The following is a 55,348-nucleotide window of genomic DNA, read 5'->3' as shown; positions in this document are numbered from 1 at the left end:
TCGACGTCGACGAGGTGACCGGTGACGGCGAGATCCACGACGTGCTCGCCGAGTCCGCGAACGTCCGCCGGCTCGACTACGACGTCACCGAGACCGAGGACGGCGGCGAGATCGGCGTCGGCTTCAAGGGCATCGACCTGTTCAAGACGACGTGGACGACGGTCGAGAACGAGCGGGCGCTGTCCGGCTCCTCCTTCGAGATCACCGACGTCGAGGGCGACCGGCGGACGGTGTCCCCGACCCCGCGGTGCAAGGACGAGCCCTTCGAGACCCCGAAGGGCTACTACACGACCGACTTCTCCGACCCCCCGGCCGTGCCCGCCCGCGAGGTCTGAGCGGCCGGTCCCGCTCAGCCCACCCGCCGCAGCGCGAGACAGCGGCAGCCCGGGCGCGCGGACCAGACCCGGTGGGTGACGCTCGTCCCGCCGCGGCCGATCTCGGTGCTGATGCCGGCCACCTCGACGTCACCGCGCAGCACCGCGAGCACCGTCACCGTGGCCACCGCCGCGGCCAGGGTGAGCGCCCCCGCCCGCAGCAGCGGTCCCGGGGACGACGAGGCGGGGTCCGCGGCCGCGGCGTCACCCACACACGCGAGGCACGCCGACCGTCCGGGGACGACGAGCGGCCCGACGACCACACGCCCGTCGACGGCGACGAGGGGCAGGTGGGGGACGCCCGCCGCGTGCCAGGGCGCGAGCATCGAGGGGGTGGCGCCCCACGGGGCCGGCGGGACCTCGGCGACGAGGACGACGGCGGCCGGGGCGGCGGCACCCCCGGCGACCTCGAGCTCGGCGGCGTCGGCGGCGTGTGCCCCGGTCCGCACGGACACCCCGACCCCCCGCAGCTGGCTCGCGCACCGGGCGGCGAGCGGTCCCCAGCCGTCGACGACGACGCTCCCCACCCGGTCCATGGCACCCCCTGCGCGTCCGGTGCCATCCTGCCCGTCGCCCCGCGGCGGGGACGGGCGTCGTCCACAGGCCGCGGAGCGGTGGGGGCGGGCTCAGGCGGCGCCGAGGATGCGGCTCGTGCGCCGCCCGCAGGCCGGGCAGTCGGCCTTGACCATGCGCCGCCCGTTGGCGGTGACCTCGACCCGTCCCTCGGCCTCGTGCCGCGTCTTGCACCCCACGCAGTAGATCGGGCCCCTCCAGGTGTCGGCGGGCATCGGCGTCCTCCTCGTCCCTCCGCGCGGGCGACACACCGCCCGCGGGCCCGCCACCCGGCCGGCGGACCGCCCCACAGTAGCCCCGGCACCGGGCCCCGACGGGCCGCCGGCGACGACGTCCGCGAGGGCACCGTCCCGGGGGTCCCGCGGGTCACTCCGGCCCCACCGCACCCATCCCGGCCCGTAGAGTCGGCGCGTGGCCGCACCGGAGGTGGAGGTCCGCCGCAGTCGGCGCCGCCGCCGCACGGTCAGCGCCTACCGGGACGGCGGCCGCACCATCGTGCTCATCCCCGCCTCGTTCAGCGCCGCCGAGGAGGCGCGCTGGGTGGACCGGATGCTCGGCCGGCTGGCCCGCAGCGAGGCCCGGCAGCCGATGGACGACGACGAGCTCGCCGCCCGGGCCGCGCGCCTGTCCGAGCGCTACCTCGGCGGCCACCCCCGGCCCGAGAGCGTGCGCTGGGTGACGACGATGGAGAAGCGCTGGGCCTCGTGCACCCCCTCGACCGGTGCCATCCGGGTGTCCGAGCGCCTGCGCGAGGTGCCCGACCACGTCCTGGACTACGTCCTCCTCCACGAGCTCGCGCACCTCCTCGTCGGCGGTCACGGCCCGGCCTTCTGGCGGCTGCTCGCGTCCTACCCGCGGCTCGAGCGCGCCCGTGGCTTCCTCGACGGGCTCGCCCACGCCGCGGGGCTACCCCCGTCCGAGGAGCCCGAGGGCGACCCGGGACGCCTCGACCAGGCCTGACAGCTCGCCGGCCGTGCCGGGCGGCAGGTCCGCCACCGGCCACCAGCGCACGTCGAGGGACTCGGCGCTGACCCGCGGCTCGGCCCCGTCCGGCGCGAGCGCGGCGTAGCGGACGTCGAGGTGCTCGCGGCAGCGGGCGAAGTCGCCGTCCAGCACGTGCCGGTCCAGCTGCACCGGGTCCGGCAGCGGCTCGAGCCCGGCGATGCCGGACTCCTCACGGGCCTCCCGGGCGGCGGCGGCCCGGAGCGTGGCGTCACCCGCCTCCAGGTGCCCGCCGAACTGGAACCAGCGCCGGGCCCGCCGGTGGAGGGTGAGCAGCACCCGCGTCCCGGAGCGGTCGAGGACGAGGCAGGAGGCCGTGAGGTGCTCGGGGGGCCCGGCCTTGGCCACGCCGTCCGGGTGGGAGGCGAGGAAGGTGAGGTAGGCCCGGCGCAGCTCCTCCTGGGCGGGCTCAGCGGGGGCGTAGGCGTCCAGGACGCGGGTGGCGTCGGCGTACAGGTGGGCGTGGGCTCGGGCGACGTCGGCCGCCGCCGTCACCGCTCGCCCTCGCCGCGCAGCAGCGCGTCGAGCTCGGCGTCCAGGTCGTCGGTGCCGGCGGACCCCGAGCGCTCGACGTAGCCCAGGGGGTCATCGAGGTCGGCGGTGGACGGCGCGAGGTCGGGGTGGCGCCAGGCGGCGTCCCGGGCGTCCGCGCCGCCGGAGTCCTCCAGGGCCCGGAACAGGTTGGCGGCGTCGCGCAGCCGGCGGGGCCGCAGCTCGAGCCCGACGAGCGCGCCGAACGCCTTCTCGGCCGGCCCGCCCGACGCGCGGCGCCGGCGGACGGCCTCCCCGAGCGCGTCGGCGCTCGGCAGGTGCCCGGCGGTGGCGCGCTCGGTGACGACGTCGACCCAGCCCTCGACGAGCGCGAGCAGGGTCTCGAGCCGCGCGAGCGCCGCCTGCTGTGCGGGGGAGTGCTGCGGCGCGAACATCCGCCCCTGCACGGCCTCCTGCACGGCCTGCGGGTCCGAGGGGTCGATGGTGCGCACGGCCTCCTCGATGGCGTCGGTGTCGATGGTGATGTCGGAGGCGTAGTCGCGCACGGCCGCGAGCAGCCCCGGCGCGAGCCAGGGGACGGCGGCGAACAGGCGGACCCGGGCCACCTCGCGGACGGCGAGGTAGAGACGGGTCTGGGCCTCGTCGACCTCCAGTCCCTCGGCGAGCGCGCGCACCGCGGCGGGCATGAGGACGACGTCGGGTGCGGCGACGAGCGGCAGCGACACCTCGCAGCCGGTCAGCACCTCGCCGGCGAGCGTCCCGACGCCCTGGCCGAGCTGGAGGGAGAACATCGACCCGTGGATCCGGCGCAGCATCGGCCCGGCCTGGTCGAGCATGCCGGCCATCCCGGCGGGCAGCGCGTCCTCGGGCAGGTCCTCGAGCTGGCCCTGCATGATCGACCCGACGGCCTCGGTGACCCCCTCGGCGACGGGCTCGACGAGGTCGGCCCACACGGGCATCGTCGCCTCGACCCACTCGGCGCGGCTCCAGGCCAGGCCGCGCAGGGCGGCCCCGGTGAGGTCGGTGGCGCTGTCGAGCCACAGGCCGGCGACGTGGACGGCCTCCGCGGCGGCGCGGCCGTCGGCGTCCGTGGCCAGCGCGTCCCCGGACGCGGAGACCGTCTTGCGGGCGATGTCGGTGGCCATCGTGGCGTCGACCGCGGTGTCCGAGGCCGGGCCGGTGAACATGGCCTGCACCTGGCCCATGACCATCTGCAGCATCTGCGGGTCGACCCGGTCCAGCCCCATGCCCTGCATCATCTGCGCGAGCTGCGGGTCGAGCTCCCCGCCCCCGGTGAGGCCGCGCAGGACCTGCTCGATCTCGGGCGGCAGGTCCGGGGTCTCGTCGTCGTCGCCGTGGTCGGGCATGGCCGGCCTCCTGCACGTCGGGTGAGAGGATGTCGTGTCGTACGTACCCAACCACGGGCGCGCGTGAATCGTTCCGCCGCCCCGGTGCCCGAGGAGCCCCATGGCCACCGATGACGCCGCGGTCGCGCTCGTCGCGATCCGTGACGAGCCGCTGTCCGTCGACGAGGCGCTCGGCGCCGTCCGCCACCCCCGCTGCGGCGGGGTGGCCCTCTTCGTCGGCGTCGTGCGGGACCACGACCACGGGGAGTCCGTGTCCGGCCTGGACTACTCCGCGCACCCCAGCGCCGAGGCGACGATGCGCGAGGTGTGCGAGCAGGTGCTCGCCTCCTCCGAGGCGGTCCGGGTCGCCGCGGTGCACCGCACCGGGACCCTGGAGGTCGGCGACCTCGCCGTCGTCGTCGCCGCGGCGGCCCCGCACCGCGGCCAGGCCTTCGACGCCTGCCGGGCGGTCATCGACACCCTGAAGTCCCGCACGCCCATCTGGAAGCACCAGACGCTGGGCGACGGGTCGGCCGAGTGGGTCGGCCTCCCGTGAGCGGACGCGGCTCCCGGGCCGCGGCGGCGGCCCTCACGACGACCTTCGTCCTCGTCATCGTCGCCGCGGGGCTGACCTTCGTCGGGCTGCCCTACGTCGTCCTCTCGCCCGGCCCGGCGACGAACGTCCTCGGCGACGTGGGCGGCAAGCCGGTGCTGTCGGTGTCCGGCGCGAAGACCTACCCGACCGGCGGCGCCCTCGACTTCACGACGGTGGCCTTCGACGGCGGTCCGGGGCGCACGGTGACCGTCTACGACCTCGCCCGCGCCTGGCTGCGGGACGACACCGACACCGCCCCGGAACGGCTGTACTTCCCCCCGGACGCCACGGCCGACCAGGTCCAGGCCGAGAACGCCGAGATGATGAACGAGTCCCAGGTCACGGCGGCCGCGACGGCGCTGCGGGCGCTGGGCCGGACGGTGACGACCCGGGTGGCCGTGGCCAGCGTCCCGGCCTCCTCGCCGTCGGCGGGCAAGCTCGAGCCGGGCGACGTCGTCCTCGACGTCGACGGCGCGAAGGCCACCGACGTGCAGGCGGTGCAGCAGGCCGTCACGAGCCGCAGCCCCGGCGAGGACGTCGCGGTCCGGGTCCGGCGCGACGGCACCGCCCGGACGGTGACGGTGCGGACGGCGGACGTCCAGGGCCGCACCGTCGTCGGGGTCGTCCTGCGGACCGACTACGACCTGCCGGTCCAGGTGACCCTCAACACCGGCCAGGTCGGGGGACCGTCGGCGGGGCTGATGTTCTCCCTCGCGATCTACGACGTCCTCACCCCGGGCGAGCTCACCGGGGGCCAGCGCATCGCCGGCACGGGGACCATCGAGGACGGCGGCGCGGTCGGGCCGATCAGCGGCGTCCGGCAGAAGATGGTCGGGGCCCGCGAGGCCGGGGCCCGCTGGTTCCTCTCGCCCGCCGGCGACTGCGACGACGCCGTCGGCCACGTCCCCGACGGGATGACGCTGGTCAAGGTCACGACCTTTGAGGACGCCCGCACCTCGGTGCAGGCCATCGCCGACGGCGACACCTCCGGCCTGCCCCGCTGCGGCTGAGCCGCCCCGGGGGTCAGTCCTCGAAGGTGGCCCGCAGCGCGTGGACCAGGCCCGGGGCGATGTCGTCGCCGAGGGCCACCCGGTCGTCGCTGTCGTGCTCGCGCTGGCGCAGCAGGCACCGCGACTCCCCGGCGCGGGTCACGGCGACGACGAGCCGCACGTCGGCCCGGCCCGGGTGCTCGGCGACGGCCCGCAGCGCGGCGTCGTCGTCGTCGGGCAGGTCCCGCTCGGCCTCCGGCGGCACGACGATCCGCTCGACGGCCAGCGCGCAGCCGGTGACCTGCTCGGGCCAGGCGATCCGGGCCAGGAGGTCCTCGAGGCCGTCGGCCTCCGGCAGCTCGTCCTGTTCGACCGCCGAGAGCGCCCCGGCGGCGGCGTCGTGGGTCGCGAGGCCGTCCGCGAGGCCGGGCTCGTGCTCGAGCAGCTCCGCGGTCGGGACGAGGGCGAACAGGCGCACGCCCTGGTCCCAGCCGCCCCGGGCCACGTGCCGCTCGGTGTCGAGGGCGGCGAGGGTCAGCGGATCGGTCACGGGGCGGGTCTCGTTCGTCACGCGGACCATCGTGCCCGACCGCCGTTTCCGCGAACTCCGGGCGCCCGATGTGCGTTCAGGTCTGCGAGGTAGGTTGACCGTCCTGCCGTGACGCCGACCCCCCGGCACGAGGGGACGAGGAGAGCTGTGAGTCGCTCGGAGTGGTTCGACGGGCCCGGCGGCCCCCAGGGTCCCGGAGGGGACGACCCGCGCCCCGAGGGGGGCGGCGGCGGCGCCCCGCGGCGTCCGGGCGGTCTGCCGCGCCGGCGCCGGGGACCGCTCGTCCCGACGCTGCTGGTCCTCGCCGGCCTGGCCATCGTCGCGGGCATCGCGGCGAACCTCGTCACCGACGTGTGGTGGTACCAGTCGGTCGGCTTCACGAACGTCTTCGTCACCCAGCTCGTCGTCAAGACGGTCATCTTCGTCCTCGCCGGGCTCGTCTCGGCCGGCGCCGTCGCCGCGAGCCTCGTCGTCGCCTACCGCACCCGGCCGATCTACGTCCCGGTCACCCCGGCCCAGCAGGTCCTGGAGCAGTACCGGCAGGCCATCGAGCCGCTGCGCAAGATCGCGGTCGTCCTCGTCCCGGTCGTCCTCGGCCTCCTCGCGGGCTCCGGCTCGATGGGGGCGTGGGAGACCTACCTCCTGTGGGCCAACGGCCAGTCCTTCGGCGTCGAGGACCCGCAGTTCGGGCTCGACGTCGGGTTCTTCGTGTTCACCCTGCCGTGGCTGCGCTTCCTCGTCAGCTTCGTCACCGTCGTGCTCGTCCTGTCCTTCCTCGCCGCCGCGTTCACGCACTACATCTACGGCGGGCTGCAGCTGCCCGGGCGGGGTCCCTCGACCCGCGCCGCGTACGTCCACCTCGGCATCCTCGGCGCCCTCATCGCGCTGACCCGGGCGGGGTCGTACTGGCTCGACCGCTACTCGCTGTCGACGCAGAAGGGCAACCTGCTCACCGGCATCACCTACACCGACGCCAACGCCGTCCTCCCGACCAAGGCGATCCTCGCCGTCGCCGCCGTCATGTGCGCCGGCTTCTTCCTCGCCGCGATCTGGAGCCGCAGCTGGCGGCTGCCCATCACCGGCGTCGCGCTCCTCGTCGTCACCGCGGTGCTCGTCGGCACGGCCTACCCGGCGCTCATCCAGACCTTCAAGGTCAACCCGTCCGAGCGGGTGCTGGAGAAGCCCTACATCCAGCGCAACATCACCGCCACCGGCGCCGCGTTCGGCCTGGACCGGGTCGAGCGCATCCAGAACACCGTCCCCGAGCAGGCGCCGAGCCAGACGGTGCTGCGCGACGACGCCGAGTCCATCCCCGGCGTGCGCATCATCGACCCCAACGTCGTCGCGCCGACCTTCCGCCAGCTCGAGGGCGAGCGCGACTTCTACGCCTTCCCCGACACCCTCGACGTCGACCGCTACACGATCGACAACCGGGTGAGCGACGCCGTCGTCGCCGTGCGCGAGATGAACCTCGGCGGCCTCCCGGACAGCCAGCGCAACTGGATCAACGACCACACCGTCTTCACCCACGGCTACGGGTTCTACGCCGCGTACGGCAACCAGCGCACCGCCCAGGGCGACCCGGTGTTCTTCGAGGACTCCGACCGCAACAACCTCGGTGAGTACGAGCCGCGGATCTACTTCGGCGAGCTCTCCCCGAACTACTCGATCGTCGGGGCCCCGGAGGGTGCCGAGGCCCGCGAGTACGACCGGCCCGGCAGCACCGAGGGCTCCTCGGTCAACAACACCTACTCCGACGGCGGCGGTGTCTCCATCGGCTCGACGCTGCGCCGGGTGGCCTACGCCCTCAAGTACCGCGAGGCGAACTTCCTCCTCTCCAACGCGGTCAACGGCGACTCCCGGATCCTGGACCACCGCACCCCGCAGGAGCGGGTGGAGCGGGTGGCGCCGTGGCTCGAGCTCGACGGCAACGTCTACCCGGCGGTCGTCGACGGGCGCATCCAGTGGATCGTCGACGGGTTCACGACCTCGGCCGACTACCCCAACAGCCGCCTGCTCGACCTCGCCGAGGCGACCTCGGACGCCGTCGCGGCCCGCTCGAACGTCGTCCAGGTCCGCAGCGGCGAGCTCAACTACATCCGCAACGCGGTCAAGGCGACCGTGGACGCGTCCAACGGTGAGGTCCGCCTGTACGGCTGGGACATGAACGACCCCATCCTCAAGGCGTGGAACAACGCCTTCCCCGACTCGGTGCGCCCCCTGTCGGAGATCGACGGGGCGCTGATGTCGCACCTGCGCTACCCCCAGGACCTCATCAAGGTCCAGCGCGACCTGCTCAACGAGTACCACGTGACCAACCCGGACGACTTCTACACCGGCAACGACCAGTGGCGCGTGCCGGCGGACCCGTCCTCGGCGAACGTCGACATCCCCGTGGTCTTCCAGTCGATCGCGCTGCCGGGGGAGGACCGGGCCTCGTTCTCGATCACCTCGCCCTTCGTCCCGCAGAGCAACAACGAGGGCGGGCGCGAGATCCTGCGCGGTCTGCTCGCCGTGGACGCCGACGCGGGCTCGACCGCCGGGAAGCCCGCGGAGAACTTCGGCAAGCTCCGCCTCGTCGAGTACGCCTCCAACGCGGCCCCGTCCGGTCCCGGACAGGTGCGCAACCAGATCCAGAACTCGACGACGCGCTCGCAGAACCCCGCCGAGCCGCTCAACCTCGCGCAGTACATCACGAGCAACTCGGGGCAGGGCAAACGGTTGACCTTCGGCAACCTCCTGACCTTCCCGCTCGCCGGCCAGACCTTCTACGTACAGCCCATCTACGTCCAGGCGTCCGGCGGCTCGGGCTCGTTCCCGCAGAACAAGGTGACGGTGACGGTGTACGGCTCCGACGTCGCGTGGGGCGACACGGTGGACCAGGCCGTCGCCGGGCTCTTCCCGGACGCCCAGGACAACGGCGGCAACGGCGGCAACGGCAACGGCGGCGACGGCGGTGGCAACGGCGGCGGTGACGGCGGCGGCCAGACGAACCCGAACGCCTCGGTCGAGCAGCAGCTGGCCGCGACCATCGCCGACATCCAGGCGGCCTACGCCGAGGGTCAGGACGCGCTGAGCCAGAACGACTTTGCGGCCTACGGCGAGGCGCAGAAGAAGCTCGCCGACGCCATCGCCGAGGCGAACCGGCTGGCCGCGCAGCTGGGCACCCCGCCGCCGGCCGCGCCGTCCCCGAGCGCGTCGCCGTCGCCGAGCGCCTCCCCGGCGCCGTCGGCCTCGACGACCGCGAGCGCCGGCTGACGCCCGTCCCGCACCCCGCCGGCCGGCGGGGTGCGGGACCCGGCGCCTGCCCCACGGGGCCGATTTGAGTCCGGGCGAGGTCCTCGCGTACGCTTCAGGACATACCGAGCGCGGTCCTCAGGCCGTGACTCAACTCGACGCGGGGTGGAGCAGCTCGGTAGCTCGCCGGGCTCATAACCCGGAGGTCGCAGGTTCAAATCCTGCCCCCGCTACTGGACGTGGAGGGCCCGACCGGCTGCAGCCGGTCGGGCCTTCCCGTGTCTGCAGGACCCGCTCCAGGACGGGACGCCTACGCTCGGTCCGTGACGAGCACGGCGCAGGACCGGGTGCGGCGGCTGGAGCGGCTGCGCGCGGTGAGGGACCGGATCGACCGCGAGCACGCCCGGCCCCTCGACGTCGAGGCCCTCGCCCGCGGCGCGTCGATGTCGGCCGGCCACCTGAGCCGCGAGTTCCGCCGGGCCTACGGGGAGTCGCCGTACAGCTACCTCATGACCCGCCGCGTCGAGCGCGCGATGATGCTGCTGCGGCTCGGGGGGATGAGCGTCACCGACGTCTGCTTCGCCGTCGGCTTCTCCTCGCTCGGGACGTTCAGCACCCGGTTCACCGAGCTCGTGGGCTGCTCCCCGAGCGTCTACCGGGCCACGGCCGCGCGCGCGACCGAGGGGCTGCCCGCGTGCGTCGCGCAGCGGGTGAGCAGACCGGTCAGGAATCGAGAAGCGCCGGCGGCCGGGACGTCCTAGCGTCCCTCGCATGGACCTGAGCATCCACACCGTCGTCCTCCCGCACACCGACCCCGAGGCGTCCCTGGCCTTCTACCGCGACGCCCTCGGCCTCGAGGTCCGCTCCGACGTGGGGAGGGGGGAGATGCGATGGGTCACCCTGGGGCCGCCCGGGCGCCCGGACACCTCGATCCTCCTCGCCCCGCCGTTCGCGGACCCCGGCGTCACCGACGAGGAGCGCCGGGTCGTCACCGAGATGATGGTCAAGGGCACCTACGGCTGGATCATGCTCGCCGCCGACGACCTGGACGCCGCCTTCGAGACGATCCGGGCCGCCGACGGGGTCGAGGTCGTCCAGGAGCCGACCGACCAGCCGTACGGCGTGCGCGACTGCGCCTTCCGGGACCCCGCGGGCTCGATGGTGCGCCTGCAGCAGCGGTAGGCCGTTCCCGTGTGCCTCACCGGGTGGCACGATGCCCGCATGGCCGAGCACGTCGCCGACACCCACGAGGTCATCCGCGTCGTCGGGGCGCGCCAGAACACCCTGCGCGACGTCACCCTCGACCTGCCCAAGCGGCGGCTCACCGTCTTCACCGGCGTGTCCGGCTCGGGCAAGAGCTCGCTGGTCTTCGGCACCATCGCCGCCGAGTCGCGCCGGCTCATCGACGAGACGTACCCGACCTTCGTCCAGGGGTTCATGCCGAGCCCGCCGCGCCCCGACGTCGACGCCCTCGAGGGCCTCACGACCGCGATCGTCGTCGACCAGGAGCGGCTGGGGGCGAACCCGCGCTCCACCCTCGGCACGGTCACCGATGCCAACGCGATGCTGCGCTCGCTGTTCGCCCGGCTCGGGGAGCCGTCCATCGGCTCCGCGAACGCCTTCTCCTTCAACATCCCGACCTCCCGGACCAGCGGCACCCGCACGACGGCGACCGGGGCGACGACGCAGGTCGAGGACGAGGTCTACCTCGGCGGCATGTGCCCGACCTGCGAGGGCCGCGGCACCGTGTCCGACCTCGACCTCTCGGTGATCCTCGACGAGTCCCGGTCGCTGCGCGAGGGCGCGATCCTCGTCCCGGGCTACACCGCCGACGGCTGGCTGGTCGCGACGTACATCGAGTCCGGCTTCCTCGACCCCGACAAGCCCGTCCGCGACTACACCGAGCGTGAGCGGCACGACCTCCTGGAGCGCGAGACGACGAAGGTGCGGGCCAAGGGCATCAACGTCACCTACGACGGCCTGCTGCCCAAGCTGCGCCGGTCGATGTTCTCCAAGGACGTCGACTCCCTCCAGCCGCACGTGCGGGCCTTCGTCGAGCGCGCGGCCGTCTTCCGCCCCTGCCCGGCCTGCGACGGCACCCGCCTCAACGACGCGGCCCGCTCCTCGCTCGTCCACGGCCGGAGCATCGCGGACGTCTCGGCCATGCAGGTCACCGACGCCGCCGACTGGCTGGCCGGTGTCGACGACCCGCGGGTGGCCCCGCTCGTGGGGTCCCTGCGACGCCTGTTCGCCTCGTTCGTCGAGATCGGCCTGGGCTACCTCTCCCTGGACCGGCCGTCCGGGACGCTCTCCGGGGGCGAGGCGCAGCGCACGAAGATGGTCCGCCACCTCGGCTCGGCCCTCACCGACGTCACCTACGTCTTCGACGAGCCCACGGTCGGGCTGCACCCGCACGACATCGCCCGGATGAACGCGCTGCTGCTCGAGCTGCGCGACAAGGGCAACACCGTCCTCGTCGTCGAGCACAAGCCCGAGACCATCGCCATCGCCGACCACGTCGTCGACCTCGGCCCGGGCGCCGGGAGCGCGGGCGGCACGGTGTGCTTCGAGGGCAGCGTCCAGGAGCTCGCCGCCTCCGCCACCCTCACCGGGCGCCACCTCGGGCACCGGGCCCGCCTCAAGGAGTCGGTGCGGACCCCGAGCGGCGTGCTGGAGATCCGCGGCGCGAGCACCCACAACCTGCGCGACGTCGACGTCGACCTGCCGCTCGGCGTCCTCACCGTCGTCACCGGGGTGGCGGGGTCGGGCAAGTCCTCGCTCGTCCACGGCTCGGTCGCGGGGCAGCCGGGGGTCGTCGTCGTCGACCAGTCGCCGGTGCGCGGCTCCCGGCGCTCCAACCCCGCGACCTACACCGGCCTGCTCGAGCCGCTGCGCAAGGCGTTCGCCAAGGCCAACGGGGTGAAGCCGGCGCTGTTCTCGGCCAACTCGGAGGGCGCGTGCCCCACGTGCAAGGGCAACGGGACGGTGTTCACCGACCTGGGCTTCATGGAGACGGTGGCGACGCCGTGCGAGGACTGCGGGGGCCGGCGGTTCCGGCCGGCCGTCCTCGAGATGCGCCTCGGCGGGCTCGACATCGCCGAGGTGCTGGACCTGTCCGTGCTGGAGGCCCGGGACTACGTCTCCTCGGGCGAGGCCCGCACCCCGGCCGCCGAGGCCGTCCTGGCCCGGCTCGAGGACGTCGGCCTCGGGTACCTGCGACTGGGGCAGGCGCTCACGACCCTGTCCGGTGGGGAGCGGCAGCGGCTGAAGCTCGCCGTGCGGATGGGGGAGGAGGGCGGGGTCTACGTCCTCGACGAGCCGACGAGCGGGCTGCACCTCGCCGACGTCGACCACCTCCTCGCGCTGCTGGACCGGCTCGTGGACTCCGGCACCTCGGTGCTCGTCATCGAGCACCACCAGGCGGTCATGGCGCACGCCGACTGGGTCGTCGACCTCGGACCCGGGGCCGGGCACGACGGCGGCCGGGTCGTCTTCGAGGGCACGCCGGCCGACCTCGTCGCCGCGAGCCCGCGCACCCTCACCGGCGAGCACCTCGCCGCGTACGTCGCGTCGTGAGACGGCCCGTCCGCCCCCGGCGTGTCGCGGAATCACCGGCGCCCGCCCGCCCGTTGCACCGCACGTGAGCACCGACACCCGCCGCAAGCACCGCATCGTCGTCATCGGCTCCGGGTTCGGGGGGCTGTTCGGCACCCAGGCCCTGCGGCGCCGCGACGACGTCGAGATCACCCTCGTCGCCCGGACCGCCCACCACCTCTTCCAGCCGCTGCTCTACCAGGTGGCCACCGGCATCCTCTCCGAGGGCGAGATCGCGCCGAGCACCCGGGAGATCCTCGCGAAGCAGAAGAACGCCCGCGTCATCCTCGGCGAGGTCACCGAGGTGGACCTCGAGGCGCGCACCGTCACCTCGCAGCTGCTCGGCACCGACACCGTCACCGAGTACGACTCCCTCCTCGTCGCCGCCGGGTCCGGGCAGTCCTACTTCGGCAACGACGACTTCGCCACCTACGCCCCGGGCATGAAGTCCATCGACGACGCCCTGGAGCTGCGTGGCCGGATCTTCGGCGCCTTCGAGCTCGCGGAGCTCGCGCGGACCGAGGCCGAGGCCCGCCGTGCGCTGACCTTCGTCGTCGTCGGTGCCGGCCCCACGGGGGTCGAGATGGCCGGGCAGATCGCCGAGCTCGCGAGGCGCACCCTCAAGCACGACTTCCGCCGCATCGACCCCACCCAGGCCCACGTCATCCTCGTCGACGGCGCCGACACCGTCCTGCCCGCCTTCGGCGAGCGGCTCGGCGGCGCGGCGCGGGAGCGCCTCCAGGAGCTCGGGGTCGACGTGCGGACCTCGACGATGACCGTCGGCGTCGACGAGACCGGCGTCGAGCTGCGCGGCCCCGACGGGCACACGACCCGGGTCGAGGCGCTGACGAAGATGTGGGCCGCGGGGGTGCAGGCCAGCCCGCTCGGGGCGCAGCTGGCCGAGCAGTCCGGCGCCGGGACCGACCGGGCCGGCCGGGTGAAGGTCCGGCCCGACCTCACCCTGCCGGGGCACCCCGAGGTCTTCGTCGTCGGCGACATGATCAGCCTCGACGACCTCCCCGGCGTGGCCCAGGTCGCGATCCAGGGGGCCCGGTACGCCGCGAAGGAGATCGGCAGGCGCCTCGACGGCGAGGAGCCGCAGGGCCCCTTCGAGTACTTCGACAAGGGCTCGATGGCCACCGTGTCCCGCTTCAGCGCCGTCGCGTCGGTGGGGAGGCTGCGCTTCCACGGCTTCGTCGCCTGGCTGCTGTGGCTCGGGGTGCACCTGGTCTACATCATCGGGTTCAAGAACCGCATCACGACGCTGCTGCACTGGGCGGTGAGCTTCCTCGGTCGCGGCCGCGCCGAGCGGGCCGCCACCCAGCAGCAGGTGTTCGCCCGCCGGGCCCTGGACGAGGTCGGCCGGCGGATCACCGACGAGGCCGGCGAGAAGGTCCGCGACGCGTCCTGACCCCGGGCTTAGGGTGACGCCATGCCGCTGGACTACCCCCTGCACCGACGCACCCTGCCCAACGGGCTGCGGGTCGTCGTCTCGCCCGACCACACCGTCCCCACCGTCACGGTGAACATCTGGGTGGGGGTCGGGTCCCGGCACGAGCAGCCGGGACGCACCGGGTTCGCCCACCTCTTCGAGCACCTGATGTTCCAGGGCTCGCGCGAGGTCCGCAGCGGTGAGCACTTCGAGGCCCTCATGGCCGAGGGTGGCCGCCTCAACGCGACGACGTGGTTCGACCGCACGAACTACTTCGAGACCGTGCCCAAGGGGGCGCTCGAGCTCGCGCTGTGGCTCGAGGCGGACCGGCACGGGCACCTCCTCGACGCCCTGACCCAGGAGAACCTCGACAACCAGCGGGACGTCGTCAAGGAGGAGAAGCGGCAGCGCTACGACAACCAGCCGTACGGGTTCGCGCTCGTCGACATGTACGCCGCGCTCTTCCCCCAGGACCACCCCTACCACCACCCGACGATCGGGTCGATGGCCGACCTCGACGCCGCGACGGTCGAGGACGTGCGCACCTTCTTCACCCGCCACTACGCACCGGACAACACCGTCCTCACCCTGTGCGGCGACGTCGACCCCGACGAGGGGTTCGCCCTCGTCGAGCGGTACTTCGGCGACCTCGACGCACGGGCCGAGGCCCGGCGCCCCCCGCACGAGCCGCTGGAGCCGCTCGCGGCCCCGGTGCGGGTCGAGCGCCGCGACCGGGTGCCGAACGACCGCCTCCACGTCGCCTTCCGGCTGCCCGCCGACGAGACCGACGACCTCGTGGCCGCGAGCGTGGCCCTGGACTGCCTCGGCGGGCTCTCGACCTCGCGCCTGGTCCGCCGGCTCGTCCGGCGCGAGCAGACCGCCGTCGGGGTGCACGCCAGCGCCTGGGGCCTGGTCGACGGCGCCTCGATCGGCTTCGTCGTCCTCGACGTCGCGCCGGGGGCCGACCCGCAGGGCCTGGAGTCCGCGCTCGTCGAGGAGCTGGAGCGCCTGGCGCAGGAGGGCCCGACCCCCGCCGAGCTCGAGGCGTCGCTGGCGCAGACCGAGCGCGGCTGGCTCAGCGCGCTCGCGGGTCAGGAGGAGCGGGCCGACCTCATCAGCCGGTACACCCTGCTCCACGACGACCCCGGCATCGTCAACACCTATCTGGACCGGGTCCGCACGGTCACCGCGCAGGATGTCATCGACGTCACCCGCCGCTGGCTGCGGCCCGAGAGCCGGGCGGTCGTCGCCTACCTCGTCGACGCGCCCGCCGAGACCGAGGAGGTCGCGTGACCGCGCGTCCCGTCGTCGCCCCGCCCGAGCCCTGGGCGTTCCCCGCGCCGCAGGAGCACCTGCTGCCCAACGGCGTGCGCCTGCTGCTGCACGACCTCCCCGGGCAGTACGTCCTCTCCCTGCGGGTCGTCGTGCCCTCCCCGGTGGCCGCCGAGCCGGCGGGCCAGGAGGGCATCGGGTCGATGACCGCCCGGCTGCTCGACGAGGGCACCTCCGAGGCCGGCTCCGAGGAGTTCGCCGAGCGCATGGAGCGGATCGGGATGGTCCTCGGCGCCGGGGTGTCCGACGGCGGGCTCGTCGTCGACGTCGACGTGCCGCAGGCCCACCTCGCCGCGGCCGCCGACCTCGTGCGGGCCGCCCTCGCCGACCCGGTCTTCCCCGAGGCCGAGGTGCGCCGCATCCTGCGCACCCGGCTCGCCGAGATCGAGCAGGAGCGCGCCTCCTCCGCGCACCGCGCCTCGCGCGAGTTCTCCCGGACCCTGTGGGAGGCCGCCGACCGGGCCGCGCTGCCGGTCGCCGGCACCGCCGCCACGGTCGGCGCCCTCACCCGCGAGGACGTCGTCGCCCACCACGCCCGCGTCGTCGGCCCCCGGGGCGCGACCGTCGTCCTCGCCGGCGACCTCGCGGGCGTGCCCGCCCTCGAGGTGCTCACCGGCAGCCTCGGGTCGTGGACCTCGGGGACGCAGGACGCCCCGGCGCCGTCGCTCGCGCCGGTGCCGGCGGCCGACCGGGTGCGCCTCGTCGTCGTCGACCGGCCGGGCTCGGTGCAGTCCGAGATCGTCGTGGGCTGCCCGGGGCCGGACCGCTCCCTCGCCTCCGGCTGGGCACCCCACCCCGTGCTGTCCTTCCTCGTCGGCGGCTCGCCCGGTGCCCGCCTGGACGCGGTCCTGCGCGAGGAGAAGGGCTACACCTACGGCATGCGCTCGGTGTTCCGGCCGCGGGTGGCCGGCGGGATGTTCCTCGCCTCGGGGTCGGTGCGCACCGAGGTCACCGCCGAGGCCACCGGGCTCGTCGTCGACATCCTCGACCGGGCCCGCGACGGCTTCACCCCGGCCGAGCTGCGCTCCGGTGTCGACTTCATCGCCAAGACCGCCCCGGGCCGCTACGCCACGGCCGACGCCGTCGCCGACGAGTCCGGGTCGCTGGCCCTCGAAGGGCTGGCGCCGGACTTCACGACCCGCAACCTCGAGGCGGTGCGGGCGCTGACCCTCGAGGACCTCGACGCCGCGTACCGGCGGACGGTGACGGGGGAGTGGACGGCCGTCGTCGTCGGCGACGCCGCCGCGGTGGTGCCCGGCCTCAGCGAGCGCCTCGGGGTCCCGGTGACCACCGTCGACCTCTGAGGGGTCCTGCGCCGTGCTCGTCGTCGACTCGCCGGTGGGGCCGCTCGGCCTCGTCGCGCGGGACGGTGCGCTGAGCGAGGTCCGGTTCGACGCCGGCCCCGCCGTCCCCGGACCCGGGGAGGAGCCGCCGGACCCGGTCCTGGAGCGGGCGCGGGACCAGCTGGCCGAGTACTTCGCCGGCGAGCGCCGGGTCTTCGACCTGCCCCTGGCACCGCACGGCACGCCGTTCCGCCGGCAGGTGTGGCAGGCCCTCGCGCGGGTGCCGTGGGGCACGACGACGACCTACGGGGCGCTCGCCGCCGGGCTGGGGCTGCCGCCGGGCGCCTCCCGCGCGGTGGGGGCGGCCAACGGCGCCAACCCCCTGCCCGTCGTCCTGCCCTGCCACCGGGTCGTGGGCGCCGACGGCACCCTCACCGGCTACGCGGGCGGCCTCGCCCGCAAGGCCACGCTGCTGCGCCTGGAGGGCGTCCCCACCGAGCGCAACCAGCAGGTGCTGTTCTAGGGGGCGGAGCGTCCCGGCACCGCCAGGCGGGCCAGCACCTCGTCGTGCAGCAGGCCGTTGGTCGCCACGGCGTTGCCGCCGAAGGGGCCGTCGACCCCGTCCAGCGAGGTGAACCGCCCGCCGGCCTCGGTGACGACGGGCACGAGCGCGGCCATGTCGTACAGGGCGAGCTCGGGCTCGGCCGCGATGTCGACCGCGCCCTCGGCGAGCAGCATGTAGGACCAGAAGTCTCCGTAGGCCCGCTCGCGCCAGCAGGACCGGGCCAGGTCGAGCACGGGCTCGAGGCGGCCGGCCGCCTCCCACGAGGTCGTGCTCGACAGGGACAGCGACGCGTCCTCGAGGCGTGAGACCCCGGACACCCGGAGCTGGTGGGCGCTGGTGAGGCTGCGCCCCGCCCAGGCTCCGGCACCGACGGAGGCCCACCAGCGCCGGCCGAGGGCGGGCGCGGCGACGAGGCCGACGACCGGCACGCCGTCGTCGACGAGGGCGATGAGCGTGGCCCAGACCGGCACGCCGCGCACGAAGTTGTGGGTGCCGTCGATGGGGTCCACGACCCACTGGCGGGCGCTGGAGCCGGTGCGCGGCAGCTCCTCGCCGACGACCGAGTCCCGCGGCCGGGTGCGCTTCAGCTGCGCGCGCACGAGCTCCTCGGCGTCCCGGTCGGCGTCGCTGACGAGGGTGGCGTCCGGCTTGGTCTCGACGTGCAGGTCGGCGGCCCGGAACCGGCCGGTGGTCACGCGCTCGACGGCGTCGGCGAGGACGTGGGCCAGGCGGAGGTCGTCGTCGTAGCCGGGCACCCGCACACCGTAGCCGCTCGCGCCGGAGATCTTCCGGCGACGGCGGGGGCCGCGTCGCGGTTCGGTCACAATCTCGTCTCGGCACGTCACGGAACTTCCATCGGTGGGGGTCGGTGGTCTTTAGTGGAGCCGCACGCCGGAGGGCGTCGCACCCAGGTGCACCCGATCGGGAGTACCCCTGGGGATGACCACCCGGACATCGGGTGGCTTGACCACATTCACGTAGGAGGACATCCATGCGAGGAACCACTCGCACGGTCGCCGTCGCGGCCATGTCTGCCGTGGCGCTGCTGGCCGCAGGCTGTGGCGGCGGTAGCAGCGACGACAGCTCGTCGACCGATGCCGCTGGCGGCTCGTCCGGGGGCGAGATCACCGTCTTCGGCTGCAACCCGCAGAACCCGCTCGTCCCGCAGAACACCGGTGAGACCTGTGGCGGCGACGTGCTCGACCCGGTCTTCTCGAAGCTCGTCCACTACGACAGCGACACCGCGGCCCCCGAGAACGACCAGGCCGAGTCGATCGAGACCGACGACAACCAGAACTTCACCATCAAGATCAAGCCGGACCTGAAGTTCCACGACGGCACGCCCATCACGGCCGAGAGCTTTGTCAAGGCCTGGAACTACGCCGCGTACGCCCCCAACGGCATGTACAACGGCTACTTCTTCGAGCCGGTCGAGGGCTTCGGTGACCTGCAGTGCACCGGCACCGACGAGGAGGACCCCTGCAAGGGGGCCGGCAAGGCCAAGAAGGAGGAGATGTCGGGCCTCAAGGTCGTCGACGACACCACCTTCACGATCAAGACCTCGCAGAAGGTCTCGAACCTGCCGGTGCGCCTCGGCTACCAGGCCTTCGCCGCTCTCCCGGACGCCTTCTACGACGACCCGGACGCCTTCGGTGACAAGCCGATCGGCTCGGGCCCGTACAAGCTGGAGGCCTGGAACAAGGAGCAGTCGATGGTCCTCGTGAAGAACGAGGACTACACCGGCGACTGGCCGGGCAAGGTCGACAAGATCACCTTCAAGATCTACCAGGAGGTCGACCCGGCGTACAACGACGTCCTCGCCGACAACCTGGACATCGTCACCTCGATCCCGGCGTCCGCGCTCATCGACGACAAGTACAAGTCGGACCTTCCGGACCGCAACGCCCAGAAGGAGACGGGTGTCATCCAGACGATGACCTTCGCTCCCGAGAAGGTCAGCCCGGACTACGCCGACCCGAAGATCCGCCAGGCGATCTCGATGGCCGTCGACCGCGACACCATCATCACGCAGATCTTCAACAACACGAAGGTCGCCGCCACCGGCTGGGTCTCCCCGGTCGTCGACGGCTACAAGGCCGACCAGTGCGGTGAGTACTGCACCTACGACCCGGCCAAGGCGAAGGCCCTGCTCGACGAGGCCGGCGGCTTCAAGGGCAAGCAGATCACCCTCTCCTACAACGCCGACGGCGGTCACAAGGAGTGGACCGAGGCCACCTGCAACAGCATCAAGCAGGCGCTCGGCGTCGACTGCGTCGCCAAGGGCGTCGTCGACTTCGCCACCTTCCGCGCCCAGATCGGCGAGGGCAAGATGCAGGGCATCTTCCGCACCGGCTGGCAGATGGACTACCCCTCGATCGAGAACTTCCTCGCCCCGCTCTACACGACCGGCGCGTCCTCGAACGACGGCAAGTACTCCAACCCGGAGTTCGACAAGCTCATCAAGGACGCCGCTGCGGCGACCGACGAGGCCGAGGCCAACAGCCTGTACCAGCAGGCCGAGGCGCTCCTCGCCAACGACATGCCCGCCGTGCCGCTCTGGTACAACAAGACGGTCATGGGCTGGTCGAACAAGGTCGACAACGTGAAGATCACCGCCTTCGGGACGGTCGACTACACCGCCGTCACCACCAAGTGAGGTAAGGGGACCGACAGGTTCCCCACCCCCACGCACGAGCCGTCGGCCTGTCAGCCACCCGCTGGCAGGCCGACGGCCGTGTCCGGGCCCGAAGGGCGGTGCGACACCGGGACGCCCCCGCCGATCCCGGCCCCCGCATGGTCTAGGTTCGTCCCCGGTACACCGTCACGCCGCCACCACCCCGAGGCGGCCCGAGATCCCCAGGAGGTGACATGGGCACCTACATCGTCAGGCGGATCCTCCAGATGATCCCGGTCCTCATCGGCTCGACGTTCCTGATCTTCATCATGGTGTTCGCGCTGCCGGGCGACCCGCTCGCCGGCAAGTGCGGAGAGCGCCCGTGCCCCCCGGCCTACGCGGCCGCGTTCAAGGAGAAGTACAACCTCAACGACCCGTGGTACGTCCAGTACGTCAAGTACGGCGCCAACCTCGCCCAGGGCGACTTCGGCGAGACGTACAACGGGATCAGCGTCGCCGAGCAGCTCAAGGACCGCTACCCGGTCACCGTGAAGCTCGGCGTCATGGCGCTGATCTTCGAGGGGGTCATCGGCGTCGTCGCGGGCGTGCTCACCGGCATCCGCAAGGGCGGGTTCCTCGACAACGTCGTGCTCATCTCGACCCTCGTCGTCATCTCCATCCCCATCTTCGTCATCGGCGGTGTGGCCCAGTACTTCCTCGGGGTCAAGTGGGGGATCTTCCCCGTGACGGTCACCTCCGGCGAGGCCACGGTGTACCAGCTGCTGCTGCCGGCGATCGTCCTGGGGTCGCTCTCCATCGCGTACGTCGCGCGGCTCACCCGGACCAACCTCGCCGAGAACCTGCGCTCGGACTACGTGCGCACCGCGATCTCCAAGGGGCTCACCAAGCGCCGCGCCTACGGGCTGCACGCGCTGCGCAACTCGCTGATCCCCGTCGTCACCTTCATGGGCTACGACTTCGGCGCCCTGCTCGGCGGTGCCATCGTCACCGAGAGCATCTTCAACATCCCCGGCATCGGCAACTACATCTTCCGCTCGATCCGGGCGCGCGACGGCGCGTCGGTCGTCGGCGCGGTGACGATCCTCGTGCTCGTCTACCTCGTCGTGAACCTCGTCGTCGACCTCTTGTACGGCCTGCTCGACCCGAGGATCAGCCATGACTGAACAGTCCGTCGTCGAAGAGACGCACGTCCAGGACCCGCACGACGCCGGCGAGGAGCGCTCGCTCGCCTCCGACGCCTGGCGGGCGATGCGCAAGAACCCGCTCTTCTGGATCTCCGCGGTGATGATCACCGTCTTCGTGCTCATGGCCGCCTTCCCGAGCCTGTTCACGAGCACGAGCCCCAACCAGCCGGTCCTCGCCGAGGCCCGGTCGCTGCCGGGCGACGGCACGTGGTTCGGCCGCGACTTCCAGGGCTACGACATCTACGCCCGCTGCATCTACGGCGCGCGGGCCTCCATCCTCGTCGGGCTCTTCACGACGATCGGCACCGTCCTCGTCGGCGGGGTCATCGGCGTGATGTCGGGCTACCTCGGCGGCTGGGTCGACTCGCTGCTCTCGCGCATCGGCGACGTCTTCTTCGCCATCCCGCTGCTGCTCGGCGCGATCATCTTCCTCGTCTCGCTGCCGGGGTTCTTCGACAGCAACTACCTGCTCATCGTGCTCAAGGTGGTGCTGGCCCTGGTCGTCCTCGGCTGGCCCAGCCTGGCCCGGCTCATGCGCAGCAGCGTCATCCAGGTCAAGCCGAACGACTACGTCCAGGCCGCCCGGGCCCTCGGGGCGAGCCCCGCCCGGGTCATCGGCTCGCACATCCTGCCGAACGCGCTGGCCCCGATGATCGTCGTCGCGACGATCAACCTCGGCGCCTACATCGCGGCCGAGGCGACGCTGTCCTTCCTCGGCATCGGCCTGCAGTACCCCGCCATCTCGTGGGGCATCGACATCAGCTCGGCGATCATCGGCCTGCGGACGACCCCGCACATGCTGTTCTTCCCGGGCCTGTTCCTGTCCCTCGCCGTCCTCGCGTTCATCATGCTCGGCGACGCCGTGCGTGACGCCCTCGACCCGAAGAGCAGGTGACCCGCCCATGACGGACACCACGACCCGGCCCTCCGCGTCGGGAGAGACCGAGTACGTCCCCCAGGACGGCAAGCTGCTGGAGGTCGAGGACCTCCACGTCGAGTTCCACACCGCCGACGGCGTGGCCAAGGCCATCAACGGCGTCTCGTTCGACCTCCACCAGGGCGAGTCCCTGGCCATCCTCGGCGAGTCCGGCTCGGGCAAGTCGGTGACGGCCCAGGCGATCATGGGCATCCTCGACATGCCGCCCGCGGTCATCCCGGGCGGGCACATCCGCTACTGCGGCCAGGACCTGCTGACGATGCCGGAGGAGCAGCGGCGCAAGACCCGCGGCCCCGAGGTCTCGATGATCTTCCAGGACGCGCTGTCGGCGCTGAACCCGGTCTTCCCGGTCGGCTGGCAGATCGCCGAGATGTTCCGGATCCACCGGGACATGAACAAGAGCGACGCCCTGGAGCAGGCCGTCCGGCTCATGGAGCGGGTGCAGATCCCCGGTGCCAAGGACCGGGTCAAGGCCTACCCGCACCAGTTCTCCGGCGGTATGCGCCAGCGCATCATGATCGCCGTGGCCATCGCGCTCGACCCGGCGGTGCTCATCGCCGACGAGCCGACCACGGCGCTCGACGTCACGGTGCAGGCGCAGATCATGAGCCTGCTCGAGGAGCTGCAGGAGGAGCGCCAGATGGGGCTCATCCTCATCACCCACGACCTCGGCGTCGTCGCCGACGTCGCGGACCGGATCGCGGTGATGTACGCCGGCCGGCTCGTCGAGAAGGCCGACGTGCACGACCTGTACGCCTCCCCGGCGCACCCGTACACCCGCGGCCTCCTGGAGTCGATCCCACGCCTGGACCAGAAGGGCCAGACGCTGGCCGCCATCGGCGGGCTGCCGCCCAACCTCATGCGCATCCCCGACGGGTGCGCCTTCAACCCGCGCTGCCGGATGGCGCAGGACCGGTGCCGCACGGAGGTCCCGGAGCTGCGCGAGGTCGCCCCCGGGCGACTGTCCGCCTGCCACTTCGCCGAGGAGGTCATCGATGCCTGAGGTCGTCCTCAGCGCCCAGGACCTGGTCAAGCACTACCCGATCAAGAAGGGCGTGCTGCGCCGGACCGTGGGCCACGTCAAGGCCGTCGACGGGGTGTCCTTCGACCTGCACAAGGGCGAGACCCTCGGCATCGTCGGCGAGTCCGGGTGTGGCAAGTCCACGCTCGGGCGGCTGCTCATGCGGCTCGAGGAGCCGACGGCGGGCTCGGTGTCCTTCGAGGGCCAGGACTTCTCCGGCGCCTCGGCCCGGGACACCCGGCGCCTGCGGCGCAACATCCAGATCGTCTTCCAGGACCCGTACACCTCGCTCAACCCGCGCATGACGGTCGGTGACATCGTCGGCGAGCCGTTCGAGATCCACACCGACGTCGTGCCCAAGGGCGGGCGGCGCAAGCGGGTCCAGGAGCTGCTGGACCTCGTCGGGCTCAACCCCGAGCACATCAACCGCTACCCGCACCAGTTCTCCGGTGGCCAGCGTCAGCGCATCGGCATCGCCCGGGGCATCGCGCTCAACCCCCGGGTGCTCATCTGCGACGAGCCGGTGTCCGCGCTGGACGTGTCGGTGCAGGCGCAGGTCGTCAACCTCATGGAGAAGCTCCAGGACGAGCTCGGGCTGGCGTACGTGTTCATCGCGCACGACCTGTCCGTCGTCCGGCACATCTCCGACCGGGTCGGGGTCATGTACCTCGGGCGGATGGCCGAGCTGGGCGAGGAGGACGAGATCTACGCCCGGCCCACCCACCCGTACACCCAGGCGCTGCTCTCGGCCGTGCCGGTGCCGGACCCGACGCTGCGCGGCAAGCGCGAGCAGATCGTCCTCGAGGGCGACGTGCCCTCGCCGGCGAACCCGCCCTCGGGCTGCCGCTTCCACACCCGGTGCTGGAAGGTGCAGGACCGCTGCCGCGAGGTCGAGCCCGAGCTCGAGCTGCGCGAGGACGGCGCCGGCCGGCACATGTCGGCCTGCCACTTCGCCGAGCCGCGGGTCATCGTCGAGACCACCGACGTCAGCGACCAGAAGCACGACGACCGGTTCGCCAGCAGCGACGTCGAGGACCTCAGCGACGCCGGGGCGGGGATGGGCAGCGAGGGCGGCGGGGAGACCACGGACTCCCCGGACGCGTCCGTGGCCGCCCGGGCCGAGGCGATGGACGGGGACCGCCACGTCGGCGAGGACCCCGTGCGGATCTCGGAGGACCCGAGCGAGGGCGAACGCCCGCGCTGACCCGTCTCCACGTACCGGACGGCCGCGGCCGCAGGACCCCTCAGGAGTCCTCGCCCGCGGCCGTCCGCGTCCGCAGCAGCCGCCGCAGCGACTCCAGACGGGAGGGCCCGGCGGGGCCGGCGGCCCCGGAGGCCACCCACGCGTCGAGGGCGCACTCCTCCTCGTCGTGGGTGCAGCCGCGCGGGCAGCCCTGCGTGCCGGGCTCGAGGTCGGGGAAGTGGCCGACGATGCGCGCCGGGTCGACGTGGGCGAGCCCGAAGGAGCGCACCCCCGGGGTGTCGATGACCCACCCGTCGTCGTCGGGCAGGGCCAGGGCGATGGCGGAGGTCGAGGTGTGCCGTCCCCGGCCGGTGACGTCGTTGACGACGCCGACGGCGCGCTCGGCCGCCGGGACGAGGGCGTTGACGAGGGTCGACTTGCCGACGCCGGAGTGCCCGACGAGGACGCTAACCCGCCCGGCGAGGGCGTCGTGCAGGTCCGCGAGGCCGGTGAGGCCCCCGGCGCCGTCGGTGTGCGCGGTGACGACGTGCGGGACCGACAGCGGCGCGTAGGTCTCCAGGAAGGGGCCGGGGTCGGCGAGGTCGGCCTTGGTGAGGACGAGGAGGGGGTCCATGCCGGCGTCGTAGGCGGCGACGAGGCAGCGGTCGATGAGCCGGGGCCGCGGCTCGGGGTTGACGAGGGCGGAGACGACGACGAGCTGGTCGGCGTTCGCGACGAGCACCCGCTCGACCGGGTCGGTGTCGTCGGCGGTGCGGCGCAGGGTCGTCGTGCGCGGCACGACCCGCACGATGCGGGCGAGGGAGCCGTCCGCCCCCGAGGTGTCCCCGACGAGCCGGACGTCGTCGCCGACGACGATGCCCTTGCGCCCGAGCTCGCGCGCCCGCATGGCCAGGACGACGTGCCGGTCGCTGCCCTCGCCGACGAGCGTGGTGTAGCGGCCCCTGTCCACGGTGACGACGCGCCCGGGCACGGCGTCCTCGTGCTTGGGGCGCTCCTTGCTGCGCGGACGCGAGCCGCGCGGGTTGGGCCGGACCCGGACGTCGGACTCGTCGTAGTCCCGCGCGGACCTCGCCATCAGGCCTGCGCGCCGACCCGCTCGCGGAGCATCCGGTCCCACAGCGCCGTGAACTCCGGCATCGTCTTGGCGACCGTGCCGACGTCCTCGACGACGACGCCCGGCACCGCGAGCCCCAGCACCGCCGCGGCCATGACCATCCGGTGGTCGGCGTAGGTGTGGAACCGCCCGGCCCGCAACGGCCGGGGGGTGATGCGCAGGCCGTCCTCGGTCTCGTCCACCCCGCAGCCCAGCCGGTCGAGCTCGGTGTGCAGCGCCCGGAGCCGGTCGGTCTCGTGGCCGCGGATGTGGGCGACGCCGCGGATGACGCTCGGGCCGTCGGCGAGCGCGGCGAGCGCGGCGACGACGGGGGTGAGCTCGCTGGAGTCGTGCAGGTCGACGTCGACGCCGAGGATGCCCCCGCCGGCGGTGACCGTGAGCCCCGAGCGGTCGAGGACGACGTCGGCGCCCATCATGTCGACGACCTCGCGGACGAAGTCACCGCCCTGGGTCGTGTACTGCGGCCAGCCGGGCACGTGCACCCGGCCCCCGGTGACGAGTGCCGCGGCGAGGAACTGGGCGGCGTTGGACAGGTCGGGCTCGACCTGGACGTCGAGGGCGTTGACCTCGCTGGGCTCGACCCGCCAGGTGTGCGGCTCGGCGTCGTCGACGACGACCCCGGCGTCGCGCAGCGTCTCGACCGTCATCTCGATGTGCGGCAGGCTGGGGACGGCCTTGCCGTCGTGGTGGACGGTGACGCCCTCCTCGAAGCGGGCGGCGGACAGCAGCAGCCCGGAGACGAACTGCGAGGAGGCGGACGCGTCGATCGTCACCGTCCCGCCGCGCACGGACCCGGCGCCGTGGACGGTGAAGGGCAGCCCGCCCCGGTCGTCGTCGTCGACCCCGACGCCGAGGGCGCGCAGCGCACCGAGCACGGGCGCCATCGGGCGGCGACGCGCGTGGGGGTCGCCGTCGAAGCGCACCGGCCCGTCCGCGAGGCCCGCGAGCGGGGGGACGAAGCGCATGACGTTGCCGGCGAGGCCGCAGTCGACGTCGGTGTCGCCGCGCAGCGGACCCGGTGTGACGAGCCAGTCCCCGTCGTCGACGTCGTCGACCCCGGTCCCGAGCGCCCGCAGGGCCCCGGCCATGAGGTGGGTGTCGCGCGAGCGCAGGGGGGCCCGCAGCCGCGAGACCTCGCCGGCGTGCGCGGCGAGGACGAGGTAGCGGTTGGTGAGGGACTTGCTGCCGGGCAGGACGACCCGGGCGTCGACCGGGCCGTCGGCGGCCGGCGCCGCCCAGTCGCCGTCGGCGGGCGGCGCGGCGGGCGACCCCGGCGGGGGATGGTCCTCGTCAGCCGAAGGCATGCTGGGCCTGGACCGCCTTGAGCTTCGCCTCGGTGGTCGCGGTGCGGGCCGCGTGGCGGGCCTCGCGGCGGGTCTGGCGCACGGCGCGCTGCACGCTCTCGTTGGCCAGGTGCGCCCGGTAGGCGACGCCCGGCTTGCCCTCGGTGTCGACGGCGGCGAGGAGCAGGCCACCGAGCAGGCCGAGGTTCTTCAGCAGGTGGATGCGCTGCTGGGCGCGGGCCTGCGGGTCCTCGACCGTCCAGTACTGGTGGGCCGAGACCGTCGTCGGCACGAGCGTCGCGGCGAGGACCACGGCCGAGGCCCGCGGGAACCTCCCGAGCGCGAGCATCGTGCCCGCTCCGACCATGGCGATGCCGTTGGCGCGCACGAGCAGCTCGGTGTCCTCGGGCAGGCGCAGCAGCGGCGCGAGCTTCTGGACGACGGGCCGGGCGGTGTCGGTCTTCGCGGACGGGTGCTTCAGCTGGTCGGCACCCCCGACGACGAACATCGACGCGAGCAGGGGTCGGGCGACGCGGCGCACGAGGGACATCCGCTACCTCCAGGTCGGGGACGGTGCTACAGGCACGTTCTCGTCCTACCGTAGTTGCTGCGAGGACCGCTGCGTAGCCTGAGGTGCATGTGTGGGCGCTACGCCGCGACGGCGAACCCGGACGAGCTCGTGCTCGAGTTCGAGGTCGAGCAGGACCGCACCGCGGAGCCCACGCGCAGCATCCTCAAGAACCCGCAGCAGCCGCCGCCGGGGCGTCCGGACCACAACATGGCGCCGACCAAGCAGGCGCCGGTCGTCCTCAGCCGCGCGCCGCGCGAGGACCGGGCGGCCGCCGCCACCCGCCAGCTGCGCCTCCTCACCTGGGGGCTGGTCCCGAGCTGGGCCAAGAGCGCCGGGGAGGGGGCGCGGATGATCAACGCCCGCGTCGAGACCGTGGCCGACAAGCCCGCCTACGCCCGAGCGCTCGCGGCCCGCCGCTGCCTCGTGCCCGCCCGCGGCTGGTACGAGTGGCAGGCGTCGCCGACGGCGCTCGACGCCAAGGGCAAGCCCCGCAAGCAGCCGTTCTTCACGACCCGGGCGGACGGCGGCAGCGTCGCCATGGCCGGGCTCTACGAGTTCTGGCGCGACCCCGCCGTCACCGACGGCGAGGACCCGGACGCCTGGCTCACGACCTTCACCGTCGTCACCGGGCCGGCCGAGCCCGGGCTGGACCGCATCCACGACCGCCAGCCGATGGTCCTCGACCGCGGCGACTGGGACGCCTGGCTCGACCCGGCGACGGGCGCGGCCGACGCGCTGGGGCTGCTCGCGCCGCACGAGCCCGGCCGGTTCACCGCGTGGCCGGTCTCGCGTGCGGTGAGCGGGAACCGGGCCAACGGGCCGCAGCTGCTCGAGCCGCTGCCGGCCGAGGAGCTCGTCGGCGTCGTCGACCCCGAGACCGGCGAGGTCCTGGGGCCGCCCGCATGACCGAGGCGCTCGTCCCCACCCCGTCCGGCGACGCGCGGACCACGACGAGCGAGCCGTCCGGGCCGCCGCGGGGCACCCTCGTCCTCGGGCACGGCGCCGGTGGGCTGCGCTGGACCGCCGACGTGCTCGCCGTGCGCGACGCCGCGCTCGAGCGGGGCTGGCGGGTCGTCCTCGTCGACCAGCCGTGGCGCGTCGCGGGCAAGCGGATGGGCCCGACGGCGCCGACGCTCGACCCCGCCTGGGTGGCAGTGCTCGCCGCCCTGTCCCCCGCGCGCAAGCTCGTCGTCGGCGGACGCAGCGCCGGCGCCCGGGTCGCCTGCCGCACCGCCGCGCAGGTGGGGGCCGAGCACGTCCTCGCCCTGTCCTTCCCGCTGCACCCGCCGGGCCGGCCGGACCGCTCCCGGGCCGAAGAGCTGGCCCGGCCCGCCGCCGACGGCATCGGCGTCGATGTCGTCCAGGGCCGCACCGACCCGTGGGGGCGCCCCGACGAGCTGCGCGCCGTCGCGCCGGCGTCGGTCACCCTCACCGAGGTGACCGGCACCCACTCCCTCGGCCGGGCGGGCGGGGCGGTCGCGGCCGCCGCCGTCGCCGTGCTGGACCGGGTGGCCGCCCGCACCTGACCGGCACGGCGGTCGTGGAATGACCGGCCCCCGACCGGTGTTCCACCCGCGGCACAGCACCGGAGAAGGGAAGGGCATCCCGTGTTCGTCCTCGACACGACGGCACCGCGTGGGGCGCGGTTAGGCTGGGACGCGATGAGCACCCCCCAGACCCCCGTCGACGACGCGACCGAGGTCGACGTCGCCACCGAGAGCCCCGAGGAGCGGCAGGCCCGCTTCGAGCGCGAGGCGCTGCCCCTCCTGGACCAGCTCTACGCGGCCGCGATGCGGACCACCCGCAACCCGGCCGACGCCGAGGACCTGCTCCAGGAGACCTACGCCAAGGCCTACGCGGCCTTCCACCAGTACAAGCCCGGCACGAACCTGCGCGCCTGGATGTACCGGATCCTCACCAACACCTACATCAACAGCTACCGCAAGAAGCAGCGCGAGCCGCAGCAGTCCGACAGCTCCGACGTCGAGGACTACCAGCTGGCCCGGGCGGAGTCGCACACCTCGGCCGGGCTCAAGTCCGCCGAGGCCGCGGCCCTGGAGCACCTGCCCGACACCGAGGTGACCCGGGCGCTGCAGGACCTGCCCGAGGACTTCCGGATGGCCGTCTACCTCGCCGACGTCGAGGGCTTCGCGTACAAGGAGATCGCCGAGATCATGGGCACCCCCATCGGGACCGTGATGTCGCGGCTCCACCGCGGACGGCGCCAGCTGCGCGCGATGCTCACCGGCTACGCCCGCGAGCGCGGGCTCGTCGGGGCGGCGGAGGAGAAGTGATGTCGAACGCCCAGCACCCAGGACACGGCGACTGCTCCGAGGTCCTGCACCACATCTACGAGTACCTCGACGGCGAGATGAGCCCGGAGGACGTACGACGCGTCGCCACGCACCTCGCCGAGTGCCGGCCGTGCCTGGCCGAGCACGACCTCGACGCCGCCGTGAAGCAGGTCGTCAAGCGGTCCTGCCCGGACGAGGCCGTCCCGGACGCGCTGCGGATGCGCGTCGTGCGGAGCATCACGGTCGTGCGATCCGAGCGCGAGGGCTGAGGGGGACAGGCCGGACGCGCGGACCCGCCCGCGAACACGGAAGGACCCGGTGTGCTGGTTGCACACCGGGTCCTTGGGCGTCGGAGACCGCTCAGGCGTTGGGGCGCCGGCCGTGGTTGGCCTTGCTGCCCTTGCGCGAGCGGCGCTTGCGGGCGCGCTTGCTCATCGATGGATCCTCTTCGGACGGGGAATGCCGGACGGACCACCCGTGAACAGGTGTGGTCCGTGTGATTGTCGCACAAGTTCCTGCGTGGGAGACTGGCCCTACCTCCTGACCGCCCCGGAGCACGCGGGTCGGGGGTTCACCTCTGAAAGGAAACAGTCTCATGCGCACCTTCCGTACCACTCTCGCCGTTCTCGCCCTCGCCGCCCTCGGTGTCGCCGCCCCGGCGTCGGCCATGGCCGCCCCGTCGTCGCCGATCGAGAAGACCCCGCTCCAGCTCAGCTGGAACTGGGGCAAGTGAGGCACGTCGCACCACGATGACCGAGCGAGCACCCGACGAGCGAGGAGGAGGACCGGACAGCCGGGACACGGCGACCCAGGGGTACATCGCGGTCGTCGTCCTCCTCGCCGTCGGGCTGCTCGCCCTGGTCTGGCACGAGCTCGACGTCAGCCTCGACGGCGGGTTCGTCGTCTTCGTGGTCCTCGTCGTCGCCCTCCGGTTCGTCCCGGAGGCGGTCGTCGAGGGACGGACCCAGCTCTCACTCTCGAGCACGCTGCTGCTCTCGTGCCAGGCCATCGTCGGTCCCGCGGGAGCGGGCGTCCTCGGCGCCCTCCTCGGAGGGCTCCAGGGGCGCTCGCTCCCGGCGCAGTACCGCGTGTTCAACGCGGCGCAGAACTCGGTGATGGGCACCCTCGGGGGGCTCGCCTTCGCGGCCACCGGCGGTGACGTCGGCGTCGAGACGGTGGGCGAGGCGCTGCGGTCCATCGCCCTCCCGCTCTTCGTCGCCGACCTCGTCCAGGTGGTCGGCAACCTCGTGCTGCTCTCCGGTGTCGTCATGGTCTCCGGCACCGGCTCCCTGCGCACCACCACCCTCCCGCTGCTGCGCAGCACCGGCCCGGCGTACGTCGGCTACGGGTCGATCGCGCTCATCATGGTCGTCCTGTGGGAGCCCGCGATGATCGGCGCCACGTCGGCCCTGCTCGTCCTCGCCCCCCTGCTCGTCGCCCAGTGGGCCTACCGCCAGCACGCCGAGGACCTGCGCGGCCAGGACCAGGTGCTGCAGGTGCTCGTCGCCGCCGTCGAGGCCAAGGCCCCCCACCTGGCCGGCCACAGCGCCCGGGTCGCGGCGCTCAGCCAGCGGCTGGCCGAGGACCTCGGCCTCGGTCCGCGGGGCGTGGCCGACGCCCGGCTGGCCGGCATGCTGCACGACCTCGGCCAGACCACGATGCCGACGGGTCTCGTGCGGGAGAGCACCACCGTCGCCGCGGAGGCGGGGTACCCGGCGCGCGGCGCCGCCCTGCTGACCCACCTCGGCTTCCTCGCCGGCACCCTCGACCCCATCGCCCGGCACCGCGAGGCCCTCGACGAACGCCCCGACGGGAGCACCCTCGTGGCCCGGATCGTCGGCGTCTCCGACACCTACGACCTCCTCACCGCCATCGGCGACCCCGACGGCCGCGTCCTCACCCCCACCGAGGCGCTGGACCGGATCCGGACCCGCCCCGGCGTCGACGACCGGCTCATGGCCGCGCTCGAGTCGGCGGTCCTGCGCGCCGAGGTCCGGTCGGGCGCGTGAGGGCGGTCCGACCGGAGCGGCCCGTCGCGGCCCTGGCCGGGGTGGTGGCGGCGGTCCTCGTCGTCCTCGCGCTGTACTCCTCGGGCTCCGACCTCGGCACGCTCCTGGGGTCGCACGTCGTCACCCTGCCCGTGCTCGTCGTCGCGATCGTGCTCGGCGAGGTCGTCCGGATCCGGATGCCGAGCGGCCGCGACACCGCGCCCCTGGCCACCGCCACCGCGCTCGCCGTCGTCTTCCTCGGCCCCATCGAGGGCCAGCCGCCCTTCGACGTCGACGCCGGGCTCGTCGTCCTCGTCGTCACCCTCGCCCTCCTGCTCGCGGCGCTCGTCCGGCGGGTGCGGGGGCGCGCGGTCGGCGTCCCGCTGCTCGCGGCCCGGGTGCTCGGCGTCGGCACCGCCGCGTGGATGGCCCGGTCCTGGGGTCCCGAGGGCAGCACCCTGTGGGACCTGGAGTACGAGCACCGTTCGCTCGGGGTCGTCGCGCTGGCCATGGCCCTCGTGGCCGGGCTGGGCCTGGTCGTCGAGCTCCTGCTCGTCGCCGCGATCCGCGCCGAGCGCCAGCGCACCCCGCTGTCGGCCGCGGTCCGCGACGAGCTGGGGGAGGCCGCGCCGCTGACCTTCGCCGTCGCCGTCATCGGGCCGATGGTGGCGCTCATGGCGCCGGTGCTCGGCCTGCTCGCCCTGCCGGTGGCGCTCGTCCCGCTGGCCATGGCGTACTCCGCCGTCGGCCAGTTCGTCCGCAACCGCGCGACAAACCGGCTGCTCGTCGCGACGCTGTCGCGCCTCACCGAGGAGGGCGGCTACACCGCGCAGCGGCACGCCGAGCGGGTCTCGGAGCTGTCGCTGCGGATGGGCCGCGTGCTCGGGCTGGGCGAGGCCGAGCTGCGCACGCTCGAGTACGCCGCGCTGCTGCACGACCTCGGGCAGATCACCCTGCGCGACCCGATCCCGGGCGGGGCGACGGTGCTGGCCGCGCCGAGCGACCAGCGGGACATCGCCTCCGAGGGCGCGCAGATCATCCGGCAGGCCGAGACCCTCGGCCTCGTGGCCGACTACGTCGACGCCCAGACCACCCCGTACCGGCTCGTGCGCGAGCACGCTCGCGAGGTCCCGCTGCCCGCACGGATCATCAAGTGCGCCAACGCCTTCGACGACCTCAGCGGGGGCTCCGACGAGCCCGCCGACGTCGAGCGCGCGATGGAGCGCATCCTCCTCGGGCTGGGCTACGAGTACGACCCCGACGTCGTCGACGCGCTGACCCGCGTCGTCGACGACGCCGCGGTCGGCCGGGTCGTCGAGGGCGAGGTCGCCGCGCGCTAGAGTCTGGGTGCCCGACGCCCGACCCGCCCGGAGGGGTACCCGGTGGACCGCCTCGACCCCGTCGTCTTCACCGACGCGTGGGGCTCGTTCGTGTCGATCGCGAGCCTCCAGGGCCGGCCCATCCCGACCCCCGAGCCGGAGTCCGAGCTGTGGATGGGCGCCCACGAGAGCGGGCCGGCGGGCACCGACCGCCCGGGGTCCCCCGACCTCGCGGCGGTGATCGAGGCCGACCCCGCCGCCGAGCTCGGCGGCGAGTGCGTCGAGCGCTTCGGGCCGCGGCTGCCCTTCCTCCTCAAGGTCCTCGCGCCCGGCCGCGCCATCTCCATCCAGGTGCACCCGACGGCCGAGCAGGCCCGTGCGGTCCGCGCCCGCACCGGGGACGCGGTGTACGTCGACGACTTCGCCAAGCCCGAGCTGCTGCTGGCCATCGCCCCCTTCGAGGTCTTCGTCGGGATGCGCGCGCCGGAGGCGGTGGCCGAGATCGCCCGGCGCCTGGACGTCCCCGACCTCACCCGCGCCGTCGCGGACGCCGCCGGCACCCCCGACCCGGCGCACACCGTGCTGCGGGCCGTCCTGGAGACCCCCGCCGAGCACGTCGCCGGCCTCGTCCGCGAGGTCGTCGCCGCCTGTGTCCGCCTGTCCGAGACCGCCGACGAGATCGGCGCGGCCGCCGCCGCGGTCGTCGAGGTGGCCGAGATGCACCCCGACGACATCGGCGTCGTCGTCCTCCTGCTCATGCACCACCGGCTGCTCGCGCCGGGGGAGTACGTCGACGTCGCCGCCGGCGTGCTGCACTCCTACGTCCGCGGCCTGGGCATCGAGGTGCTCGCGAACTCCGACAACGTCGTGCGGGCCGGGCTCACCTCCAAGGAGGTCAACGTCCCCGAGCTGCTGCGGGTCGTCGACCCCCGCGCCGACGGCGTCGCCGGACGGGGCCGCGCGGTGGCCGACGGCGTCGAGGTCTTCGACTCGGCCTCGGACCGCTTCCTCCTGCACCGGGTGGCCACCGGGCGCCCGCTGCCGGGGGCCGGGCCGCGGGTCGTGTTCTGCCTGCGCGGCCGGGTGACGCTGCGCAGCGGGTCCGGCCGCGTCCTCGAGCTCGGCGACACCGGGTCGGCCTTCCTCCCGGCCCACGAGCGGGAGGTCCTGCTCGAGGGCGACGGCGAGGTCTACGTCGTCGCCGTCCCCGGGCTCACCGCCTCCTGACACCGCCCCCCGACACCGCGACGGCGGACGCCCCCCCGGGGGGACGTCCGCCGTCGCGGTGCGGGTGAGCGCAGGCTCAGGCCTTCTTGGTCTCCCAGAAGATGGTCGAGATCTCCTCGATCTTCGCGAGGAGCTCGTCGGCCTTGGCCTCGTCGAACTCGCCCTTGGTGCCCGAGGCGCCCGCCAGCTTGGTCGCCTCGTTGAAGAGGGTGTGCAGGTTCGGGTACTTCTCGAAGTGCGGGGGCTTGAAGTAGTCGGTCCACAGCACCCACAGGTGGTGCTTGACCAGCTCGGAGCGCTGCTCCTTGATGATGGTCGCGCGGACCCGGAAGTCGGCGTCGTCGTTGTCGGCGACCTTCTGGCAGATCATCTTGACCGACTCGGCCTCGATGCGCGCCTGGGCGGGGTCGTAGACGCCGCACGGGAGGTCGCAGTGCGCGGAGACCTCGGTGATGCGGAACGGGGACAGCATGTGTCGCTCCTACTCTGTCGTGGACGTACGGTCGTTCCTCAACCTACCCCAGCCCCCGCCACACCAATCCGAGCACGACCGCCCGGATCGCCTCGTCCGGCAGGCCGCCGACGTCGAAGGAGGTCACGCCCTCGGCGGGGTTGTCCGCGTCGACCCACCAGCGCGCCGGGTCGCCCGGGTCGCGGCCGGTGACGCGCTTGACCGCCAGCGGCCGGGGACGGCCCGCGGGGTCCGGCGGTAGGTCGACGACGTGGGCGCGGCCGGGTCGCGGGCGGCCGCCACGCAGGACGAGCAGCACGTCGCCGTCCCGGTAGGTCGGGAGCATCGAGCGGCCCCGCACCCGGACCAGGGCCAGGGCCCGGCGCGTCGTCATGGGCACGCATCGTGCCACCGCGACGAGCGTCACACCGCCGCGGCCCCGCAGGAGGGGGACTGCCGCCGCCGCGCCGTGCCATGCTGTGGCCCTCCGGCGGACACCACCGCCCCGCGACGAGCCCGGGACGCAGACCCCCGTCCCGCTCGGGTCGCCCCTCCCGTGCCGATCCGGCGCGCCGCCCCGCCGCACCCCTGCGGCGACCCTCCGCGTCCCCTCCAGGAGCCCCCGTGTCCGCGTCACCCGCCCTGCCCCCCGTCGACCCGCGGAGCCCGGTGTTCCGCGCCCACGAGGGCGGGAAGCTGGGGGTCCACGCGACGCAGGCCCTGCGCGGGCGGGAGGACCTGTCCCTGCTCTACACCCCCGGTGTCGCGGAGGTCTCGCTCGCGGTCGCCGCCGACCCGGCCCTGGCCTCCCGGTACACCGGCCGCGGGAACTCGGTGGCCGTCGTCAGCGACGGCACCGCCGTCCTCGGGCTCGGCGACATCGGCCCGCTCGGCGCCCTGCCGGTCATGGAGGGCAAGGCGGTGCTGTTCAAGCACTTCGCCGGCATCGACGCCGTGCCCGTCGTCATGGAGACCGGCACGGTCGAGGAGATCGTCGAGGCGGTGGCCCGGATCGCGCCGACCTACGGCGGCATCAACCTCGAGGACATCTCGGCGCCGCGCTGCTTCGAGATCGAGGAGCGGCTGCGCGAGCGGCTCGACATCCCGGTCTTCCACGACGACCAGCACGGCACCGCGATCGTCGTGCTCGCGGGGCTGCACAACGCCGCCGACGTCATCGGCCGCCGGCTCGAGGACCTGCGCGTCGTCGTCGCCGGGGCCGGCGCCGCCGGGGTCGCCGTCACCCGGCTGCTCCAGCGCGCGGGGGTGCGCGACGTCGTCGTCTGCGACTCCCGCGGGATCCTGCACCCCGGACGCTCCGGCCTCACCGAGCACAAGCAGCGCCTCGCGGTGTCGACGAACCCGCGCGGGCTCACCGGTCCGCTCGCCGCCGCGCTCGCCGGGGCCGACTGCTACGTCGGGGTGTCCGGGGGGACGGTGCCCGAGGAGCAGGTGGCGTCGATGCGCCCCGGCGGGATCGTCTTCGCCCTGGCCAACCCCACCCCGGAGGTCCACCCCGACGTCGCGCACCGGCACGCGGCGGTCGTCGCCACCGGCCGGTCGGACTTCCCGAACCAGATCAACAACGTGCTCGCCTTCCCCGGGATCTTCCGCGGGGCGCTGGACGCCGGGGCCACCGAGATCACCGAGGCGATGAAGCTCGCGGCGGCGCGGGCCGTCGCCGACGTCGTCACCGAGCCGACGGCGGACCGGATCGTGCCCTCCGTCTTCGAGCCCGGGGTGGCCGACGCCGTCGCCGACGCGGTGCGCCGCCTCGCGCCGACCCGGCGCGGCCGGGGTGCGGCAGCGGCGGGGTGACCTAGGCTGGCGCTCGTCATGAGTGCCGCCGACCCCACGCCCACCGAGCCGGTCCGGCTGCTCACCGTCTGCACGGGGAACATCTGCCGCTCGCCGTACGCCGCCGTCCTGCTGCAGCACGGCCTGGCCTGGGCCCGGCCCGGGGCCTTCGAGGTCACGAGCGCCGGGACGCACGCGCTCGTCGGCAGACCGATGGACCCGGGCTCGCGCGCGCTGCTCGACGCCAAGGGCATCCCGGTGACGACCGCGCCGGCCCGGCTGCTCGTGTCGTCGTCGGTGGCGCAGCAGGCCATGGTGCTCGTCATGTCCGAGCGGCACCGCGAGGTCGTCCTCGACGAGTGCCCGTCGGTGCACCGCCGCACCCTCGGCGTCCTCGACCTCGCGCGTGCGCTCGTCGCGGTCTCGGGCACCTACCACTGGCCCGAGCTGCTCGCCGACGCCGGCGCCAAGGAGGTCCGGGGGCGCTGGCGGGTGCTGCCCGAGATGCTGCTCGCCGTCGGGGCGATGCCGGGCAAGGTCACCGAGGTCGACGACCCCTACGGCCGGGGCAGCGACGCGTTCGGGCGGATGGCGAGGACCCTCGACGAGGCGGTGCGCACCATCGTCTACTGGGAGGCCCAGTTCGCCCGCTGAGCGCGGGTCCGGCCGGGGCGGGTCGTCAGCGGCCGCGGCCGCGCGCCAGGCAGGCGTGCAGGTAGTCGCCGTAGCCGGACTTGGTGAGCCCGTCGCCGAGCGCCCGCAGCCGCTCGTCGTCGATCCAGCCGGCCCGCCACGCGATCTCCTCGACGCAGCCGACCTTGTGGCCCTGGCGGGCCTCGACGACGTGGACGAAGTGGCTCGCGTCCATGAGGCTCTCGAACGTCCCGGTGTCCAGCCACGCCGTGCCGCGGGGGAGCACGGTGACGGTGAGCTCGCCACGGCGCAGGTACGCGTCGTTGACGGCGGTGATCTCCAGCTCGCCGCGGGCGCTCGGGGTGAGCGTCCGGGCGATCTCCAGGACGCGGTTGTCGTAGAAGTACAGGCCGGGCACGGCGAAGTCGGAGCGGGGGCGCTCGGGCTTCTCCTCGATGCTGAGGACCGTGCCGTCGTCGTCGAACTCGACGACGCCGTAGGCCGTCGGGTTGCTCACGTGGTAGGCGAAGACGTGCCCGCCGCGCACGTCGCTCAGCGTCCGCAGCGCCCGGCCGAGCCCGGTGCCGTGGAAGATGTTGTCGCCGAGGACGAGGGCCACGCTGTCGTCGCCGACGAAGTCCGCGCCGATGACGAACGCCTGCGCCAGGCCCTCGGGGCGCGGCTGCTCGGCGTAGGTCAGCTCGATCCCCCACTGTGACCCGTCGCCGAGCAGGCGCTGGAACTGCGCCTGGTCCTCGGGGGTGGTGATGACGAGGATCTCCCGGATGCCCGCCATCATGAGCGTCGAGAGCGGGTAGTAGACCATCGGCTTGTCGTAGATCGGCATGAGCTGCTTGGAGATGGCCCGGGTGATCGGGTGCAGCCTGGTGCCGGAGCCTCCGGCGAGGACGATGCCCTTCATGGGTCGCGACCCTATCGACCCGTGCGCGCGGCCACGGCCCCGTAGGCTGGTTCGCATGAAGGTTCTCGTGACGGGTGGGGCCGGGTTCATCGGCAGCAACTTCGTGCGGCGCACCCTGGAGACCCGTCCCGGGGCCGAGGTCACGGTGCTCGACGCGATGACCTACGCCGGGTCGGCGGGCTCCCTGGACGGCGTGCTGGACCGGGTCCGGCTCGTCGAGGGCGACGTCGCGGACGCCGCCGTCGTCGAGCCGCTCGTGGCCGACGCGGACGTCGTCGTCCACTTCGCGGCCGAGTCCCACAACGACAACTCCCTCGCCGACCCCTCGCCGTTCGTGCGGACCAACCTCGTCGGGACCTTCACGCTGCTGGAGGCCGCACGACGGCACGACGTGCGCTACCACCACATCTCCACCGACGAGGTCTACGGCGACCTCGAGCTCGACGACCCGAAGCGGTTCACCGAGGACACCCCCTACGCCCCGAGCTCGCCGTACTCGGCGTCCAAGGCGGGCTCGGACCACCTCGTCCGGGCCTGGGTGCGCTCCTTCGGGCTGCGGGCGACGCTCTCGAACTGCTCGAACAACTACGGCCCGCGCCAGCACGTCGAGAAGTTCATCCCGCGCCAGGTGACGAACGTCCTCGTCGGCGAGCGGCCCAAGCTCTACGGCGACGGGCTCAACGTGCGCGACTGGATCCACGTCGACGACCACAACGACGCCGTGTGGACCGTCCTGGACCACGGCCGGATCGGTGAGACCTACCTCGTCGGCGCGGACGGCGAGATGAGCAACCGGGACGTCATCGCGCTCGTCCTCGAGCTCATGGGCGAGGACCCGGACGCCTACGACCACGTCACCGACCGCGCCGGGCACGACCGCCGCTACGCCATCGAGGCCGGGAAGCTGCGCCAGGAGCTCGGCTGGTGCCCGCGCTACGAGACCTTCCGCGAGGGCCTGGCCGCGACGATCGACTGGTACCGCACGCACGAGGACTGGTGGCGCCCCGCGAAGGAGGCCACCGAGGCCAAGTACGCGCTGACCCAGCAGGTGCTCGCCCGCTGATGGCGCGCTGGCTCGTCGCCGGGGCCGCCGGCATGCTCGGCACCGACCTCTGCGCGGTGCTGCTGGCGGCCGGCCACGACGTGACGCCCGGTGACCTGCCGGACCTCGACGTCCTGGACCCCGCCTCCTGCGCCGCCGCCGTCGCCGGCCACGACGTCGTCGTCAACTGCGCCGCGTACACCGCGGTCGACGCCGCCGAGGGCGACGAGAGCACCGCGTTCGCCGTCAACGCCGTCGGCGCCGCCACCCTGGCCCGGGCCACGGCGGAGGCGGGGGCCTCGCTCGTGCAGGTGTCCACCGACTACGTCGTCGCGGGGGACGGCCACGAGCCCTACCCGGCCGACGCGCCGGTGTCGCCGGCCTCGGCCTACGGGCGGACCAAGGCGGCGGGGGAGTGGGCCGCGCGCGCCGAGTGCCCGCGCACCTGGGTGGTCCGCACCGCGTGGCTCTACGGCGCGCACGGGCGCAGCATCCCGGCCACCGTCGCCCGGCTGGCGGCCGAGCGCGAGACCTTCTCGTTCGTCGCCGACCAGGTGGGGCAGCCGACGTGGACGGTCGACCTGGCCGAGGGGATCGTGCGTCTCGTCGAGGCCGGGGCGCCCTACGGCACCTGGCACGGGACCAACGGCGGGTCGACGTCGTGGCACGGGCTGGCGCAGGCGGTGCTGGAGGAGCTCGGCCTCGACCCCTCCCGGGTGCGGCCGGTGACGACCGCCGAGTACCCGCTGCCCGCGCCCCGGCCGTCCTACAGCGTCCTCGCCCACGACATGTGGGTCGAGCACGGGCTGAATCCCCTGCCCGACTGGCGCGACGCCCTGCACCGCGCCGCCCCCGTCCTCTTCGGCGACGCCGCCGGGTCCACCGAACGTGTGTGAACACGCCGCGGATCTCCGGCGTGTTCACACACGTTCCCGGGAAGTAGGGTCGGGAGCATGCTCGCCGCCTCCGCGCAGTCCCAGTCCGCCGACGACCCGCTGAGCGGCCTCGTCGTCGGCGACCACGCCGACCCCGAGGTGCCGAAGGGCTGGACGACCGTCCGGGTCCGGGCCGCGGCCCTCAACCACCACGACGTGTGGTCGCTGCGCGGGGTCGGCCTGCCCGCAGACCGCCTGCCGATGGTCCTCGGCTGCGACGCCGCGGGCGTCACCGACGACGGCGAGGAGGTCATCGTCCACGCCGTCATCGCCTCGCCCGGGTGGACCGGCGACGAGACCCTCGACCCCCGCCGCAGCCTCCTGTCCGAGGTCCACGACGGCACCCTGGCCGAGGTCGTCGCGGTGCCGAAGGGCAACCTCGTGCTCAAGCCCGAGGGCCTGTCCTTCGAGCACGCGGCCTGCCTGCCGACCGCGTGGCTCACGGCCTACCGGATGCTCTTCACGAACGCCGGCGTCCGCCCCGGCGACACCGTCCTGGTCCAGGGCGCGGCCGGGGGCGTCGCGACGGCCGCCGTGCAGCTCGGCTCGGCCGCCGGGGTCCGGATGTGGGTCACGAGCCGCGAGGCGGCCAAGGGCGAGCAGGCCGTGGCCCTCGGCGCCGACCGCGCCTTCGGCTCCGGCGAGCGGCTGCCCGAGCGGGTCGACGCCGTCCTCGAGACCGTCGGCGCCGCGACCTGGTCGCACAGCATCAACAGCCTGCGTCCCGGCGGCACCGTCGTCATCTCCGGCGCCACCTCCGGCGACAACCCCGACAAGGCCGAGCTGACGAAGGTGTTCTTCAAGCAGCTGCGGGTCATCGGCTCGACGATGGGCAGCCGCACCGAGCTCGAGAGCCTCGCCCGGTTCGTCGTCACCAGCGGCATCGAGCCGGTGGTCGACAGCACGATGCCGCTGGCGGACGCCCGCGACGGCTTCGCCCGGATGGTCGAGGGCCAGGTCGCCGGCAAGGTCGTCTTCACCGTCTGAGACCGACGGTGCGGTCGGGTCGTCGTCAGCCGCGCAGGGCGGCGGCGACGGCGGCGACACCCGCGGCCGACGTGCCGCAGCACCCGCCGACGAGCCGCGCCCCGCGCCCACGCCAGCCGCGCACCGTGTCGGCGGTGAAGACCGGCGTCCCGGGGTCGGACCAGGTCTTGCCCTCCGGGTCGTAGGCCGCGCCGCTGTTGGGGTAGACGACCCAGGGGACCTCGGCCGAGGCACCGTCCAGCAGCCCGTCGACGAGCGCCGGGGCGGTGCAGTTGACCCCGATCGCGACGCACGCCCCCCGGGCCAGCGCGGCGGCCTGCGCGAAGGGCGCCCCGCCGTTCAGGCGCCCGCCCGGCCTGCACGAGAAGGACAGCCAGTACGGCAGATGCGGGGCGACCTCCTCGAGGAGCTCGACGAGCACCTCGCCCTCGGCGAGCTCCGGCAGGGTCTCGCAGGCCAGCAGGTCCGGCCCGGCGGCGACGAGCCGCTCGAGCCGCGGCCCGTGCAGGTCGCGCAGGGTGGCCCGGTCGACGCCGTCGTAGCCCCGGTACTCGGAGCCGTCGGCGAGCACGGCCCCGTAGGGCCCGACCGACGCGGCGACGAGCGCCCGGCCCCCGGCGGCCTCGCGGGCCAGCCGCACGCTCGCCGCGAGGTCGGCGTCGCACTCGGCGCCGGTGCGGCCCGCGGCCCGGTAGCCGGCGTGGGACATCTGGTAGGACGCGGAGATGACGACCTCGGCGCCGGCGTCGACGAAGGCACGGTGCGCGGCGACGACCTCGTCCGGCCGCTCGCGCACGAGCCGGGCCGACCACAGCGACGTCGACAGGTCGTGCCCGCGCTCCTCCAGGACGGTCGACAGCCCGCCGTCGAGCACGAGCGGGCGCCCGTCGCCGACCGGGTCGGGCCGGCCCGGCAGGGACGGCGCCCGCCCGGTCACCCGGGCACCCGCTCTCCGGCCTCGTCGCCCGGCCAGGTGAGGTCCAGCGCCCACCACCACGGGAAGGGGCCGCCCACCGTGCCCATCCGCTCGAAGGCCAGGTCCGAGGCGGCCTCGGCCTGCACCATGGGCTCCGGGTCGACGCCGAACATCTCCGCGGCCTCCCGGGCGGCCTCCGGCCCCCCGACGTCCCGAACCCGCGGGTCCTCCCCGAGGTCGGCGACGGCCAGCCGGACCTCGCGCGCGTCGCGGGGGTCCGCGCACAGCAGGTAGCGGCGGTGCACCGTGCGGACGACGTCGGGACGGGCGGCGAGCACCGTCCAGCAGGCGCCGTACTCGTCGTCGTCCTCGGCGACGGCGGCGCAGCCGGTCCCGGCGATGACGAGCATGGCCCGGACCTCGTCCAGCTGCTCGACCTCGGCGCAGGAGAGGGTGAGGCGGGTCCAGCCGTCGACGAGGGGCCGGCGCCAGGCGGTCCAGGCGCCGAGCGTCGGGAGGACCCCCGCGACGTCTGCGGACGGCGCGAGGTCGAGCGCGACGGCGGTGCCGTACGTGCTCATCGGCTCAGCCGATCCGTAGCCACTCGTTCCAGCCGTTGTGCAGGACGAGCCAGGCGATGAGCCCGTAGCCCGCCTGACCGGGGTGGTGGGCCACGGAGGACGCCGCGAGGTCGGTGCGCCACTGGTCGTGCTGACGCAGCGGCCCGTAGCAGTCGACGAAGGGGATGTTCCGGCGCGAGCAGACGTCGGCCTGGGCGTCGACGAGGATCTCCAGGCGGCCGTTGACCTCCGGGTCGTCGCTCGGGGGCGGGCTGACGACGAAGGTGCCGACGCCCTGGTTGGCGGCGTCGTCGAGGAGGTTGGCGAGGTTGAGCCGGTGCCGGGCCAGCGAGATGCCGGACACGATGTCGTTGCCGCCGACGGAGACGACGAAGCGGCGCTCGGTGCGCCCGGCCCAGCGGCGCGGGACCTCGGTGGTCCACTGCTCGAGCAGGTCGGCGCTCGTGCTGCCGCGGATGCCGAGGTTGTAGGCGGTCAGCTCCAGGTCGGGGTGCTGGGTGCGCCCGACGACCCGGGTGACCCAGCCCTGGCCCTTGGGGTCGCCGACCCCGGCCACGAGCGAGTCGCCGAGGAAGACGAGGGCGAGGTCGCGGACACCGTCGGGGACCACCGCCGCCTCGGGGCTCGGGCGGAACTCGATGGGGGCGGACCCACCGTCGCCGGCCTGCTCGTCGGCCATGTCCTCTCTCTCACTCGTCCTCGTCGTCCAGGCGCGCCAGCCAGGTGGCCAGACGCTCCACGGGTACCTCGAACTCGGGGTGCTGGTCGACGAACGCCCTCAGCTGCTCGGCGAGCCAGTCGAGGGTGACCTCCTCGTCCCCCCGCCGCGCCTCGAGCTCCTCGATCCCGCGGTCGGTGAAGTACACGCGCCGAGCCTACCGGCGCGCCCGGCTCACCGGTCGAAGGCGCGGGCGACGACGTCGGCCTGCTCCGCCTGGTGCTGCTTGGTCGACCCGGCGGCCGGAGAGGCCGACTTGGCGCGGCACACCACGCGGATGGGCCGGGTCTCGCCGTGGGCGGCCAGCGCCTCGGGGAGGTTGAGCGCGAGGAACGGCCAGGCGCCCATGTTCTGCGGCTCGTCCTGGACGACGACGACCTCGGCGTCGGGGTACTTCGCGAGCTCGGCGGCCAGCGCCTCACCGGCGACGGGGTAGTACTGCTCCATCCGCAGGATGGCGGTCGAGGTGTCCTCGCGCTTGTCCCGCTCGGCGAGCAGGTCGTAGACGACCTTGCCGGCGGCGACGAGCACGCGGGTCACCTGGCCCTCGGTGGCGCCCTCCCGGTCGGGGACGATCGGCCGGAAGGTGCCGGTCGTGAAGTCCTCGGCGGCGCTGGCCGCGGCCTTCATCCGCAGCATCGACTTCGGGGTGAAGACGATGAGCGGACGCCGCGGGCGGGCGTAGGCCTGGCGGCGCAGCAGGTGGAAGTACGACGCGGGCGTCGACGGGTAGGCGACCGTCATGTTGCCCTCGGCGCACATCGTGAGGAACCGCTCGATGCGCCCGGAGCTGTGGTCCGGGCCCTGGCCCTCGTAGCCGTGCGGCAGGAGCAGGACGACCGACGAGCGCTGGCCCCACTTCTGCTCGCCGCTGGAGATGAACTCGTCGATGATCGTCTGCGCGCCGTTGAAGAAGTCGCCGAACTGCGCCTCCCACAGCACGAGGGCGTCGGGCCGCTCGACGGAGTAGCCGTACTCGAAGCCCATCGCCGCGAACTCCGACAGCAGCGAGTCGTAGACCCAGAACTTCGCCTGCCCGCCGCCGAGGTAGAGCAGGGGCGTCCACTCCGACGCGTTCTCCTTGTCGATGAGGACCGCGTGCCGCTGGACGAACGTGCCGCGGCGGCTGTCCTGCCCGGCCAGGCGCACCGGGGTGCCCTCCATGAGCAGCGACCCGAACGCGAGGAGCTCGGCGGTGCCCCAGTCGACCCCGCCGTCGCGGGTGCTGGCCGCGCGCTTGTCGAGCATCTGCTTGAGCTTGGGGTGCACGGTGAACCCGGGGGGCGGCGTGGCGAAGGCCTTCCCGATGTGCTGGAGGGTCTCGGGGGAGATCGCCGTGTCCTCCGAGGAGTGCTCGGTGACGTCGGCCTCCGGCGACTGCGCCTTCGGCGGCTCGAGCCCGCCGTTCTCGCTGTCGATCTCCTTCAGGGCCGCCTTGGTCTCGACGAACACCCGCTCCAGCTGCTGCTGGTAGTCGCGCAGCGCGGCCTCGGCGTCCTCGACGGTGATGTCACCGCGGCCGATGAGCGCCTCGGTGTAGAGCTTGCGGACCGAGCGCTTGGCCTCGATGAGGTTGTACATCAGCGGCTGGGTCATCGAGGGGTCGTCGCCCTCGTTGTGGCCGCGCCGCCGGTAGCAGACCATGTCGACGACGACGTCCTTGTGGAACTCCTTGCGGAACTCGTAGGCGAGCTCGGCGACCTGGACGCAGGCCTCGGGGTCGTCGCCGTTGACGTGGAAGATCGGGGCCTGGATCATCCGCGCGACGTCGGTGGAGTACGTCGAGCTGCGCGAGCTGGACGGCGAGGTCGTGAAGCCGACCTGGTTGTTGATGACGACGTGCACGGTGCCGCCGGTGCGGTAGCCGCGCAGCTGGCTGAGGTTGAGGGTCTCGGCGACGACGCCCTGGCCGGCGAAGGCCGCGTCGCCGTGGAGCAGCACCGGCAGGACGGTGAAGTCCTCGCCGGCGAGGTTCAGCCGGTCCTGCTTGGCCCGCACGATGCCCTCGAGCACGGGGTTGACGGCCTCGAGGTGGCTCGGGTTGGCCGCGAGGTACACCTTCGTCGTCGCGCCGGACTCGGCGGTGAACTCGCCCTCGGTGCCGAGGTGGTACTTGACGTCGCCGGAGCCCTGGACCGACTTCGGGTCCTGCTTGCCCTCGAACTCACGGAAGATCTGGCCGTAGGACTTGCCGGCGATGTTGGCCAGCACGTTGAGGCGGCCGCGGTGCGGCATGCCGAGACAGACCTCGTCCAGCCGGTCCTCCGCCGCCCGGGACAGCACCCGGTCCAGCAGCGCGATGACGGACTCGCCGCCCTCGAGGCTGAAGCGCTTCTGGCCGACGAACTTGGTCTGCAGGAAGGTCTCGAACGCCTCGGCCGCGTTGAGCCGGCGCACGATGCGCAGCTGCTCCTCGCGGGTCGTCTTCTTGTAGCCGACCTCGACCTTGTTCTGGATCCACGCCCGCTGCTCGGGGTCCTGGATGTGCATGTACTCGACGCCGACCGTGCGGCAGTAGGAGTCCCGCAGCACCCCGAGGATCTTGCGCAGCTTGAGGAACGGCTCGCCGCCGAACCCGCCGGTGGCGAAGTAGCGGTCGAGGTCCCACAGGGTGAGCCCGTGGTTGGTGATGTCGAGGTCGGGGTGGCGCCGCTGCTTGTACTCCAGCGGGTCGGTGTCGGCCATGAGGTGGCCGCGCACCCGGTAGGCGTGGATGAGCTCCTGGACGCGGGCGACCTTGTTGATGTCCTCGTCGTGGGTGGCCGAGACGTCCTGCACCCAGCGGATGGGCTCGTAGGGGATGCGCAGGCTCTCGAAGATCTCGTCGTAGAAGCCGTCCTCGCCGAGCAGCAGCTGGTGGACGAGGCGCAGGAAGTCCCCGGACTGCGCGCCCTGGATGATGCGGTGGTCGTAGGTGCTCGTGAGGGTGAGGATCTTGCTCACGGCGTTGCGGTTGATCGTCTCGTTGCTCGCGCCCTGCCACTCGGCGGGGTAGTCCATCGCGCCGACGCCGATGATCGCGCCCTGGCCGGCCATGAGCCGTGGCACCGAGTGGACCGTGCCGATGGTGCCGGGGTTGGTGAGCGAGATCGTCGTGCCCTGGAAGTCCCCGACGGTCAGCTTGCCGCCGCGCGCCTTCTTCACGACCTCCTCGTAGGCGGTCCAGAAGTGCGCGAAGTCCATCGTCTCGGCGGCCTTGACCGACGGCACGACGAGCTGGCGGCTGCCGTCGGGCTTCGCGAGGTCGATGGCCAGGCCGAAGTTCACGTGCGAGGGCGAGACGAGGACCGGCTTGCCCAACTCGTCGTGGACGAAGCCGTTGTTCATCTCCGGCATCGCGCCGAGCGCCTTGACCACGGCGTAGCCGATGATGTGGGTGAAGCTCACCTTGCCGCCGCGGCTGCGGGCCAGGTGGTTGTTGATGACGATCCGGTTGTCGACGAGCAGCTTGGCCGGGACGGCGCGCACCGACGTCGCGGTGGGGACCTCGAGCGAGGCCTCCATGTTCGTGACGATGCGGGCGCTCGCGCCGCGGATCGGCTGGTGCCGGTCCTCCTCGAGCGGGCCGGTCTCCTTGGGGGCCTGCGCGTCCCGGGGGGTGGGCGCGGTGCGGGCCTCGCCGGGGGAGGACTTCTTCTGCGGCTCGGGCTCGGCCTTCGCGGCCGGCGCCTCGGCGGTCTTTCCGGCCTCGGCCTGCTGCGCCTTCTGCGGCTCGGCCTTCGCCGGTGCCGGGGCGGGCTTCTCCGGCGCGGACCTCCCGGCCCCGCTCTTCGTGCCGTCCGTCGCCTGCGTCGCCGCCTTCTCGGGCCGCGGCTGTGCCTTCTCCTGCTGCGGCGCCTTCTTCTGCTCGCCCCGGGGCTCCTTCGGCTCCTTGGCCCGCTGCGGGGCGGGGGAGGAGGGCTGGGCCTTCGCCTCCTCGCGGCGCGGCGCCGCCGACCCGTTGCTCGACCCGTTCCCGTTGCCGCCGCCGGCGTGCGCGTGCTCGCCCGGCACGTAGTCCTCGAAGAACTCCCACCACGCCTCGTCGACGCTGTTCTTGTCCCGTTGGTACTGCTCGTACAGCTCGTCGACCAGCCACTCGTTCGGTCCGAAGGCGGTCAGGGGGTCGCTGGACGGGGACTGCTCGGCCACGGGCTATGCGCCTCTTTCGTCGGCTGGGTCTCGGGGGCGGTCGTGGGTCGCCCACCAGCCTATTACGCGCGTCCGAGGCGCGTGGTTCCCCTCGCCCAGTGGTCACGGGCGTGCGACCACCGGTACCCGCCGGCGGTGGAGCCCCTGGTCAGGTGACGTCCTTGCGGGACAGCAGCCAGATGCCGAGCGCCGAGAGGACGACGGCGTACGCGCCGAGCGTCAGCGCGCCCACCCACCAGTCGAGCCGGATCTCCTCGGGCGACTGGGTGACGATGTCCAGCGTGGAGTTCGTCGCACTGGACGGCAGGTAGGGCGCGATGTTCTCGCGGCTGAACTCCCAGATCCGCAGGAGCACCCCGAGCAGCGGCTCGACGATCCACGCGACGGCGACGCCGATGAACAGGGCGGCCACCTGGTTGGGGATGAGGATGCCGAGACCGAGGCCGATGAGCGCCCAGAGGGCGAGCACGAGGAGGCTGAGCGCCAGGGTCCGCCCGACGGCCGAGGACGGGAACGCCGGCCGGTCGATGACCCGCAGGACGACCGACCCGGCGGCGACCGAGCCGACGAGGCTCACCACCCCGTAGAACACGCCGATGCCGACGAGGGCGAGCACCTTGGCCAGCATGGCCCGGGTCCGGTTCGGGACGGCGAGGAAGGTCGCCGTGATCGTCTTGTGCCGGAACTCGGCCCCGATGGCGAGGATGCCGATGGTGAGGAGCAGGAGGTAGCCGACGGAGATGCCGGCCGTGTAGATCGTGTTCGCCACCTGCGTGTCGTCGCCGGTCAGCTGCCCGCCGCCGGGGCCGGTCTGCCCGCCCTGGTCGACGACGAAGCCGAAGAGCACGGCGAAGCCGGCGGCGGAGACGAAGACGGCGATGGCCATGCCCCACCACAGCCGGGTGGTGAAGAACTTGCGCAGCTCGGAGCGGACCGCGGGGATCACTCGTTCGCCCCTTCCTCGCCGGTGACGGCGTCTCGCTCGGCGGGGGCCGCGGCCTCGCCGAGGTTGCGGTTGGTGCCCTCGGTCAGCTCGAAGAACAGCGCCTCGAGGTCGGCGGCGCGCGGGGTCAGCCCGTAGATGGGCAGCCCGGCGCGCAGGGCGACGTCCCCGACGAGCCGCAGGTCGGTGGTGTCCGCGACGAGCGAGTCGTCGTCCTGGACGGTGCTCGTGACGTCGGCGACGCGCAGCGCCCCGGCGAGCCCGGCGACGTCGGAGGTGCGCACGAGCGCGCCCGGCGTGCCGCGCAGGTCGGCCATCGTCCCGGCGCGCACGAGCCGGCCGTTGGCGATGATGACGACGTCGTCGACGGTCTGCTCGACCTCGCGCAGCAGGTGGCTGGAGACGAGGATCGTCTTGCCCTCCTCGCTGAGGTGGCGCAGGAAGCCGCGCAGCCAGCGGATGCCCTCGGGGTCCAGGCCGTTGGCGGGCTCGTCGAGGACGAGCACCTGCGGGTCGCCGAGCAGCGCCGCCGCGAGGCCGAGGCGCTGGCGCATGCCCATGCTGTAGCCGCCGGCGCGCTTGCGGGCGGCGGCGGGGATGCCGGTAAGCTCGAGGAGCTCGTCGACCCGGCTGGTGGGGATGCCCGAGGTGTCGGCGAGGACCCGCAGGTGGTCGCGGCCGCTGCGCCCGGGGTGGAAGTTCGTCGCCTCCAGCGCCGCGCCGACGGTGGACAGCGGCCGGCTCAGCGTCGTGTACTGCCGGCCGCCGATGGTCGCCGTGCCGCGGGTCGGGCGGATGAGCCCGAGGAGCATGCGCAGCGTCGTCGTCTTGCCCGCGCCGTTCGGGCCGAGGAAGCCGGTGATCCGGCCCGGCTCGACGTCGAAGCTCAGGTCGTCGACGGCGGTGAAGCCGCCGAACCGCTTCGTGAGACCCGCGATCTCGATGCGCCCCTCACGGGTGGCCGTGGCCGTCGTCATGGTGTGCTCCCCTCGCTCATGCCCCGATCCTCCCAGCCTCACGCCGCGGGAGGGTCAACCCCCCGGTGGACCCGGGCTCCGTCCCGGGGCGGAGCGGCGGCGACGGCCGGGAGGCGCGGAACCCCCGGACCTGCCCGTACGCTGGCCTCGTCATGACGCCCCGAAGACCCGACGCCCGATGACCCCCTGGCTCCTCCTCGCCGTCGCCGTCGTCCTCACCGTCGGCACCGCCCTGTTCGTCGCGGCCGAGTTCTCGCTCGTCGCCCTCGACCGCCCGGCCGTCCAGCGGGCCGTCGACGCGGGGGAGTCCGGCGCCCGCTCGGTCCTGCGCTCGCACCGGCAGCTCTCCACCGAGCTGTCGGCCTGCCAGGTCGGGATCACCCTGACCACCCTGGTCCTCGGCTTCATCGCCGCCCCGTCGGTGGGCGCGCTGCTCGCCGGGCCGGTCGGCGCCCTCGGGCTCTCGGAGTCGGCCGCCTCGACCGTCGCCTCGGGTGCCGCGTTCGTCATCGCGACCGTGTTCTCGATGATCGTCGGCGAGATGATCCCCAAGACGCTCGCGGTGTCGCTCCCGCTGGCGACGGCCAAGGTGTCGGCCGGGCCCGTCTACCTCTTCGGCGTCGCCGCCAAGCCGCTGATCTTCGTCCTCAACGGCGTGGCCAACCGCACCCTCCAGGCGCTGGGCATCGAGCCGCAGGAGGAGCTGTCGGCGGCCCGCAGCCCGGCCGAGCTCGCCTCGCTGGTCCGCACCTCCGCCGAGGCCGGCACCCTCGACCGCGGCACGGCCCGGCTCGTCACGGCCTCGCTCGGGTTCGGCGACCAGTCGGCCGCCGACGTCATGACCCCGCGCTCGCGGGCCACCCCGATCGACCGCACGGCCACCGCCGCCGACCTCGTCGCGTTGGCCCGGCGCACCGGCCACTCGCGCTTCCCGGTGCTCGGGGCCGACTGGGACGACGTCGACGGCATCGTCCATGTGAAGAAGGCCATCGCCGTGCCGTTCGCGCGGCGCGGGGACGTCCCGGTGTCCGCGCTGATGACGCCGGCGGTCTTCGTCCCCGAGACCCTGCGCCTGGACCCGCTGCTCGTCCGGCTGCGCGGCGGCGGCATGCAGCTGGCCATCGTCGTCGACGAGTACGGCGGCACCTCCGGCGTCGTGACCCTCGAGGACCTCGTCGAGGAGATCGTCGGCGAGGTCAGCGACGAGCACGACCGGGGCCAGACCACGGGACGGCGGCTCTCCGACGGGTCGTGGACGGTGCCGGGGCTGTGGCGGCCGGACGAGATCCGCGCCCGGATCGGGGCCGAGGTGCCCGAGGGCCCGGCGTACGAGACCGTCGGCGGCTGGCTCATGGCCGCGCTCGGGCGGGTGCCCGAGGTCGGCGACGAGGCCCGCATCGAGGGCTGGACGGCGCGGGTCGTCGACATGGAGGGCCACCGGGTCGACCGGCTGCGCTTCGTGCCCGACCGCGCCGCGGGCCCGGTGGTCGAGGCGCCGGACGCCGCCGGCGAGGACGAGGCCACGTCGTGACCACCCTGCTCCTCACCGTCCTGCTGCTGGCGGCCAACGCCTTCTTCGTCGGCGCCGAGTTCGCCGCCATGTCCGCGCGCCGCAGCCAGCTCGAGCCGCTGGCCGAGGCCGGCAACCGGGGCGCGCGGACGGCGCTGGACGCGCTGCAGCGCACCGGCATCCTCCTGGCCACCGCCCAGCTCGGCATCACCGTGTGCTCGGTGCTGCTCGGCGCCATCTCCGAGGCCGCGCTGCACCACGCCTTCGTCCCGGTCGCCGAGCGCCTCGGCCTGCCCGAGGCCGTCGCCGACGTCGTGGCGCTCGTCGTCGCGCTCGCGATCGTCGTGTTCCTCCACGTCGTGTACGGCGAGATGATCCCGAAGAACATCTCCATCGCCCGGCCCGAGCGGGCGGCCATCATCCTCGTCCCGGCGCTGGTCATGGTCTCCAAGGTCGTCGCCCCGGTGATCCACGCGATGGACTGGCTGGCCAAGGCGGTCATCCGGCTCTTCGGCGTCGAGCCCAAGGACGAGGTGTCCTCGACGTTCACCGCCGAGGAGGTCGCCCACATCCTCGACGAGTCCCGCGACGAGGGGCTCGTCGGCGACGACGACTACGAGCGGCTGGGGGCGGCGCTGGAGTTCAGCGACAAGAACGCCGGCGACGTCGGCGTCCCGGACTCCGCGCTGGTCACCGTCACCGCGGCGGCGACGCCGGAGGACATCGAGCGGCTCGTCGCCAAGCACGGCTACTCCCGCTACCCCGTCCTCGACGGCGCCGACGAGATCACGGGCTACCTGCACCTCAAGGACGTCTTCTACGCCGACGACACCGAGCGTCAGCAGCCGGTGCCGGCCAAGCGGGTGCGCCGGATGGCCACCGTCCGCGGCGACGACGAGGTCGAGTCGGTCCTGCAGACCATGCAGCGCAGCGGCTCGCACCTGGCCCGGGTCGTGGCCGACGACGGCGCCGTCATCGGCGTCGTCTTCCTCGAGGACGTCATCGAGGAGCTCGTCGGCGAGGTCTCCGACGCCCAGCAGCGCACCTGACCGGCCGCCGCGCCGCGCGGTCGAGGAGCCACGACGCGCGGTACGGGCCCGGGTCGGTGCCGCGCGTCGTGACCCCTCGACCGGCCGCGTGCCCCGGGTCGGCCTCGCCCGAGCGGCCCCACGGCAGGGCACCGGGTCAGGGCATCGCCGCCAGCGACGCCAGCGCCGGGCCGGTGGCGGCGGCGAGCCGCTCCTGCGCCTCGGTGAGCGCGGCCGATCCCAGGTGTCCGGGCGGGACGCGGGCCGGGTTGAGGGCGGTCCGGTCCGCCCAGTCGCGGACGTCGGGCTCGGCCGTGAATGCGCGCGTGGCGCGCGTCCCGCGCTCGGTCATCGTCACCCACTCGCGCAGCGTGGCGGCGTCGGGCGTCGCCGGGCAGAGGCCGTTCTTGGTCGCGTCGTCGGTGCGGGTGGCCTCGACGTAGCCGATGAGGGCGGCACCGAAGCACGGGAACCCCGAGCGGACGGCCTGCAGGGTGACGACGTCCGGCTGCCAGACGGGGACCGGCGGCGGGTGCGGCGAGCCGTCGGCGGCGCAGTTGACGACGAGGGCGTCGTCCGGCACGGTCACGGTGCCACCGGCGAGGACGACGCGCCCCCGCTCGACCGCCGTGACGTGGCCGAGCCGCACGACGTCCTCGATCCGCCGCAGCTGCTCGACCTCCCAGGCGGCGATGGTCGGGGCCCGGGCCATCGTCGGCGTCACCCGGGCGTCCAGGCGCAGCATGACGCCGGCGTCCTCGAGCCGCGCGAACAGCCCCTCGGGCGTGGTCGAGGCGGCGGCCGCCTCCATGACGTCGGCGGCCATGGCGAGGAAGGTCTCGGGGTCGGGCTGCACCCGGGCGCGGTCGAGCAGCCAGGGGTCCCGCGGCCGGACCCAGGTCACCGCGCCGGGGTCGACGCCGTGGCCGAGCAGCCAGGTGCAGGCGTCGGTGGCGGTCTTGCCGGAGCCGACGACGACGTAGCGGCTCGGCGGCTCGCGGACGTCGGCCAGGGCGTTCACCGGCACGACCCGCGCGCCGTCGGCGACGGCGAACGGGGGCGGTGTCTCGGCGGGGATGTGCGGCGCGAGGTAACGCGCGTCGACGACGCGGCACGTCCCCGGCACCTCGAGCCGGGTGCCGGAGACCCGGGAGACGACGGTCCGGTCGCCGACGTACTCGCTGGCGGGGTGGAACTCGACGCGGCCGGTGTCGAGGAGGCGCTGCAGCACGCGCTCGTAGTAGTGGAGGATCTCCGGCTGCGAGGCGCGCTCGTGCAGCCCGGCCTCCGGCCCGCCGGTCTGCAGCCGGCCGTTGCCCAGCGGCGTCGAGGCGACGCCGTAGAACGACGACGCCTGGTGCAGCCGGACGAACGGGTAGGCGTTCAGCCAGTGGCCCCCGGGAGCCGGGCGGCGGTCGACGAGCACCACCCGCGCGTCGCCGTGGTCGACGAGGGCGTCGACGAACGCGAGACCCATCGCCCCCGCCCCGACGACGAGGTGGGTGGCGTGCACGAGCCGCGTCATGCCCCCACCCTCCCGCGAACGTGTGTGAACACGCCCGAGATGTCCGGCGTGTTCACACACGTTCGGTGGACGGTGAGGTGGCGACGCGCGGCGGCCGCGCCCACCGTGGCACACCGCCGTGTCACGAACCCCTCGACCGGCCTGGTGCGGGCCGGTCCCGGTACGGGACGATGCCCGCATGCCCGGAGCGCTCCAGGTCGCCGCCGCCTCGTCGGTCGCCGTGACGACGGCGCTGATCCTCGTCATGGACTGGGTGCCGACGGGCCTCAACCGGAACATCGCCGGCATGGACGTGCGAGAACGCATCCCCGGGAGCGTCGTCCACGCGGTGACGGGCCTCGCCTTCGTGACCGCGAACCTGCTGGCCTGGTGGTGGGCGGCCGCGCTGGCCGGCGTCTGGTACACGGTCGTGCTCGTCCAGGCGGTCCGCAACTGGTGGGTCCCCTACCTCGTCGGCTCGCCCTACGCGGAGGTCACCCCGGAGGACTTCCGCACGCACTACGCGGCCAACCCCTCGGTGCTCCCGCCCGTCCGCGACCACGTCGTCGTCCCGGACGTCCAGCACCTGCTCATCCACACGGCCGTGCTCGTGACGGCCGTCCTGTCGTGGCTGTCCGCGGCGACGGCCTGACGGCGACGGTCAGCCGGTGACGGTCGGCGGCATCCCGGGCAGGCCGGCGGGGGTCACCCAGACGTAGCCGCCGACGACGACCCGGCCGACCGACAGCGCGTTCCGCAGCGACGGGGTGTTCTGCGGGTGGATCGAGCCCCACAGCACGTCGCCGTCGCGCGCCGGCAGCACCTCGAGCAGCCGCCCGAGCACCCCGCGGGCCAGGCCGCGCCCCTGGTGGGCGGGGTCGAGCACGAGCTCCTGGACCGAGAAGCCCGCCAGGCCGTGGGCGTCCCAGCGGACCGCGGCGACCACCCCCGCGACGGCGCCGTCGACGAGGACGTCGAAGAGCAGACCCTCGCCCGCGCACTCGGCCAGCGAGCCGGCGTCCTCGGCCGTGGCCCACATCGTCAGCTCCGGGTTGGCCCGCCCGAGCCGGGCGTACAGGTCCGCCCCGAGGGCGGCCGCGGCCGACGGCTCGCCGGGCCGCAGCGTGACCCGGGGCTCGGCCCGGGAGCCGTCCCGCAGCTCCGAGACGAGCCCGGCGACGAGGTACATGTCCACGGCGCTGCCCGGCCCGAACCGCGGGTCGCCGTCGAGGCCGGCGACGACGGCGTCGGGGTCGGCGACGTCGACCCGCAGGCAGCGCGGGGCGAGGTCGCCGTAGGCGTCGAGCACCGCACCGGCGAGCTCGGCCAGCCCGTCGGGGTCGGGGGCGGCGTCGGTGGCGACGACGTCGACGAACGGCCGCCCGGGGTCCATGCCGCGGAAGCGGATGCCGGTGAGGGCCCAGCCTCCCCCCGGCAGCCCGAGCACCCGGTTGGCCCAGGCCAGCGGGTCCGTCACCCGCGCGGAGCCGGCCGCGCGGGGGCCGATGGCCTCGCGCAGCCCGGCGCCGAAGCCGGCGTCCGCGACGCGGTCGACTTCGTCGCCCAGGTGGCCGGCCAGCTGGGCCCGCAGGGCGGCAGGCCGGTACCAGTCCCGCAGCACCGGTGCCGCCTGCCCGACCCGGGCCGCGACGGCGCGCTCCAGCAGGCCGGCGGGGTCCGCGGTCGGGAGGAGGTCGTCGGCCACGGGCTCAGGACACCACCGCGGACGGCGCCTCGCCACCGCTGCGGCGGCGGCCGCGGGCGGGCGGGGCGACGGGTGGGGGCAGGGCGACCCGGGACGCGAGGTGCGGTGAGGGGAACGTGCCGTGCGGGAAGCCGAGGGCGGCGACGAAGTGCTCCTGGAAGCGCGGCTCGACGGCGGTCTCGACCTTCTCGACGCGCCCGGTGACCTCCTCGACCTCGCGGCGCGCGGCGGCCGACAGCAGCACCATGAGCGACCCGCGCCCGGCGGAGTTGCCCACCGAGCGGATCCGGTCGAGGTCGCAGTCCGGCACGAGCCCGAGCACGGCCGCGTACAGGGGGTCGATGTGGCTGCCGAAGGCACCGGTCAGCCGCACCTCGTCGACCTCGTCCACCCCGGCCCGGTCCAGGAGCAGCCGGCAGCCGGCCTG

General features: G+C 73.9%; 56 protein-coding genes and 1 tRNA gene (1 of these 57 cut by a window edge). 34 read left to right on the top strand and 23 right to left on the bottom strand.

Going from position 1 to position 55,348, the window contains the following annotated elements; translation table 11 throughout:
• On the top strand, positions 1-335 hold the final stretch of the coding sequence (locus EPD83_RS02420) for a hypothetical protein (RefSeq protein WP_128367498.1). It extends 1,591 nt beyond the left edge of the window; only the last 335 of its 1,926 coding nucleotides appear in the window; its start codon lies off the left edge, out of view; the stop codon is at positions 333-335.
• A 14-nt stretch (positions 336-349) separates the two neighbouring features.
• Here the strand turns inward: EPD83_RS02420 and EPD83_RS02415 are convergent, their stop codons facing one another.
• Both EPD83_RS02415 and EPD83_RS02410 read right to left on the bottom strand, forming a co-directional pair.
• A complete protein-coding gene (locus EPD83_RS02415) occupies positions 350-910 on the bottom strand; it encodes a hypothetical protein (protein WP_128367720.1) in 561 nt (186 codons plus the stop codon).
• A 90-nt stretch (positions 911-1,000) separates the two neighbouring features.
• Positions 1,001-1,162, bottom strand: a complete 162-nt coding sequence (locus EPD83_RS02410) for a DUF5679 domain-containing protein (protein WP_164896608.1) — start codon at positions 1,160-1,162, stop codon at positions 1,001-1,003.
• Between the two features lie 196 nt (positions 1,163-1,358).
• On the opposite strand from EPD83_RS02410, the gene EPD83_RS02405 reads away from it, so the two are divergent.
• Complete coding sequence (locus tag EPD83_RS02405; RefSeq protein ID WP_235950299.1) at positions 1,359-1,907, top strand: M48 metallopeptidase family protein; 549 nt, start codon at positions 1,359-1,361, stop codon at positions 1,905-1,907.
• Here EPD83_RS02405 and EPD83_RS02400 read toward each other — a convergent pair.
• Entirely contained in the window at positions 1,854-2,444 is a 591-nt protein-coding gene (locus EPD83_RS02400; protein ID WP_128367721.1) for an NUDIX hydrolase, read from the bottom strand. The two genes, EPD83_RS02405 and EPD83_RS02400, sit on opposite strands and share 54 nt — an antisense overlap.
• Complete coding sequence (locus EPD83_RS02395) at positions 2,441-3,808, bottom strand: zinc-dependent metalloprotease (RefSeq protein WP_165566164.1); 1,368 nt, start codon at positions 3,806-3,808, stop codon at positions 2,441-2,443. The genes EPD83_RS02400 and EPD83_RS02395 overlap by 4 nt, the downstream gene beginning before the upstream one ends.
• Before the next feature lie 100 nt (positions 3,809-3,908).
• On the opposite strand from EPD83_RS02395, the gene EPD83_RS02390 reads away from it, so the two are divergent.
• Together EPD83_RS02390 and EPD83_RS02385 are read left to right on the top strand one after the other, a co-directional pair.
• A complete protein-coding gene (locus EPD83_RS02390; protein WP_128367285.1) occupies positions 3,909-4,343 on the top strand; it encodes a molybdenum cofactor biosynthesis protein MoaE in 435 nt (144 codons plus the stop codon).
• On the top strand, positions 4,340-5,392 hold the full coding sequence (locus tag EPD83_RS02385) for a YlbL family protein (protein WP_128367284.1): 1,053 nt from the start codon (positions 4,340-4,342) through the stop codon (positions 5,390-5,392). The genes EPD83_RS02390 and EPD83_RS02385 overlap by 4 nt, the downstream gene beginning before the upstream one ends.
• A gap of 13 nt (positions 5,393-5,405) precedes the next feature.
• Here EPD83_RS02385 and EPD83_RS02380 read toward each other — a convergent pair whose 3' ends face one another.
• Positions 5,406-5,951, bottom strand: a complete 546-nt coding sequence (locus tag EPD83_RS02380; protein WP_128367283.1) for a PPA1309 family protein — start codon at positions 5,949-5,951, stop codon at positions 5,406-5,408.
• A gap of 117 nt (positions 5,952-6,068) precedes the next feature.
• Here EPD83_RS02380 and EPD83_RS02375 point away from each other — a divergent pair, with 117 nt between their 5' ends.
• From EPD83_RS02375 to EPD83_RS02335, 9 genes are all read left to right on the top strand, one after another.
• Positions 6,069-9,179, top strand: a complete 3,111-nt coding sequence (locus tag EPD83_RS02375; protein ID WP_165566163.1) for a UPF0182 family membrane protein — start codon at positions 6,069-6,071, stop codon at positions 9,177-9,179.
• Positions 9,180-9,317: 138 nt separating this feature from the next.
• Positions 9,318-9,391: transfer RNA gene (locus EPD83_RS02370), tRNA-Met, on the top strand.
• 90 nt (positions 9,392-9,481) lie between these two features.
• Positions 9,482-9,919, top strand: a complete 438-nt coding sequence (locus tag EPD83_RS02365) for a helix-turn-helix transcriptional regulator (RefSeq protein ID WP_128365620.1) — start codon at positions 9,482-9,484, stop codon at positions 9,917-9,919.
• Positions 9,920-9,929: 10 nt separating this feature from the next.
• Complete coding sequence (locus EPD83_RS02360; RefSeq protein ID WP_128365619.1) at positions 9,930-10,340, top strand: VOC family protein; 411 nt, start codon at positions 9,930-9,932, stop codon at positions 10,338-10,340.
• Between the two features lie 39 nt (positions 10,341-10,379).
• Positions 10,380-12,734: an ATP-binding cassette domain-containing protein gene (locus EPD83_RS02355; protein ID WP_128365618.1), complete on the top strand. Its 2,355-nt coding sequence runs from the start codon at positions 10,380-10,382 to the stop codon at positions 12,732-12,734.
• Between the two features lie 64 nt (positions 12,735-12,798).
• Positions 12,799-14,163 carry an NAD(P)/FAD-dependent oxidoreductase gene (locus EPD83_RS02350; protein WP_128365617.1) on the top strand — a complete coding sequence of 455 codons (1,365 nt, stop codon included), beginning with the start codon at positions 12,799-12,801 and terminating at the stop codon, positions 14,161-14,163.
• Between the two features lie 21 nt (positions 14,164-14,184).
• On the top strand, positions 14,185-15,477 hold the full coding sequence (locus tag EPD83_RS02345) for a M16 family metallopeptidase (protein ID WP_128365616.1): 1,293 nt from the start codon (positions 14,185-14,187) through the stop codon (positions 15,475-15,477).
• Positions 15,474-16,820 carry a M16 family metallopeptidase gene (locus EPD83_RS02340; protein ID WP_128365615.1) on the top strand — a complete coding sequence of 449 codons (1,347 nt, stop codon included), beginning with the start codon at positions 15,474-15,476 and terminating at the stop codon, positions 16,818-16,820. The genes EPD83_RS02345 and EPD83_RS02340 overlap by 4 nt, the downstream gene beginning before the upstream one ends.
• 13 nt (positions 16,821-16,833) lie before the next feature.
• Positions 16,834-17,322 (top strand): methylated-DNA--[protein]-cysteine S-methyltransferase, encoded by a 489-nt coding sequence (locus tag EPD83_RS02335; protein WP_128365614.1) that lies wholly within the window; start codon positions 16,834-16,836, stop codon positions 17,320-17,322.
• On the opposite strand, the gene hisN is transcribed toward EPD83_RS02335, so the two are convergent.
• Positions 17,319-18,119, bottom strand: coding sequence for a histidinol-phosphatase (gene hisN / locus EPD83_RS02330; protein WP_128365613.1), 801 nt, complete (start codon positions 18,117-18,119; stop codon positions 17,319-17,321). The genes EPD83_RS02335 and hisN overlap by 4 nt on opposite strands.
• 236 nt (positions 18,120-18,355) lie before the next feature.
• On the opposite strand from hisN, the gene EPD83_RS02325 reads away from it, so the two are divergent.
• The 5 genes from EPD83_RS02325 (at position 18,356) to EPD83_RS02305 (ending at position 24,345) form a co-directional block, all read left to right on the top strand.
• Positions 18,356-20,020, top strand: a complete 1,665-nt coding sequence (locus tag EPD83_RS02325; protein ID WP_128365612.1) for a peptide ABC transporter substrate-binding protein — start codon at positions 18,356-18,358, stop codon at positions 20,018-20,020.
• 212 nt (positions 20,021-20,232) lie between these two features.
• On the top strand, positions 20,233-21,162 hold the full coding sequence (locus EPD83_RS02320; RefSeq protein ID WP_128365611.1) for an ABC transporter permease: 930 nt from the start codon (positions 20,233-20,235) through the stop codon (positions 21,160-21,162).
• Complete coding sequence (locus EPD83_RS02315) at positions 21,155-22,078, top strand: ABC transporter permease (RefSeq protein WP_128365610.1); 924 nt, start codon at positions 21,155-21,157, stop codon at positions 22,076-22,078. The genes EPD83_RS02320 and EPD83_RS02315 overlap by 8 nt, the downstream gene beginning before the upstream one ends.
• A 7-nt stretch (positions 22,079-22,085) precedes the next feature.
• On the top strand, positions 22,086-23,123 hold the full coding sequence (locus tag EPD83_RS02310) for an ABC transporter ATP-binding protein (protein WP_128365609.1): 1,038 nt from the start codon (positions 22,086-22,088) through the stop codon (positions 23,121-23,123).
• On the top strand, positions 23,116-24,345 hold the full coding sequence (locus EPD83_RS02305; protein WP_128365608.1) for an ABC transporter ATP-binding protein: 1,230 nt from the start codon (positions 23,116-23,118) through the stop codon (positions 24,343-24,345). The genes EPD83_RS02310 and EPD83_RS02305 overlap by 8 nt, the downstream gene beginning before the upstream one ends.
• A 40-nt stretch (positions 24,346-24,385) precedes the next feature.
• Here EPD83_RS02305 and rsgA read toward each other — a convergent pair whose 3' ends face one another.
• Genes rsgA through EPD83_RS02290 form a run of 3 tightly spaced genes read right to left on the bottom strand, consistent with a single transcriptional unit; the run spans position 24,386 to position 27,292 of the window.
• Positions 24,386-25,420, bottom strand: coding sequence for a ribosome small subunit-dependent GTPase A (gene rsgA / locus EPD83_RS02300; RefSeq protein WP_128365607.1), 1,035 nt, complete (start codon positions 25,418-25,420; stop codon positions 24,386-24,388).
• Positions 25,420-26,763, bottom strand: a complete 1,344-nt coding sequence (aroA, locus tag EPD83_RS02295) for a 3-phosphoshikimate 1-carboxyvinyltransferase (RefSeq protein ID WP_165566162.1) — start codon at positions 26,761-26,763, stop codon at positions 25,420-25,422. Before aroA ends, rsgA begins: the two co-directional genes overlap by 1 nt.
• Positions 26,750-27,292, bottom strand: coding sequence for a DoxX family protein (locus EPD83_RS02290; protein WP_128368430.1), 543 nt, complete (start codon positions 27,290-27,292; stop codon positions 26,750-26,752). The genes aroA and EPD83_RS02290 overlap by 14 nt, the downstream gene beginning before the upstream one ends.
• Before the next feature lie 87 nt (positions 27,293-27,379).
• On the opposite strand from EPD83_RS02290, the gene EPD83_RS02285 reads away from it, so the two are divergent.
• The 4 genes from EPD83_RS02285 to rsrA all read left to right on the top strand — a co-directional run bounded on the left by EPD83_RS02285 (position 27,380) and on the right by rsrA (position 29,876).
• Positions 27,380-28,219 carry an SOS response-associated peptidase gene (locus tag EPD83_RS02285; protein WP_165566161.1) on the top strand — a complete coding sequence of 280 codons (840 nt, stop codon included), beginning with the start codon at positions 27,380-27,382 and terminating at the stop codon, positions 28,217-28,219.
• Positions 28,216-28,839, top strand: coding sequence for an alpha/beta hydrolase family protein (locus EPD83_RS02280; RefSeq protein WP_128368341.1), 624 nt, complete (start codon positions 28,216-28,218; stop codon positions 28,837-28,839). The genes EPD83_RS02285 and EPD83_RS02280 overlap by 4 nt, the downstream gene beginning before the upstream one ends.
• 135 nt (positions 28,840-28,974) lie before the next feature.
• Positions 28,975-29,607: a sigma-70 family RNA polymerase sigma factor gene (locus EPD83_RS02275; RefSeq protein ID WP_128368342.1), complete on the top strand. Its 633-nt coding sequence runs from the start codon at positions 28,975-28,977 to the stop codon at positions 29,605-29,607.
• Entirely contained in the window at positions 29,607-29,876 is a 270-nt protein-coding gene (rsrA, locus tag EPD83_RS02270) for a mycothiol system anti-sigma-R factor (RefSeq protein WP_128368343.1), read from the top strand. Before EPD83_RS02275 ends, rsrA begins: the two co-directional genes overlap by 1 nt.
• 91 nt (positions 29,877-29,967) lie before the next feature.
• Here the strand turns inward: rsrA and EPD83_RS21020 are convergent, their stop codons facing one another.
• Entirely contained in the window at positions 29,968-30,042 is a 75-nt protein-coding gene (locus EPD83_RS21020) for a 50S ribosomal protein bL37 (RefSeq protein ID WP_128368344.1), read from the bottom strand.
• Positions 30,043-30,202: 160 nt separating this feature from the next.
• On the opposite strand from EPD83_RS21020, the gene EPD83_RS02265 reads away from it, so the two are divergent.
• The 4 genes from EPD83_RS02265 to manA are packed head-to-tail and all read left to right on the top strand — an operon-like array spanning position 30,203 to position 34,141.
• On the top strand, positions 30,203-30,340 hold the full coding sequence (locus EPD83_RS02265) for a hypothetical protein (RefSeq protein WP_164896773.1): 138 nt from the start codon (positions 30,203-30,205) through the stop codon (positions 30,338-30,340).
• A 16-nt stretch (positions 30,341-30,356) separates the two neighbouring features.
• Positions 30,357-31,616 carry an HD-GYP domain-containing protein gene (locus EPD83_RS02260; RefSeq protein ID WP_165566159.1) on the top strand — a complete coding sequence of 420 codons (1,260 nt, stop codon included), beginning with the start codon at positions 30,357-30,359 and terminating at the stop codon, positions 31,614-31,616.
• Complete coding sequence (locus EPD83_RS02255) at positions 31,613-32,935, top strand: HD-GYP domain-containing protein (protein WP_165566158.1); 1,323 nt, start codon at positions 31,613-31,615, stop codon at positions 32,933-32,935. The genes EPD83_RS02260 and EPD83_RS02255 overlap by 4 nt, the downstream gene beginning before the upstream one ends.
• Positions 32,936-32,977: 42 nt before the next feature.
• Complete coding sequence (gene manA / locus EPD83_RS02250; RefSeq protein ID WP_165566157.1) at positions 32,978-34,141, top strand: mannose-6-phosphate isomerase, class I; 1,164 nt, start codon at positions 32,978-32,980, stop codon at positions 34,139-34,141.
• A 76-nt stretch (positions 34,142-34,217) separates the two neighbouring features.
• Here manA and sodN read toward each other — a convergent pair whose 3' ends face one another.
• Together sodN and EPD83_RS02240 are read right to left on the bottom strand one after the other, a co-directional pair.
• Positions 34,218-34,613 (bottom strand): superoxide dismutase, Ni, encoded by a 396-nt coding sequence (gene sodN / locus EPD83_RS02245; protein ID WP_128368400.1) that lies wholly within the window; start codon positions 34,611-34,613, stop codon positions 34,218-34,220.
• Between the two features lie 43 nt (positions 34,614-34,656).
• On the bottom strand, positions 34,657-34,986 hold the full coding sequence (locus EPD83_RS02240) for a S24 family peptidase (RefSeq protein WP_128368399.1): 330 nt from the start codon (positions 34,984-34,986) through the stop codon (positions 34,657-34,659).
• A gap of 230 nt (positions 34,987-35,216) precedes the next feature.
• Between EPD83_RS02240 and EPD83_RS02235 the strand changes: the two genes are divergently transcribed.
• Together EPD83_RS02235 and EPD83_RS02230 are read left to right on the top strand one after the other, a co-directional pair.
• Entirely contained in the window at positions 35,217-36,410 is a 1,194-nt protein-coding gene (locus tag EPD83_RS02235; RefSeq protein WP_235950298.1) for an NAD(P)-dependent malic enzyme, read from the top strand.
• Positions 36,411-36,428: 18 nt separating this feature from the next.
• On the top strand, positions 36,429-37,043 hold the full coding sequence (locus EPD83_RS02230) for an arsenate reductase/protein-tyrosine-phosphatase family protein (RefSeq protein ID WP_128368173.1): 615 nt from the start codon (positions 36,429-36,431) through the stop codon (positions 37,041-37,043).
• A 25-nt stretch (positions 37,044-37,068) separates the two neighbouring features.
• Here the strand turns inward: EPD83_RS02230 and rfbA are convergent, their stop codons facing one another.
• Positions 37,069-37,944: a glucose-1-phosphate thymidylyltransferase RfbA gene (gene rfbA / locus EPD83_RS02225; RefSeq protein ID WP_128368172.1), complete on the bottom strand. Its 876-nt coding sequence runs from the start codon at positions 37,942-37,944 to the stop codon at positions 37,069-37,071.
• Between the two features lie 55 nt (positions 37,945-37,999).
• Here rfbA and rfbB point away from each other — a divergent pair, with 55 nt between their 5' ends.
• Genes rfbB through EPD83_RS02210 form a run of 3 tightly spaced genes read left to right on the top strand, consistent with a single transcriptional unit; the run spans position 38,000 to position 40,908 of the window.
• Entirely contained in the window at positions 38,000-39,007 is a 1,008-nt protein-coding gene (rfbB, locus tag EPD83_RS02220) for a dTDP-glucose 4,6-dehydratase (RefSeq protein WP_128367592.1), read from the top strand.
• The gene (rfbD, locus tag EPD83_RS02215) at positions 39,007-39,882 is read left to right on the top strand and encodes a dTDP-4-dehydrorhamnose reductase (RefSeq protein ID WP_128367591.1); all 876 of its coding nucleotides are present in this window, start codon (positions 39,007-39,009) and stop codon (positions 39,880-39,882) included. The genes rfbB and rfbD overlap by 1 nt, the downstream gene beginning before the upstream one ends.
• 57 nt (positions 39,883-39,939) lie before the next feature.
• On the top strand, positions 39,940-40,908 hold the full coding sequence (locus EPD83_RS02210) for a zinc-binding dehydrogenase (RefSeq protein WP_128367590.1): 969 nt from the start codon (positions 39,940-39,942) through the stop codon (positions 40,906-40,908).
• A gap of 25 nt (positions 40,909-40,933) precedes the next feature.
• Here the strand turns inward: EPD83_RS02210 and mmuM are convergent, their stop codons facing one another.
• From mmuM to EPD83_RS02175, 7 genes are all read right to left on the bottom strand, one after another.
• The gene (gene mmuM, locus EPD83_RS02205) at positions 40,934-41,845 is read right to left on the bottom strand and encodes a homocysteine S-methyltransferase (protein ID WP_235950297.1); all 912 of its coding nucleotides are present in this window, start codon (positions 41,843-41,845) and stop codon (positions 40,934-40,936) included.
• On the bottom strand, positions 41,842-42,405 hold the full coding sequence (locus EPD83_RS02200; RefSeq protein WP_165566155.1) for a hypothetical protein: 564 nt from the start codon (positions 42,403-42,405) through the stop codon (positions 41,842-41,844). The genes mmuM and EPD83_RS02200 overlap by 4 nt, the downstream gene beginning before the upstream one ends.
• Before the next feature lie 4 nt (positions 42,406-42,409).
• Positions 42,410-43,084, bottom strand: a complete 675-nt coding sequence (locus EPD83_RS02195; protein ID WP_128367109.1) for a GDSL-type esterase/lipase family protein — start codon at positions 43,082-43,084, stop codon at positions 42,410-42,412.
• A gap of 10 nt (positions 43,085-43,094) precedes the next feature.
• Positions 43,095-43,271, bottom strand: a complete 177-nt coding sequence (locus EPD83_RS02190; RefSeq protein WP_164896502.1) for a DUF6104 family protein — start codon at positions 43,269-43,271, stop codon at positions 43,095-43,097.
• 26 nt (positions 43,272-43,297) lie between these two features.
• On the bottom strand, positions 43,298-47,254 hold the full coding sequence (locus tag EPD83_RS02185) for a multifunctional oxoglutarate decarboxylase/oxoglutarate dehydrogenase thiamine pyrophosphate-binding subunit/dihydrolipoyllysine-residue succinyltransferase subunit (protein WP_128367110.1): 3,957 nt from the start codon (positions 47,252-47,254) through the stop codon (positions 43,298-43,300).
• A gap of 148 nt (positions 47,255-47,402) precedes the next feature.
• Positions 47,403-48,200 (bottom strand): ABC transporter permease subunit, encoded by a 798-nt coding sequence (locus EPD83_RS02180; protein ID WP_128366776.1) that lies wholly within the window; start codon positions 48,198-48,200, stop codon positions 47,403-47,405.
• Entirely contained in the window at positions 48,197-49,174 is a 978-nt protein-coding gene (locus EPD83_RS02175) for an ABC transporter ATP-binding protein (RefSeq protein ID WP_128366777.1), read from the bottom strand. Before EPD83_RS02175 ends, EPD83_RS02180 begins: the two co-directional genes overlap by 4 nt.
• A gap of 178 nt (positions 49,175-49,352) precedes the next feature.
• On the opposite strand from EPD83_RS02175, the gene EPD83_RS02170 reads away from it, so the two are divergent.
• Both EPD83_RS02170 and EPD83_RS02165 read left to right on the top strand, forming a co-directional pair.
• Entirely contained in the window at positions 49,353-50,705 is a 1,353-nt protein-coding gene (locus tag EPD83_RS02170; protein ID WP_128366778.1) for a hemolysin family protein, read from the top strand.
• On the top strand, positions 50,702-51,733 hold the full coding sequence (locus EPD83_RS02165) for a hemolysin family protein (protein ID WP_128366779.1): 1,032 nt from the start codon (positions 50,702-50,704) through the stop codon (positions 51,731-51,733). The genes EPD83_RS02170 and EPD83_RS02165 overlap by 4 nt, the downstream gene beginning before the upstream one ends.
• A gap of 136 nt (positions 51,734-51,869) precedes the next feature.
• Here the strand turns inward: EPD83_RS02165 and EPD83_RS02160 are convergent, their stop codons facing one another.
• The gene (locus EPD83_RS02160; protein WP_128366780.1) at positions 51,870-53,237 is read right to left on the bottom strand and encodes an NAD(P)-binding protein; all 1,368 of its coding nucleotides are present in this window, start codon (positions 53,235-53,237) and stop codon (positions 51,870-51,872) included.
• A gap of 178 nt (positions 53,238-53,415) precedes the next feature.
• Between EPD83_RS02160 and EPD83_RS02155 the strand changes: the two genes are divergently transcribed.
• Positions 53,416-53,868 carry a hypothetical protein gene (locus EPD83_RS02155; RefSeq protein ID WP_128367117.1) on the top strand — a complete coding sequence of 151 codons (453 nt, stop codon included), beginning with the start codon at positions 53,416-53,418 and terminating at the stop codon, positions 53,866-53,868.
• Between the two features lie 9 nt (positions 53,869-53,877).
• On the opposite strand, the gene EPD83_RS02150 is transcribed toward EPD83_RS02155, so the two are convergent.
• Both EPD83_RS02150 and EPD83_RS02145 read right to left on the bottom strand, forming a co-directional pair.
• Positions 53,878-54,921 carry a GNAT family N-acetyltransferase gene (locus EPD83_RS02150; protein WP_165566154.1) on the bottom strand — a complete coding sequence of 348 codons (1,044 nt, stop codon included), beginning with the start codon at positions 54,919-54,921 and terminating at the stop codon, positions 53,878-53,880.
• Between the two features lie 4 nt (positions 54,922-54,925).
• Positions 54,926-55,348 (bottom strand): ASKHA domain-containing protein (locus tag EPD83_RS02145; RefSeq protein ID WP_165566153.1); only part of this gene is annotated, 423 nt, incomplete at its 5' end.

It is taken from the genome of Phycicoccus flavus, from assembly GCF_004025965.2.
GTDB lineage: Bacteria > Actinomycetota > Actinomycetes > Actinomycetales > Dermatophilaceae > Phycicoccus > Phycicoccus flavus.
The sequence above is the reverse complement of the archived record's forward strand: the minus strand, read 5'-3'. Positions and strand labels throughout refer to the sequence as shown.

Excerpts from the sequence above, each read along its gene's own strand:
- EPD83_RS02415 (WP_128367720.1), bottom strand. The coding sequence starts at position 910 with ATGGACCGGGTGGGGAGCGTCGTCGTCGACGGCTGGGGACCGCTCGCC.
- EPD83_RS02410 (WP_164896608.1), bottom strand. The coding sequence starts at position 1,162 with ATGCCCGCCGACACCTGGAGGGGCCCGATCTACTGCGTGGGGTGCAAG.
- EPD83_RS02395 (WP_165566164.1), bottom strand. The coding sequence starts at position 3,808 with ATGCCCGACCACGGCGACGACGACGAGACCCCGGACCTGCCGCCCGAG.
- EPD83_RS02390 (WP_128367285.1), top strand. The coding sequence starts at position 3,909 with ATGGCCACCGATGACGCCGCGGTCGCGCTCGTCGCGATCCGTGACGAG.
- EPD83_RS02380 (WP_128367283.1), bottom strand. The coding sequence starts at position 5,951 with ATGGTCCGCGTGACGAACGAGACCCGCCCCGTGACCGATCCGCTGACC.
- EPD83_RS02360 (WP_128365619.1), top strand. The coding sequence starts at position 9,930 with ATGGACCTGAGCATCCACACCGTCGTCCTCCCGCACACCGACCCCGAG.
- EPD83_RS02355 (WP_128365618.1), top strand. The coding sequence starts at position 10,380 with ATGGCCGAGCACGTCGCCGACACCCACGAGGTCATCCGCGTCGTCGGG.
- EPD83_RS02345 (WP_128365616.1), top strand. The coding sequence starts at position 14,185 with ATGCCGCTGGACTACCCCCTGCACCGACGCACCCTGCCCAACGGGCTG.
- EPD83_RS02325 (WP_128365612.1), top strand. The coding sequence starts at position 18,356 with ATGCGAGGAACCACTCGCACGGTCGCCGTCGCGGCCATGTCTGCCGTG.
- EPD83_RS02320 (WP_128365611.1), top strand. The coding sequence starts at position 20,233 with ATGGGCACCTACATCGTCAGGCGGATCCTCCAGATGATCCCGGTCCTC.
- EPD83_RS02315 (WP_128365610.1), top strand. The coding sequence starts at position 21,155 with ATGACTGAACAGTCCGTCGTCGAAGAGACGCACGTCCAGGACCCGCAC.
- EPD83_RS02310 (WP_128365609.1), top strand. The coding sequence starts at position 22,086 with ATGACGGACACCACGACCCGGCCCTCCGCGTCGGGAGAGACCGAGTAC.
- EPD83_RS02305 (WP_128365608.1), top strand. The coding sequence starts at position 23,116 with ATGCCTGAGGTCGTCCTCAGCGCCCAGGACCTGGTCAAGCACTACCCG.
- rsgA (WP_128365607.1), bottom strand. The coding sequence starts at position 25,420 with ATGGCGAGGTCCGCGCGGGACTACGACGAGTCCGACGTCCGGGTCCGG.
- aroA (WP_165566162.1), bottom strand. The coding sequence starts at position 26,763 with ATGCCTTCGGCTGACGAGGACCATCCCCCGCCGGGGTCGCCCGCCGCG.
- EPD83_RS02290 (WP_128368430.1), bottom strand. The coding sequence starts at position 27,292 with ATGTCCCTCGTGCGCCGCGTCGCCCGACCCCTGCTCGCGTCGATGTTC.
- EPD83_RS02285 (WP_165566161.1), top strand. The coding sequence starts at position 27,380 with ATGTGTGGGCGCTACGCCGCGACGGCGAACCCGGACGAGCTCGTGCTC.
- EPD83_RS02280 (WP_128368341.1), top strand. The coding sequence starts at position 28,216 with ATGACCGAGGCGCTCGTCCCCACCCCGTCCGGCGACGCGCGGACCACG.
- EPD83_RS02275 (WP_128368342.1), top strand. The coding sequence starts at position 28,975 with ATGAGCACCCCCCAGACCCCCGTCGACGACGCGACCGAGGTCGACGTC.
- rsrA (WP_128368343.1), top strand. The coding sequence starts at position 29,607 with ATGTCGAACGCCCAGCACCCAGGACACGGCGACTGCTCCGAGGTCCTG.
- EPD83_RS02265 (WP_164896773.1), top strand. The coding sequence starts at position 30,203 with ATGCGCACCTTCCGTACCACTCTCGCCGTTCTCGCCCTCGCCGCCCTC.
- EPD83_RS02260 (WP_165566159.1), top strand. The coding sequence starts at position 30,357 with ATGACCGAGCGAGCACCCGACGAGCGAGGAGGAGGACCGGACAGCCGG.
- sodN (WP_128368400.1), bottom strand. The coding sequence starts at position 34,613 with ATGCTGTCCCCGTTCCGCATCACCGAGGTCTCCGCGCACTGCGACCTC.
- EPD83_RS02240 (WP_128368399.1), bottom strand. The coding sequence starts at position 34,986 with ATGACGACGCGCCGGGCCCTGGCCCTGGTCCGGGTGCGGGGCCGCTCG.
- EPD83_RS02230 (WP_128368173.1), top strand. The coding sequence starts at position 36,429 with ATGAGTGCCGCCGACCCCACGCCCACCGAGCCGGTCCGGCTGCTCACC.
- rfbA (WP_128368172.1), bottom strand. The coding sequence starts at position 37,944 with ATGAAGGGCATCGTCCTCGCCGGAGGCTCCGGCACCAGGCTGCACCCG.
- rfbB (WP_128367592.1), top strand. The coding sequence starts at position 38,000 with ATGAAGGTTCTCGTGACGGGTGGGGCCGGGTTCATCGGCAGCAACTTC.
- rfbD (WP_128367591.1), top strand. The coding sequence starts at position 39,007 with ATGGCGCGCTGGCTCGTCGCCGGGGCCGCCGGCATGCTCGGCACCGAC.
- EPD83_RS02210 (WP_128367590.1), top strand. The coding sequence starts at position 39,940 with ATGCTCGCCGCCTCCGCGCAGTCCCAGTCCGCCGACGACCCGCTGAGC.
- EPD83_RS02200 (WP_165566155.1), bottom strand. The coding sequence starts at position 42,405 with ATGAGCACGTACGGCACCGCCGTCGCGCTCGACCTCGCGCCGTCCGCA.
- EPD83_RS02195 (WP_128367109.1), bottom strand. The coding sequence starts at position 43,084 with ATGGCCGACGAGCAGGCCGGCGACGGTGGGTCCGCCCCCATCGAGTTC.
- EPD83_RS02175 (WP_128366777.1), bottom strand. The coding sequence starts at position 49,174 with ATGACGACGGCCACGGCCACCCGTGAGGGGCGCATCGAGATCGCGGGT.
- EPD83_RS02170 (WP_128366778.1), top strand. The coding sequence starts at position 49,353 with ATGACCCCCTGGCTCCTCCTCGCCGTCGCCGTCGTCCTCACCGTCGGC.
- EPD83_RS02160 (WP_128366780.1), bottom strand. The coding sequence starts at position 53,237 with ATGACGCGGCTCGTGCACGCCACCCACCTCGTCGTCGGGGCGGGGGCG.
- EPD83_RS02155 (WP_128367117.1), top strand. The coding sequence starts at position 53,416 with ATGCCCGGAGCGCTCCAGGTCGCCGCCGCCTCGTCGGTCGCCGTGACG.